The sequence below is a fragment of the Lentzea sp. NPDC004789 genome (assembly GCF_053601075.1).
Window position 1 is genome coordinate 114,549 of sequence record NZ_JBSGBE010000006.1, and the last position, 57,201, is coordinate 171,749.

Sequence of the window (57,201 nt, forward strand, 5' to 3'; positions counted from 1 at the left end):
CAAACACGACTACCGTCGACCACGAAGATCGACGGAGTGCCGGAATCCCATTCGAACTGGGGGCGGCGAGGAGGACAGCAACCGTGGCAGGCAAGACGATCGACCCGGACCCCGCTCTCGTGGAGACAGAGGTAAGCGAGATCGCGGGAAACGCCGGCCTGACTTTGCGGCAGCGCAAGGTGCTCGACGTGATCCGCGACTGGGTCGACCGTTTCGGCTACCCGCCGAGCGTGCGGGAGATCGGCGAGGCCGTCGGCCTCACGTCGACCTCCTCGGTCGCGTACCAGCTGCGCGCGCTGGAGCGGAAGGGCTTCCTGCGCCGCGACCCGAACCGCCCGCGCGCGGTCGGCATGCTGCCGGCCGAGATCGACCCCGGTCTCGACCCGATGTCCAAGCCGACCCCCGCGTACGTGCCGATGGTCGGCCGGATCGCGGCCGGTGGCCCGATCCTGGCGGAGGAGTCGATCGAGGACGTGTTCCCGCTGCCACGCGAGATCGTCGGCGAGGGCGAGCTGTTCCTGCTGCGCGTCGTCGGTGACTCGATGATCGACGCCGCCATCACCGACGGCGACTGGGTCGTCATCCGCAAGCAGCCGACCGCCGACCAGGGCGAGATCGTCGCCGCCATGATCGACGGCGAGGCGACGGTCAAGACGTTCAAGCGCAAGGACGGCCACGTGTGGCTGATGCCGCACAACCCGGCCTACCAGCCGATCAACGGCGACGAGGCCACCATCCTCGGCAAGGTCGTCACCGTGCTCAGGCGTCTCCCCTAGCTCTTTTCTTCTTCTCGAAGAAGTCGAGCCACTTCTTCCTCGTGGCTTCCATGTCCACGACGACGAAGCTGAAGAACTGCCCCATGTCCTTGAGGCGCGCACCCACTGGCGTGTCGAGACCGAAGATCTCGGCACCGTCCAGTGCGGTGTGCGCCCAGACGGAGTTGCGCTGGGCAGTGGTCAGCCACGCCCGGTACCAGATCTCGTCGCCCAGGAAGTAGCGGATCCGCTTGCCGTCACGCTCGCTGCGCAACAGGTCCAGCTCCTGCAGGTGAGCCGTCGACCGCGAGATCGTGCCGGGACTGACCGACAACCGCAGCACCAGTTCGGTCGCCGACAGGCTGCCCTTGTCGGTCATGAAGATCTCGGCGAGGATCCGCGCCGCCGTGAGCGTCAGGCCGGCCTGCCGGAACACCCCGACCAGCCTCAGGTGGAACTCCTGCACCTCACCGGGGCTGCGATCGAACGAGTAGGCCTCCTCGTCCACGTCCAGGTCGTCCACCGCGGGCATCCGGCGCATCGCCCGCCGGCTCGCCGCCCGGTGCGCGACCCCCGGCCGGTAGCCGTTGTGGCCACCGTTGCGGAGCACCTCCCGCTGGATCGTCGAGGCGGGCCTTTGCAACCGCCTCCCGATTTCGGAGTACCCCAGCCCGTCCCAGAGGAACTGGGCGATGAGCTGCCGCTCTTCTTCATCCAGCCGCTTACCAGGCATGACGTCATCGTGCCGTGCCTTCCAGGCCCTTGCAATGAGTCTTTTGACTTCGTCCGCAAACGTCTTTTGCTTGCACCGAGTCGAAAGACCTCGTTGCAAAGGAAGACATCGTCACTCCGCCGCACGAGCCGTGCTCGCAGACCGCCGCTTCACGTGGGACCAGAACCACCGTCGCGATCGGAGCCGGCAAGGCCTACCTGTTCCTCCATCGAGATCCTCCACGGCCTCTACCGGCTCGGGCTGGAGAAGGAGATCGCGCGACGCACCGGCAGGCGAAAGTCCTGCTGCTCATGGCCGTCGCGGTGTACGTCGTGAGCGCGACCATCGACTGGCACAAGCGCTCCGCACGACAGCACCAGGAGCGTGGGGATCAGGCTCGGCGGCGCAGGCGGAGGCCGACGAACAGGGCGACGACGAGGGCGATGCCGCCGAGGGTCAGGGCCAGCGGCCAGTTCTGCCAGGAGCCCGACGAGCTCGACGGTGGTGCGGCCTGCGGTTGGCCGGCCACTGGCGGCGGCGGGGTCGTGGTCGTCGGTGCCGGCGGCTGGGCCAGGGCGGCGGCACCCGCCACGGCGCGGATCGGGGTGCCGACGCCTTCCGAGCCGGAGAGCAGGGTGCCGTCCGGGTCGAACGCGATGGCCTCGCCCTGGGGTTCGTTCGGCAAGGGGACTCGGACCGGGTCGCCGGCGAGGGCCTTGACGATGTCGCCGCCCGGGACCGGGTAGAGGTAGGCGTCGGTGTAGGTGCGCAGGGCGATCACCGAGCCGTCGGCGGTGGCGGCGGCGCCGGTCACCAGACGCGAGTCGAGGTTGCCCTCCAGTGGGCCGCCCGGGGTGTCGGTCGCCGCCAGCGACACGCGCGCCACCTGCTCCAACGGGACTGATATATCGGTTCGGAGCGGAGCTGTGGGGCGATACACCAGTGCGGAGCCGAGCGGTTCCTTGGTGATGATGTACGGGACACCGGACTTGTCGATGAGCAGCGCTTCGGCGTCGTGCTTGCCGTCCGGGTAGGTGAGGCGGAACCGCTCCACGGCGCCCGAAGGCGAGACCTCGTGCAGGGCGACCGTGGAGCGGGACCGGTTGTTGTCGCCGGTGTCGGACGCCCAGAGGGTGCCGTCCGGGGTCATCGCCAGGTCCTCGACGTCAAAGGGGTCGATGGGCGCGGTGATCGTGCGCTGCACGACGCAGTCGCGGCCCATGACCTGGATGCGCAGCGAGCCGTTGTCGCTGTCGTTGACGGCGTAGAACCGCTTGCCGTCGGACGTGAGCCCGGAGAGCTCCTGCATGGCTACCGGGCACACGTCCACCGGCGGAGGCGGGATCAAGCAGGCGTTCCGTTCGTCGCGAACTCCTCGAGCAGGCCCGCGAGGTCGGGGCGCACGCGGGCGCTGAGCAGCGTGCCCACTTCCGTGTGCTTCTCGGACAGCACCTCGCCGTCTCGGTGCACGCGGGCGACGACCTCGCCGCGCGCGTACGGGACGAGAGCCTCGACCACGACCTCCGGGCGGGGCATCAGCTCGGCGATGCGGACCTTCAGCTCCTCGATGCCGAGGCCCGAGTGCGCCGACACGAACGACGCGTCCGGGAACAGGTGCCGCAGCCGGGCCAGGCCCAGGTCGCCCACCGCGTCGATCTTGTTCACGACGAGCAGCTCGCGCGGCATCGGCGTGCCGGTCTCCTCGTTGATCTCGGCGAGGACCTCGCGCACCGCCTTGACCTGCGACTCCGGCATGCCGTCGGAGCCGTCGACCACGTGCACGAGCAGGTCGGCCTGACCGACCTCCTCCAACGTCGAGCGGAACGCCTCGACCAGCTGGTGCGGCAGGTGCCGGACGAAGCCGACGGTGTCGGTCAGCGTGTACGGCAGGCCTTCCGGCGTCAGCGCGCGGCGGGTCGTCGGGTCGAGGGTGGCGAACAGCGCGTCCTCCACCAGGACGCCGGCGTCGGTCAGCGCGTTGAGCAGCGATGACTTGCCCGCGTTCGTGTAGCCCGCGATGGCCACGCTCGGGATCTCGTTCGCGACGCGGCGGCTGCGCTTGGTCTCGCGGATCACCTTGATCGCGGCGAGCTCGCGGCGCAGCTTGGCGATGCGGTCGCGGATGCGCCGGCGGTCGGTCTCGATCTTGGTCTCACCGGGACCGCGCAGACCCACGCCGCCGTTGCCGCCGCCGGCACGACCACCGGCCTGCCGCGACAACGTCTCACCCCAGCCGCGCAGGCGCGGCATCAGGTACTGCAGCTGGGCCAGCTCGACCTGGGCCTTGCCCTCCTTGGACCGCGCGTGCTGCGCGAAGATGTCCAGGATGAGCGCGGTCCGGTCGATGACCTTGACCTTCAGCCGCTCCTCCAGCTGACGCAGCTGGCCCGGCGAGAGCTCGCCGTCGCAGATCACCGTGTCGGCGCCGGTCGCCTGCACCACGTCGCGCAGCTCGGCCACCTTGCCGGAGCCGATGTACGTCGCGGGGTCCGGCTTGTCGCGCCGCTGCACCACGCCTTCGAGCACCTCGGAACCAGCGGTTTCGGCGAGGCGGGCCAGTTCGGCGAGGGAGGCGTCGGAGTCCGCGGCCGTGCCCTCGGTCCACACCCCGACGAGCACGACCCGCTCCAGGCGAAGCTGCCGGTACTCGACCTCGGTGATGTCCTCGAGCTCGGTGGACAGCCCCGCGACACGGCGCAGTGCGGCGCGTTCGGCGAGTTCGTAGTCACCCGTCGAGAAGTCTTCCTCTTCCCACGCGGCGTCGAACTCTGTGCTCTGGATGTTTTCCGTCATTTGCCCTTCATCGTCCCATGGACCGTCAGTCCCCCGGATACACCGCGAGGTAGATCGCCACACGGGGAACTTCCGGCCTGACCGGTTGCGCGGCCAGCTCATCCATCAACGACGCGAGCCGCTGTTTTAGTTCCTCCGGGTCGACGGTGACGACCAGGCGGCTCTGATCCACTTCACTGAGCCCGATGTCGGCAACCTCGCCGAGGAAAGCGTGCAGCATCGCCTCGCCGACGGCGACCGCATTTTCGCTGTTGTCGAGCCGCCAGGAAAGCCCTGTCGACCGATAGGGGATTTCTTTGGCTCCCCGGTTGCCGGCGCGCGGCGGCATCGCTTCGAGGAATCCTGCGGCCACGAGCTTGCGGACGTGGTGCAGCGTCGTGGCCGGGTCCTTGCCGAGCCGCTGCGCCAGCTCCTTGTTGGTGAGCGGCCGGTCGAACGTCAGGCGGATGATCCGAAGCCGCAGGTCAGAGCTGAGGGCCGCGGCTTCTTCCGTGGTCGCCGGCCGTCGTTCGCTGGAGAGTGCCACCCTCGCAGTCTAAGTGATTGACAGTTTCCAATCACTCGGCGCAGACTCCTCGGCATGGCGCTTTGGGGGCACCCCGACTTCCGCAGGCTCTGGACGGGCGACACGATCAGCCAGTTCGGCGCGAACGTCGGTATGACGGTGGTGCCGCTGCTCGCGGCGGGTGTGCTGAACGCGACACCGTTCGAGATGGGGCTGCTGGCCGCGGCGAGCACGATGGCGTTCCTGGTGATCGGCCTGCCCGCGGGCGTCTGGGTGGACCGGATGCGCCGCAAGCCGTTGATGATCGCGATGGACCTCATCCGCGCCGCGCTCATGCTGAGCGTGCCCGTCGCGTGGTGGCTGGGACTGCTCGGCCTGCCGCAGCTGATCGCGGTGACCCTCGCGGCGGGCGTGTGCACGGTGTTCTTCGACGTCGCCTACCAGTCGTACCTCCCGTCGCTCGTCGGACGCGGCCAGCTCGTCGAGGGCAACTCGAAGCTGCAGGCCAGCCTGTCGGTGGCGGAGGTGTCGGGACCGGCGATCGGCGGCTACGCGGCGCAGTTCCTCGGCGCGGCCAACGGTGTTCTCGCGACCGGGCTGGGCTACCTGAGCTCGGCGTTCTTCCTGGTGCGGATCAGGACCGCCGAACCGGCGCCGGAACGTCACCCCGACCCGCACCTGCGGCGCGAGATCGCGGAGGGTCTGCGGTTCGTCTTCGGCAACGTCACCCTGCGCATGATCGTGGCCTGCACCGGAACGTCGAACTTCTTCCACGGCATCCAGAACGCCGTGATGATCCTCTTCCTGCTGAACGTCGCGGGGCTGAGCGAGGGCACGGCGGGCCTGGTCCTCAGCGCGGGCGGCGTCGGCGGCGTGCTGGGCGCGGCCTTCGCGTACCGGATCGGGCAGCTGGTCGGGCAGGCCAGGATGATCTGGCTCATCCCCGTGGTGACCTGGCCGTTCATCCTGACGCTGCCGTTCGTCTCGAACGGCTGGGGCCTGGTGCTGCCGATGGCCGGCTCCGCGGTGAGCGTGTTCGGGGTCGTCGTCTACAACGTCGGGCAGGTGAGCTACCGGCAGGCGATCTGCCCCGACCACCTGCTCGGCCGGATGAACGCCTCGATCCGCTGGGTGGTGTGGGGCTCGACGCCGCTGGGCGCGCTGCTGGGCGGCGTACTGGGCTCGTGGATCGGGATCGTGCCGACGCTGTGGGTCTCGCTCGTCGGCTCGGTGGGCGGCATGGTGTGGGTGCTGCTCTCACCGTTGCGGACGATGCGTGATCTTCCGGCCGTGTCTAGCGTCGAGGCCCATGGCTGATACACGCGTTGTGCGGGACGGTCTTCACTTCGGCGAGGGACCGCGACGCGGCCCCGACGGTCGCCTCTACTACTCCGACTTCTACGCGGGCGAAGTGCACGCCCTCGACCTCACGACGGGTGCCGACGAGGTCGTCGTCGCCTTCGACGGCCAGCCCTCGGGGCTCGGGTGGCTGCCCGACGGACGCCTGCTCGTCGTGTCGATGCTCGACCGCACCGTGCGCCGCTTCGAAGGTGATGACCTCGTCCTGCACGCTGATATATCGGATATCGCGACGTTCCACGCCAACGACATGCTCGTCGACGGCGAGGGTCGCGCGTACGTCGGCAACTTCGGCTTCGACCTGCACGGCCTGGTCGACGAGGTCGGCATCCCGCGGCTGCTGGAGCCGGACTTCGACCCGCAGGGCGCCGCGCTCGCTCTGGTCCAGCCCGACGGGTCCGTCAGCGTCGCGGCCGAGAACCTCAAGTTCCCGAACGGCATGGCCCTGCTGCCCGACCCGACGGGCGAGTCCGAGAGCGGCAACGTGTTGGTCGTCGCCGAGACCCTTGCATTCCAGCTCACTTCGTTTTCGGTCGACCGCAACGGATCGTTGCAAAACCGCAGGTTGTGGGCAGATGTGAAGGAGTTCGGCATCGCACCGGACGGGATCGCCGGGGACGGCGACGGGGTGTGGGTGGCGCCGGCGTTGCAGCCGGCGGTGTTCCGGGTGACCGAGGGCGGCAAGATCACGCATCGGGTCGAGACGACGCAGACGTGCTTCGCCGTCGCGGTAGTCGACGACCACTTGGTGTGCCTGACCGCGCCCGACTCGAACCCGAGCGTGGTCAAGCCGGAGAAGCTCGGGAAGGTCGAGGTCTACGACCTCAGCTGATATGCGATGTATCAGTTACGCGAGGGCGTCCCACCAGGACTTGTCGAGCTCGCCGCGCGCGACGAGCACGGCAGGTCCGGTGAGGGTCGACGTCGTCGGCTCGATCGTGACGAAGACCTGACCGCCGAGGACGTCGACCGTCGCGGAACCCGTCGTCTTGCCCTGGCCCGCGAGCCACGAGGCGACGGACGCGACGGTGCCGGTGCCGCACGAGCGGGTCTCGCCGACGCCGCGCTCGTAGACGCGCATGCGCAGCGCGTTGTCGCCGATGGTGTTGATCAGCTCGACGTTGACGCCGTGCGGGAACATCACCGGGTCGAAGCCGGGCGGCACGGTGAGGTCGAAGCTGCCTACGGGCGTGTCGGTGACGCACGCGAGGTGCGGGTTGCCGACGTCGACCGCGAAGCCGCCGATGCCCTCGCCGTCGACCGCGGCGATGGACGTGCCGGTGATCCGCGCGGGGCCCATGTCGTTCGTGACGGAGCCGTCCGGGTGCGTGACGACCGTCCGGTCCCCCGCCCGCGTGCCGACCACGAACTCGCCCTGCGGCTGGTGGCCCGCGTCGACGAGGTAGCGGGCGAACACGCGCAGGCCGTTGCCGCACATCTCGGCGATGGAGCCGTCGGCGTTGCGGTAGTCCATGAACCACTTGCCTTCGGAGCGCACGACGCGCAGCACGCCGTCCGCGCCCAGGCCGCGTTGCCGGTCGCACAGCGCCTGCACGCGCGCCGGGGTCAGGTCCAGCTGGTCATCGAGGTCGGGCAGGATGACGAAGTCGTTCTCCGTGCCGTGCCCCTTCACGAACTCCACGGGACCAGGTTACCGGCGGCCTGCGCCAGATCCGGCCTGGCGCCGTCCAACCAGGTGATGCGCTGGTCACGCCGGAACCACGACCGCTGCCTGCGCACGAACCGGCGAGTGGCGCGCTTGGTCTCCTCCGCGGCGAAGTCGATCGTGCACGCTCCGTCCATTGCGGACAGCACCTGCTGGTACCCCAGCGCCCGCGAGGCGGTCTTGCCGTCGCGCAGGCCGAGCTTCACGAGAGCACGCACCTCGTCCTCCAGCCCCGCGGCGAACATCAGGTCCACCCGCCGGTCGACGCGCGCGTCCAGTTCGGACACCTCGCGGTCGACGCCGATCTGGACGGTGCCGTAGCGGGCCGGACCGGGTTTGGGGAGGTTCGCGGAGAACGGTTGCCCGGTCAGCTCGATGACCTCCAGCGCGCGCACGATGCGGCGCCCGTTGGACGGCAGGATCGCGATCGCGGCGGCGGGGTCGAGCTCCTGCAGGCGCCGGTGCAACGCCTCCGGGCCGACGGCGCTGAGCTCGGCCTCGAACCGTTCCCGCACGGCGTCGTCGGTACCGGGGAACTTCAGGTCGTCGAGCACCGCCTGCACGTACAGGCCGGACCCGCCGACGAGGATCGGCGGTTTGCCGGCCGCGAGCAGGCGTTCGATCACCGCCCGCGTCTCGCGCTGGTAGGCCGCGACGGACGCGGTCTCGGTGACGTCGAGGACGTCGAGCAGGTGGTGCGGGACGCCGCGGCGTTCGGCGAGGGTCATCTTGGCGGTGCCGATGTCCATGCCGCGGTAGAGCTGCATGGCGTCGGCGTTGACGACCTCGCCTCCGAACCGCTCCGCGAGCGCGACGGCCAGGTCGGACTTTCCGGTCGCGGTCGGTCCGACCACGGCGACGGGGGTGATCACGGGCGCTCCCAGACGGCGACGTGGTAGCCCACGCCGAACGGTGCGAAGAACTCGGCGCTCGCGCAGCGCCACGGTCCGGGCACGCCGGCGAGGACCTGCCACGCCGCGCGGCCCTGCGCGCCCAGCTCACGGGCGAGTTCGGGGTCGAGGGCGAGCAGGCCGTCCACATCGGCGGCGGCCAGCAAGGCGTGCACGTGCTCGTCGAACGGCCCCGAACGCTCGTCGTTCGAGCCGGGCGAGCGCGGACCGTGCCGGGTCGAGCCGTCGCCGAGGATCAACAGCCCGGCGGACTCGCCGGCAAGTCGTTGTCCAAACGAGACACATTCCGCGGGTGAAAGATCACGCGGTACGAGTTCAACGCGTGACACCTCGACTGCGCACAGTTCCCGCAGCCAGGCGGTGATCAGCACGGGCAACGGAATCCGGGGGTCCGGAACCGAGTCACCGCCGAGTGACACCGGCAGGTCGACCCCGTATCCGAGAAAAGTTCCGGAGAGCGGCGGCACGATCTTCGCCGGACCGCTGTCGTCGACCGCCACAGCGACCCACGGACCGGGCAGTTTCCCTGCCGCGGCAACGGTTGCGGCGCGCACGGGCTCGGTTTCGGCAGCGGCTCCCGCGACCAGTTCTGGCACCAGAAGAGGCGGGTGCGGCACCACTGCGGCACGGGTGATCACGACGAATGAGGCTACCTATCGTGGACTCCCAGTACCGAGTCGAGCTCTGACCTGTTTGAATGCGCGCGGGGAACTGGGGACGGGAGACCCTCCAGCGCCCGTATTGCATCGGCCCCGCCAGTGGCGGGGCGCCCGTGGCAGGCACGGGCGTCAGATGGGAGGAACCGGCGATGTCGGAGCAGGACAGCACACCGGAGGCCGTGACCGAGACCGCCCTGGAGACGGGCGCCGTGGAGGTCGCAGCCGAGGGTGGAGTCGAGGAAACGCCGAAGGAGACCGCGCAGGCGACGCCTCCGGCCGTCCCCGTGGCGTCGGACCATCCTGACCGCTGGGGGCGCGTGGACGCCGACGGCACCGTGTACGTGAAGACCGCGGACGGCGAGCGCGCCGTCGGGTCGTGGCAGGCGGGCGAGCCGGTCGAGGGCCTCGCGCACTTCGCGCGGCGGTTCGACGACCTGCGCACCGAGGTCGAGCTGCTCGTGACGCGGCTCCAGTCGGGCGCCGGCGACCCTAAGCACGCCCTGACCAGCGCGAAGCACGTCAAGGAGCAGCTCGCGGACGCCGCCGTGGTCGGCGACCTCGCGGCGCTGGCCGCGCGCGTCGAGCACGTGCTGGAGCGGGCCGAGGCCGGCATGGAGAAGGCGAAGGAGGCCAAGGAGGCCGCCCGAGCCCAGTCCGTGGCGCGCAAGCAGGCGCTCGTCGAAGAGGCCGAGTCGATCGCGAACGAGTCGACCCAGTGGAAGGTCGCCGGCGACCGGCTGCGGGCGATCCTCGACGAGTGGAAGACCATCCGCGGCGTCGACCGCAAGACCGACGAGCAGCTGTGGCGCCGGTTCTCGAAGGCGCGCGACGCGTTCAACCGCCGTCGCGGCTCGCACTTCGCCGACCTCGACCGCCAGCGTTCGGTGGCGAAGGCCTCCAAGCAGGCGCTCGTCGAAGAGGCGGAGAAGCTCGTCGACTCCGACGACTGGGGCCCCACGGCCGGTCGCTACAAGGAGCTGATGGTCGAGTGGAAGGCCGCCGGGCGTGCGCCCAAGGAGGCCGACGACGCGCTGTGGCAGCGGTTCCGCGCCGCGCAGGACGCGTTCTTCCAGAAGCGGTCCGAGGCCTTCAGCGAGCGTGACGCCGAGTTCTCGGCGAACGCGAAGCTGAAGGAGGAGCTGCTCGCCGAGGCCGAGACGATCGACCCGTCGACCGACCTCGAGTCGGCGCGCCAGCACCTGTACAAGATCCAGGAGCGCTGGGACGCCATCGGCAAGGTGCCGCGCGAGCGCATCCGAGAGCTCGAGGGCAAGCTGCGGGCGATCGAGGAGAAGGTCCGCGGCGCGGTCGACGCGCAGTGGCGTCGTTCCGACCCCGAGGCCGAGGCCCGCGTGGCGCAGTTCCGCGAGCGCGTGGAGCAGTTCGAGGCGCAGGCCGCGAAGGCCCGTGCGGCGGGCGACAAGCGCCGCACCGAGCAGGCGGAGGCCCAGGCGGCCCAGTGGCGCGAGTGGCTCGCCGCCGCCGAGCAGGCGCTGGCGACCCGCTAGGCACGACGGACGAAGGCCCCCTTCCGAAGGGGGCCTTCTGCGTGTTCAGCAGGTCGACGCCTTGACCTCGGCGTCCCAGGTCGCTCCCCCGTTCCAGTCGACCTGACCCCAGCCGCACCGCGTGACACCGGGCGAATAGACCATGTTGCCCCAGTGCGAACCCGTTCCCGCCGACGCCCAGAAGTTGACGTAGACGTTGCGGGGGCGGTCCCAGACCCGGATCTGCAGTTTGCCGTCCGGGCGGGTGCTGCCGCCCGCATAGCTCGGAATGCGCACCCACTTCGTGCCGCACGTCGATGAATAGCGCAGCTCGATGCGCCCCTTCGACGACGTCACCGCCGCCGCCGTGACCGCTCCCGAAGCGCAGCCGGTCGCCTCCGGGTCCTTGTCGTCGCAACCGGAGCCGGAACACGTCACCGCGACCTCCACCGGCTCCGCGCTGGCGGCGGCAGGCAGCACCGTCACCATCGACGCGCACGCCGCCACCACGACCGCGACACCGCTGAGCTTTCCTCGCAACATCAGGCATTCCCCCTCAATGAGGTTTGTCGGACGGGAAAACACTGACAGTCGAGGTTTGTCGGCAAACAGCGACAATCTCGACAGACGACCCCTACAATCGAATGTGGGGGAACAACCATGGACACCTCGCTCGGAATACTTCTGCGGCGTCTGCACCTTTCCGCGGGCCTCACGCAGGAGGCACTCGCCGAACGCGCGAACCTCAGCGCTCAGGCGATCGGCGCGCTGGAACGGGGGAACCGGCGGTTCCCCCACCAGGCCACGGTGGAACGGCTCGCCACCGCCCTCGACCTCGACGATCACACCCGCGCCGCGCTGGCCGCGGCGGCCCGCAGGCGTCCGGCCGTGCCGCCGCCAGGAGACTGCCCTTCGGCATTGCCGTACGACCTCGCCGATTTCACCGGGCGGTCCGCGGAAGTCGCCCACTGCCACCGATCGGCCGCCACCGAGTCGATCATCGCGATCGACGGAATGGCGGGCAGCGGCAAATCCGCGCTGGCGGTGCGGCTCGCCCACCTTCTCTCAGATCGCTTTCCCGACGGGCAGTTCTTCGTCGATCTGCACGGCCACACGCCCGGCCACGATCCGTTGTCCGCAAAAACCGCTCTGGGTGACCTGTTGCGCTGTCACGGGTTGCCCGGGACAGAACTGCCGGAGGACGTCACCCACCGCACCGCGTTGTGGCGTTCGAGGCTCACGGGCAGACGCACGCTCATCGTGATCGACAACGCGGTGGACGCCGCCCAGGCCGCCCCGCTCGTCCCCGGCTCACCAGGACATCTCGTCATCATCACCAGCAGGCACAAGCTGACCGATCTCGACGGTGCCGCGCACCTGTCGCTCGGTTCGCTGGACCCCGACGACGCCGTGGACCTGTTCACCCGGATCACCCGGCAGGACGCGGAACGCGACGCGATCGCGGAGGTGGTCGCGCTGTGCGGTTATCTGCCGCTCGCGATCCGGCTGGCCGCCACCCGGCTGCGGAACCGCCCGTCGTGGACGGTGCGCGACCTGGGCACCCGGCTGCGCGACGAGCAGGAGAGGCTGCCCGCGCTGTCGGCGGGCAACCGCAGTGTGGCCGGCGCCTTCGAGCTGTCCTATCGCCACCTCGCCGACGCCGAACGCCGGGCCTTCCGGTTCCTCGGCCTGCTGCCGGGCAACGACATCGGCCCCGAAGCGACCGCCGCGTTGTGCGGGACGAGCGTCGCAGAGGCCCGCCGCACGCTCGAACGCCTCGCTGACGCCCACCTGCTGAGCGAGTCTGCGGTCGAGCGGTACACCTGCCACGACCTGCTGCGCCGGTATGCGGCGAAGATCGTCGCGAGCGAGCCGGAACCGGTGCGGCACGCGGCGCTCGGCCGGTTGCTCGACCTCTACCTGCGGCTCACGGCGAGTGCCGGCGCGGCGACCGACGCGTACCACTGGTTCACACCGGCCGACGTCGCCTTGGTCCCCATGAGCCAGGACGAGGCGTGGGACTGGTGGTCGCGCGAACACGCGAACCTGCTCGCCGCCGTCCCCGCCGCCGCGCAGGCGGGGCTGCACGCACACGCCTGGCAGCTCGCCCAGGCGCTCGTGCCGTGGCATTCGCGGTCCGGACAGGTCCAGGACCGGCACGACTGCCAGCGCATCGCGCTGTCGTCCGCGCGTCAGGCCGGTGACCAGGACGCGGAGGCGCACGCGCTGGTCGACCTGGCCGCCGCGTGCCACCAGCTCGGCGAGGTGGCCGAGGCACACCGCCACTACGAAGCGGCCATCGCGCTCGGCCACCCGCACGCCGGCGCCCGCGCGCTGGCCAGGCTCGGCACGCTGCACCTGTCGGTGGGCGGCTACCGGCTGGCCGAGGACCACCTGCTCAAGGCTCGCGCACTGTTCGGCTCGCTCGGTCTCGGCCGCGACGAAGGCGTGACCCTGGTAGCGCTTGCCGAACTGCACGAGCGTTCGGGCAACGACGCCGCGGCCGCGCACACGTTCGCCGAAGCTCTGAACATCCTCGACAGCACCGGCCCGCGCACGCACAAAGCCTCGGTGCACACCGGTCTCGGCAAGCTGTACGCCAAGACCGGTGAACTGGGCGAGGCGGAGCGCCAGCTCGGTCTGGCGTTGCGGCACGCCCGCGCGTGGCACGACCGTGCCGCCGAACTCCGCACGCTCACCGCAGTGGGCTCAGTGCGCGCGTACGGCGGTGACCCCGACGGCGCGGTCTCCTGCTTCCACCAGGTGCTCGACGCGGGGCTGCCGCTCGGGGCGATGCGGGCGCGGGTGCTCTCCGGCCTCGGCGTCGCGAGGGCGCGGCTCGGCGACCACACCGAGGCCATGCGGCTGCACCACCAGGCGCTGGCCATCGCCACCGCCCACGACGCACGGGATCTGCGCGCCCAGATCCTCATCGACCTCGGCGACACCTGCGCCGCGGCGGGAGACCCCTGCGCCGGCGGCCACTACCGCAGCGGGCTCGCGCTCGCGCGCGAACTCGGCAGCGCCGACCAGCAACGTCGTGCCCGCAGCGGCCTGTCAGAGCTTGGGCGGACGGGAAGCCGCGATCCTGACCCACTTCGCCAGCAGCACGATCACCGCGATCACCGCGATGATCAGGCCGACGCCGGGACCGGGTCCGATCGCCTTGTTGCTCGTGGTCGTCTGCTGCGTCCAGATCGACAGCACACCCGTCACCGACCCCGCGAACAGGCCTAGCGCGCACACCCACGCCAGACCCCAGCGGCGAACCGCCAGCGTGACGCCGGACCCCAGCACGCCGATGCCGAGCGCGAAGAACGAGAACAACCGCGGCACGAAGCTCGTCGACTCACCGAGCACGACGTTCAGGCCCGTGGTGTCGCCGACCCACGGCAGCACCAGCGACACCAGCAACGCCAGCACGGCGATCGAGATCGTCAGCGCCCCCGTACCCGGATCGATGCGCTTGGCCGCCTGCTGTTCCACCGCGTCGATCTCCTTGCGCAGGTACTCCTCCTCGCTCACTGGGCAGAGCACCCCGACACGGCGGGCAGCGGCGCGGGAGCCCCGAACGACGGCAGGCCGAGGCCCACGCCCGCGGTCTTGGGCTTGATGCCCGCCTCGGAGCGGTCACCGGCCTTGGTGCGGCGCCACGACAGCGGTTCGCCGTCCGCGACGAGGTAATGCGGGGCCGCGTAGGTCACGACGGTCTCGACGACGTCGCCCGGACGCGGGGCCGTGGCGCCGGGCGTGAAGTGCACGAGGCGTCCGTCGCGGGCGCGGCCGCTCATGCGGTGGGTCTCGGCGTCGCGCTTGCCCTCACCGGTCGCGACGAGCACCTCGACCGTGCGGCCGACCTGCTCGATGTTGAGCTGGTGGGTGATCTCGTTCTGCAGCGCGACGAGACGGTCGAAGCGTTCCTGCACAACGGCCTTCGGCAGCTGGTCGGCCAGCTCGGCGGCCGGCGTGCCGGGACGCTTGGAGTACTGGAACGTGAAGGCGGACGAGAACCTGGCCCGGCGCACCACGTCGAGCGTGCCCTGGAAGTCCTCCTCGGTCTCACCGGGGAAGCCGACGATGATGTCGGTGGTGATCGCGGCGTCCGGCATGGCCGCCCGGACCTTGTCGATGATGCCCAGGTACTTCTCGGTGCGGTACGAGCGGCGCATCGCCTTGAGCACGCGGTCCGAACCGGACTGCAGCGGCATGTGCAGCTGGTGGCACACGTTCGGCGTCTCGGCCATGGCGGCGATGACGTCGTCGGTGAAGTCCTTGGGGTGCGGCGAGGTGAACCGCACGCGCTCCAGGCCCTCGATGCCACCGCAGGCGCGCAACAGCTTGCCGAACGCGAACCGGTCGCCGAACTCGACGCCGTAGGAGTTGACGTTCTGGCCGAGCAGCGTCACCTCCAGCACACCCTCGTCCACCAGCGCCTGCACCTCGGCGAGGACGTCACCTGGGCGGCGGTCCTTCTCCTTGCCGCGCAGGGACGGGACGATGCAGAACGTGCAGGTGTTGTTGCAGCCCACCGAGATCGACACCCAGCCCGAGTAGGCGGAGTCGCGGGTGGCGGGCAGCGAGGAGGGGAACGTCTCCAGCGCCTCGAGGATCTCGACCTGCGCCTCCTCGTTGTGCCGCGCGCGTTCGAGCAGCACCGGCAGCGAGCCGATGTTGTGCGTGCCGAACACGACGTCGACCCACGGGGCGCGGCGGACGATCTCGCTGCGGTCCTTCTGCGCGAGGCAGCCGCCGACGGCGATCTGCATGCCGGGCTTCGCGGCCTTCTGCGGGGCGAGGTGGCCGAGCGTGCCGTACAGCTTGTTGTCGGCGTTCTCGCGGACCGCGCAGGTGTTGAAGACGACGACGTCGGCCTGCTCGTCCTCGGCGGCCTTCGCGTAGCCGGCGTCCTCGAGCAGACCGGCGAGCCGCTCGGAGTCGTGCACGTTCATCTGGCAGCCGAACGTTTTGATCGAGTACTTCTTCAGGCCATGCGACGCGCTCACTTGGTCACCATATCCCCTGGTTAGCAGCGGTTCGCGCCACGGTCGCCACTGCTGGACCAGCTTGATCGCCCGGTACTGCGACAATCCGGCACGCGGGCGAAGATCATTCACTGCGGCGACCCTGAGTGCACCTCAGGTGACCTGGAGTCACCGCAACCAACCTTTCGTCGGGTGCAAGCGTAGAACGCCCGCGTGGCACGATGCGCAGGTGCTGGGACGACTGCATGCCGCCGTGAGCCTGCTGACCGCCGCAACGGTCCTGACGGGGTGTGGCAGCACGCTCGAAGACGTCAAGATCACCATGGCGACGGGCCCCGAGGGGGGCGTCTACTACACCCTCGGCAAGAGCCTCGCGGACATCTGGAGCGGCCGCCTCGGCATCGTGCGCCCCCAGGTCGTCGCGACCGCCGGGTCGAAGGACAACGTCCTGCGCCTGGTGAACGGGCAGGCCCAGGTGGGCTTCTCGCAGGCCGACGCGCTCGACGGGGTGCCGGGTTCCTCCCAGCTGCGGGCGCTGGCCCGGATGCACGACGACTACCTGCAGGTGATCGTCCGCTCCGACCTGCCGGTGACGAAGCTCAGCCAGCTCTCCGGCCTGCGCGTGTCGATCGGCGGCAAGGAGTCGGGTGTCGAGATCATCGCGCGCCGGCTGCTGAAGTCCGCGAACGTCACCCCGCAGCAGCTCAACCTCGGTCTCGACGACTCGGTCCAGGCGATGAGCGAGGGCAGGCTCGACGCGTTCTTCTGGTCGGGCGGGCTGCCGACCAGGGCCATCACGCAGCTCACCAAGGAGCTCGGCGTCCGGATGCTCGACCTGAAGGACGACCTTCCGGCCTTCCGCCAGCAGTACTCGGTGTACGGGTCCGCGACGCTGCCCGCCTCCACCTACAACCTGCAGTCCGGGCCCGTCATCACGCTCGTGGTGCGCAACTTCCTGCTCGTCACCGACAAGATGCCCGACGACGTGGCCGAGGCGCTGGTGCGGCAGCTGTTCGAGGGACAGCCCGAGCTGGTGAAGGCCCACTCCGCGGCACGGACGATCGAGCAGCGGTCGGCCATCGAGACATCACCGGTGCCGCTGCACCCCGGCGCCATGCGCTACTACCGCGAAGCCAAGGTCTGAGCCGCCACTGATATATCGGATATCACATATTGGATGTTGGATATCGGATATCGGCGCAGCCCCTCACCGCGATATATCGCATTTCAGCAACCGATATCCAACAACCGATATATCGGATATTGGATACGGGATAGGGCGGCAGTATCCAATATCCGATATATCAGACGGCCGGCAGCTCGATGATGACCTTCAGGCCGCCGTCCTCGGGTGATTCGAGGCGGACGGTGCCGTCAACGCGTTCGACGACGAGGCGCACGATCGAGAGACCGAGTCCGGAGCCGGGGACGTTCTGGTGGGCCGGACTGCGCCAGAACCGGTCCGTGGCGCGTTCGAGCTCGTCGGGTTGCAGACCGGGCCCGTGGTCCGCCACGGAAAGGCGCACGACGCCGTCGGCCTTCCGCACGTCGACCACGATCAACGTGCCCTCCGGCGTGAACTTCAACGCGTTGTCGAGCAGCGCGTCGAGCACCGTCTCCACACCGCGCGGAGGCGCGAGGGCCATGCCGACGCGCTCACCGTCGAGCACGAGGTGGACCTCCTTGGCCGTCGCCGCCGCCTGCCACGCCGAAAGACGCGCCGCGACGGACTTGTCGACGTCGACCGGCACCGGGTCGACCGAACTGGACTCCGCGCGGGCCATGGCGAGCAGCTCGTCGAGGATCCGGTTCAGCCGATCGGTCTCGCTCAACGCCTCCACCTGGTGCACCTCGGCCTCGGCGTCGACGTGACCCTCCAGGTTGGACAGCCGGAGCTTCAGGGCCGTCAACGGGTTCCGCAGCTGATGCGAGGCGTCGGCGACGAAGGCACGTTGCGCGGCAAGCACATCGCTGACGTTCGCGGCCATCTGGTCGAACGACCGCGACAGCTGCCGCAGCTCCGGTGGCCCGCTCTCCGCGCCCACCGGCGGCACCGGACGTCCGGACACCACGGCGGCGAGCAACTTCCCGGTCGCGTCGTCCAGCGCCTGCACCGGCCGCAACGTCCACCGCACCACCGGCAGCGCCAGCAGCACCGCGAGCGCCAGCACCAGCAGCGACGCCGCCAGCAGCAGGCCCCACCACGCCAGCACCTCGAAGCGCGTCTTGGACGTCGGCGAGAACGTGATCACCGCGCCGCGCACCTCGCCGTCCACCAGAACGGGTTCGGCGAGCACCAATTTGGTGTCACTCCAAGGCATGAACAACGGCGGCGCCACCGGCAGCCGTCCGGCCAGCGCCTTGCTCACGAGGTCCTGCACGGCGCTGTCGCCGAGCGCCAGGTCGTTGCGGGAGGCCACCACCGCCACGGTCGGCGCGTCGCGGGTCACCACGGCCACGCCGATGTCGTAGACGTCGGTGTAGCGCTCCAGCTCGGCCCGCATCAGGTCGGGCTTGTCGTCGATCAGCGGCCGCTGGGCCAGCGACGCGAACCGGCTGGTGTCGGTGAGGCGGTCGAGGAACATCTCCTGCTGCTCCGCGGCCGCCACCCCGCGTCCCAGCGGCACGCCGAGACCGACGAGCACCAGCACGATCAGGGCGAGCACCACGCCCAGCAGCCGGGACCTCACGACCGGTCACCTCGTCCCAGACCGGTGCGCCGCCAAAAGATCCCCCGATCGGGATCACCGCGGCGAAGCCCGGTCACGACGCCTGACCCAGCCGGTAGCCGACGCCGCGCACGGTCTCCAGCAGGGCCGGGCGGCCGAGCTTCGTCCGCAACGTCGCGACGTGAACGTCCAGCGTGCGGTTGGCACCGGACCACGTGCGCCCCCACACCTCGGCGAGGATCCGCTCCCGCGTGCACACCGCGCCGCCCGCCGCCATCACCAGCGCGAGCACCTGGAACTCCTTGCGCGAAAGGGCCACGGGTTCACCCGCGACGGTGACTTCGTGGCGCCCCAGGTCGACCCGCACGTCGCCGGTCTCGAACACCTCCGTGGACACCGCCCCGACTCCCACCGGATCGGCACCGCGACGGCGCCGCACGGCGTGCACGCGAGCGACGAGCTCGCCCACGTCATAGGGCTTGACCAGGTAGTCGTCCGCCCCGGCGTGCAGGCCGAGGATCCGGTCGTCGATCTCCCCTCGCGCCGACACGACGATGATCGCGACGTCGGACGCGGCCCTGATCGCACGGCACAGCGTCACGCCGTCCATGTCGGGCAGGCCGAGGTCGAGCAGCACCACGTCGACGCCCGTCAGGCGGTCGAGCGTGCCGCGGCCCGTGGCCTGCCGATCCACGTGGAAACCCCGCCTGGTCAGCGCTGGGACCAAGGCCTCGGCGACCCTGTCGTCGTCCTCGACGAGCAGCACGCGCACTTTCGCTACCTCCCGGGCAACCGATGTCTGCCTGTGACAGAGTTGAGACCCTAAGTCTTGCTCAATGTCCTGGACTGGTGTGGTGGCGGACACCTAGGTTTCCGCCAACGCCGACGACCCCAAATGGAGGACTGGATGACTGCCGCCTCTGCCCCGCCGATGATTCGTGTGGCGGGTGTGGACAAGTTCTTCGGCCCGTTGCACGTCCTCAAGAACGTGCAGCTGGAGGTGCCGAAGGGGCAGGTCGTGGTCGTGCTGGGGCCGTCGGGTTCCGGTAAGTCGACCCTGTGCCGGACCATCAACCGCCTCGAGCCGATTGATTCCGGTGTCATCGAGGTGGACGGGCAGCCTCTTCCCGCCGAAGGAAAGGAACTGGCACGCCTGCGCGCCGATGTCGGCATGGTGTTCCAGTCGTTCAACCTTTTCGCGCACAAAACCATCGTCGAGAACGTCATGCTCGCTCCGGTGAAGGTGCGCAAGACCGCGGCGGCCGACGCCCGCAAGACCGCGATGGAACTGCTGGAGCGGGTCGGGATCGCCAACCAGGCCGACAAGTTCCCGGCTCAGCTCTCCGGTGGGCAGCAGCAGCGTGCGGCGATCGCCCGCGCGCTCGCGATGAAGCCCAAGGTCATGTTGTTCGACGAGCCCACGTCCGCGCTCGACCCGGAGATGGTCCAGGAGGTCCTGGACGTCATGACGGGCCTGGCCAAGGACGGCATGACGATGCTCGTCGTCACGCACGAGATGGGCTTCGCCCGCAAGGCCGCGGACCGGGTGATCTTCATGTCCGACGGCGAGGTCGTCGAGGACTCCACCCCGGAAGAGTTCTTCTCGGCCCCGAAGTCCAACCGCGCGAAGGACTTCCTTGGCAAGATCCTGACTCACTAGTAGTCAGCCCACTTACGGACGAATGGCAGGAGAAGGACGATGAGGGTTCGCACCCTTGCGGCGGTGCTGCTGACGGGCGCACTGGCCCTGACCGCGTGTGGCAAGGAGGGCACCCCTGGCGGCCAGGGAGCGCCCACCGGCCTGTTCGAGGTCGCCAAGGACGTCAAGGTCGACGGCTCGCCCACGTTCGAGAAGGCCAAGGCGCGCGGCAACCTCGTCGTCGGTGTCAAGGAGGACCAGCCGGGTCTGGGCTACAAGGACCCGACGACGAACAAGTACAGCGGCTTCGACATCGACATCGCGCGTCTGATCTCCGCGAAGCTGGGCTTCGACCCGGAGAAGATCCAGTTCAAGACGATCCAGTCCGCCGCGCGTGAGCAGGCGCTGATCAACGGCGACGTCGACTACTACGTCGGCACGTACACGATCAACGCGGGCCGCAAGGAGAAGGTCGGCTTCGCCGGACCGTACTTCGTCGCCGGTCAGGACCTGCTGGTGAAGAAGGACAACACCGACATCACCGGCAAGGACACGCTCAAGGGCAAGAAGGTCTGCTCCGTGACCGGCTCCACGCCGGCCAAGCGCATCAAGGACGAGAACCTGACCGAGGCCTCCAACGTCCTCGAGTTCCAGGGCTACTCGCAGTGCGTCACCAAGCTGCTCAACGGTGAGGTCGACGCGGTCACCACGGACGACGCGATCCTCAAGGGCTACGCCGCCGCCGAGGAGGGCAAGCTGAGGGTCGTCGGCAAGCCGTTCTCCAGCGAGCCGTACGGCATCGGCCTGCCCAAGGAGGACAAGGCCCTGCGCGACAAGGTGAACGACATCCTGCAGGCCTCGCTGGACGACAACACCTGGCAGAAGATCTACGACGGCACGCTGGGCAAGTCCGGTTCGTCCGCGGAGAAGCCCAAGATCGACCGGTACTGACGGTCTCTCACGTGGCCGGTGGATCCCACGTGGGTCCACCGGCCGTTCCTTTCAAGGCGGACGACGGCAAGGAAACCGATGAGCGTCCTCACCAAACACCTAGATCTGTTCCTGAGCGCGTTCGGACAGACACTCCAACTCTTCGCGATCTCCGCTGTGCTGTCGCTGGTGCTGGGCACGCTCCTCGCGGCACTGCGGGTCAGCCCGGTGCCGGTGTTCCGGGGCATCGGCACGCTGTACGTGACGGTGCTGCGCAACACGCCGTTGACGCTGGTGTTCGTGTTCTTCGTCTTCGCGTACCCGCTGCTGGAGATCGTGAAGATCGACGAGTACACCGCCGCGGTGGTGGCGCTGTCGCTCTACACGGCGGCGTTCGTCTGCGAGGTCGTGCGGTCGGGCATCAACACGGTGCCGGTCGGCCAGGCCGAGGCGTCGCGCGCGCTCGGCCTGACGTTCGTGCAGATGCTGAGCAACGTGGTGCTGCCGCAGGCGTTGCGCTCGGTGGTGCCGCCGATGACGAGCACCATGATCGCGTTGCTGAAGAACACGACCGTCGCGTCGGGTTTCGCCGTCTTCCAGGCGGGCAACATCCGCGAGTCGCTGTCGGAGCAGGGTGAGAACGTCCTGTTCGGACTCCTGTGGGTGGCGCTCGGGTTCGTCATCCTGGTCATGCCGCTGACGTACGTGCAGCAGGTCTTCGAGAAGCGGTGGAGCGTGGCCCGATGAGCATGGTGCTGTTCGACGTCCCGGGCCCGAAAGCCCGCGTGCGTCACAAGGTCATGGCCGTCGTCGGCATCGCGGTGGTGCTCGCGGCGCTGGTGTACGTGGTGATGCGCTTCGTCGCCACCGACCAGTTCTCCGCCCGCAGGCTCGACTGGATCAACTACAAGCAGATCCAGCTCTCGCTCGTCGAGGCGATCGGCAACACGCTGTCCGCCTTCGCCTTCGGTGCTGTGCTGGCGCTCGCGTTCGGCGCGGTCTTCGCGGCGGCCCGGCTCTCCGACCACGCCTGGGTGCGCACGCCGGCGGCGGTGATCGTCGAGGTCTTCCGCGCGATCCCGCTCGTGATCATGATGTTCTTCTTCTACTACGGCCTTCCGGCGACCGGCGTGAAGCTCAGCGCGTTCACGGCGGTCGTGCTGAGCCTGATGCTCTACAACGGCTCGGTGCTCGCGGAGATCTTCCGCGCGGGCATCAACTCGTTGCCGAGGGGGCAGAGCGAGGCCGCGTACGCGCTGGGCATGCGCAAGACCCAGGTGATGACGTTCGTGCTGCTGCCGCAGGCGTTGCGCGCGATGCTGCCGACCATCATCAGCCAGCTCGTGGTGCTGTTGAAGGACACCGCGCTCGGCTTCCTCATCACGTTCGAGGAGCTGCTGAGGTGGGGTACCCGCATCGGTGGCGACGCGGTGAACTTCGGCCGGCCGATGATCTCGGTGATGATCGTCGTCGCCGTGATCTACATCGGACTGTGCCTGTTGCTGACGTGGCTCGCGACCTACCTGGAGAAGCGCAACCGGCGCAACAAGAAGGTCATCCACGTGGACGCCGACGAGGTTCCCGAGATGGCAGCGGTCTGACTTCCCCGCAACTCCGAACGGGCGTGTCCACATCGGACGCGCCCGTTCGGCGTATCAGGAGTAGACGTTCCAGTCGACGACGCCGCGCCAGTCCTGCTCGCTGCCCACGACAGCGAGGTGGAACGTGGTGCCGGCGCGGAAGTTCGAGCCGATGCGCCGCCGGGCGCGATCCCCCGCGGGGAACAGGACAGGGCTGCCCGCCACCCGCTGGTCGCCGTCGCGGTACCACCGGATCTCCAGGTCGACGGGACTGGACGTGACCCGCAGGTAGACGTCCGAGCCGTCGGCGGTGATCGTGCGCGCGGCGAGCAGGTCATCCGATGCTGTTCGCATGCTGCGGAACCTAGCGACGCGAAGGGAAGCCGGTCGTCTCACGAACAGTGGATCTCTCGTCAACTTTCGCGGTACGCTTCGAGTTGGGGGGATCTACCGCGGTGACGTCACATGAGTGAGGGACATTGTGACGTGCGTGCTCGTTGTCGACGACCAGCCGTTGTTCAGAGCAGGACTGGTCGCATTGCTGAACGCCACACCGGACATGACCGTCGTCGGCGAGGCCGCCGACGGTGACACCGCCGTGCGGCTGGCCGAGTCGTCCCGACCGGACGTCATCCTGCTCGACATCCGCCTGCCGGGACTGACGGCGCTCAAACGCGTCGCGACCACGGCGCCGCTGCTCGTGCTGACGACCTTCGACCTGGACGAGTACGTCCACGAGGCACTGCGCCTGGGCGCCGCGGGGTTCGTGCTGAAGGAATCCGAGCCGGCCCGCCTGCTGGCCGCGATCAACGCGGTGGCGTCCGGCGAGATGCAGTTCAGCCCCACGGTGATGCGCCGGCTCGTCGAGGCGTACCTCAGGGGTGAGACCACCGCGTCGCCGTGGGGTTCGGTCGGCCTGGACGAGCTGACGGAACGCGAACGCGAGGTGCTGCGGCTCGTCGGCACCGGGCTGACGAACACCGCGATCGCGACGAGGCTGAGCGTCACCGAGGGAACGGTGAAGACGCATCTCAACCGCGTGATGACGAAACTGCGGCTGACCAGCCGGGCGCAGGCCGTGGTGATGGCCTACGAGTCCCGGCTGGTCGTGCCGCAGCCGGTCGCTAGGACCGCTTGAACAGCTTGTTGCCGAGCCACACGATCGGGTCGTACTTGCGGTCGGCAACGCGTTCCTTCATCGGGATGAGCGCGTTGTCGGTGATGTGGATGTGCTCGGGGCACACCTCGCTGCAGCACTTGGTGATGTTGCAGTACCCGAGGCCGTGCTCGTCCTGTGCCTGGTCGACGCGGTCGGCCGTGTCGAGCGGGTGCATCTCCAGCTCCGCCACCCGCATCAGGAACCGCGGCCCGGAGAACGCCTCCTTGTTCTCCTCGTGGTCACGCACCACGTGGCAGGTGTTCTGGCACAGGAAGCACTCGATGCACTTGCGGAACTCCTGCGAGCGTTCCACGTCGACCTGCTGCATCCGGTACTCGCCCGGCGCCAGGTCCTTCGGCGGCGCGAACGACGGGACCTCGCGCGCCTTGGTGTAGTTGAAGGACACGTCGGTGACGAGGTCGCGGATGATCGGGAACGTCCGCATCGGCGTGACCGTGATCGTCTCCGACTCCTCGAAGACCGACATCCGGGTCATGCACATCAGCCGCGGCCGGCCGTTGATCTCCGCCGAGCACGACCCGCACTTGCCGGCCTTGCAGTTCCACCGCACCGCGAGGTCCGGCGCCTGCGTGGCCTGCAGCCGGTGGATGATGTCGAGCACGACCTCACCCTCGTTGACCTCGACGGTGAAGTCCTCCAGCCCGCCACCGGAGTCGTCACCGCGCCACACCCGGAACTTCCCCTGGTAGCTCATGACAACTCCTCGACGGTGAGGTACTTCTCCAGCTCGGCGCGGTCGAACAGGTCCAGCAGGTCGTGGCGGATCGGGATCTGCGGTTTCTCCTCGACGGTGACGCCGTCGCCGGAGACGTTGCACACCAACAGCTTCCGTCGCCACTCGGCGTCCATCGCCGGATGGTCGTCGCGGGTGTGCCCGCCGCGGGACTCGGTGCGCAGCAGTGCCGCCTTCGCCACGCACTCCGACACCAGCAGCATGTTGCGCAGGTCCAGCGCGAGGTGCCAGCCGGGGTTGAACTGCTGGTGCCCCTCGACCGTCAGCGACCGGGCCCGCTCCTTGAGCTTCTCCAGCCGCTGCAGCGCTTCCTCCATCTCGCCGGCGCGGCGGATGATGCCGACGAGGTCGTTCATCGACTGCTGCAGCTCCATGTGCAGCGTGTACGGGTTCTCGCCGCCTTCGTGCTGGAACGGCTTGAGCGCCGTCGCGCGGGCCTCGGTGACGGAGTCCTCCGCGACCACCGGACGGGCTTCCAGCGCCCGCACGTACTCCGCGGCACCCGCGCCGGCCCGCCGGCCGAACACGAGCAGGTCCGACAACGAGTTCCCGCCCAGCCGGTTCGAGCCGTGCATGCCGCCGGACACCTCACCGGCGGCGTAGAGCCCTGCCACCGACGAGGATCCGGTGTCCGGGTCGACCTCGACGCCGCCCATGACGTAGTGGCAGGTCGGGCCGACCTCCATCGGCTGCGCGGTGATGTCGACGTCCGCCAGCTCCTTGAACTGGTGGTGCATCGACGGCAGCCTGCGGCGGATCTCCTCCGCGGGCAGACGCGTTGACACGTCGAGGAAAACGCCGCCGTGGGGTGAGCCGCGCCCGGCCTTGACCTCGGAGTTGATCGCGCGCGCCACCTCGTCGCGCGGCAGCAGCTCCGGTGGGCGCCGGTTGTTGGCCTGGTCGGTGTACCAGCGGTCGGCTTCTTCTTCGTTGTCGGCGTACTTGTCCTTGAACACCTCGGGGATGTAGTCGAACATGAACCGCTTGCCGTCGGAGTTGCGCAGCACGCCGCCGTCACCGCGCACCGACTCGGTGACGAGGATGCCCTTGACCGACGGCGGCCAGACCATCCCGGTGGGGTGGAACTGGATGAACTCCATGTTGATCAGCGAGGCGCCCGCGCGCAGTGCGAGCGCGTGGCCGTCGCCGGTGTACTCCCAGGAGTTCGAGGTGACCTTGAACGACTTGCCGATGCCGCCGGTCGCGAGGATCACCGCCGGTGCCTCGAACAGCACGAACCGGCCGGACTCACGCCAGTAGCCGAACGCGCCGGCGATCCGGTCGCCGTCCTTGACCAGGTCGGTGACGGTGAACTCCTGGAACACCCGCAGGCGTTCCTCGTAGTCGCCGAACTCCTTGAAGTCCTCCTGCTGCAAGGACACGATCTTCTGCTGCAGCGTGCGGATCAGTTCGAGGCCGGTGCGGTCACCGACGTGCGCGAGCCGCGGGTACTCGTGGCCGCCGAAGTTGCGCTGCGAGATCCGGCCGTCCTTGGTGCGGTCGAACAGCGCGCCGTAGGTCTCCAGCTCCCAGACCCGCTGCGGCGCCTCCTGCGCGTGCAGCTCGGCCATCCGCCAGTTGTTGAGGAACTTGCCGCCGCGCATGGTGTCGCGGAAGTGCACCTGCCAGTTGTCGCTCGAGTTCACGTTGCCCATGGCGGCGGCGATGCCGCCCTCGGCCATCACCGTGTGGGCCTTGCCGAACAACGACTTGCAGAGCACCGCCGTGCGCATGCCGTGCTCACGGGCCTCGATCGCGGCACGCAACCCGGCACCACCCGCGCCGATCACGAGAACGTCGAACGAATGCCTTTCCAGCTCGGGCAAAACCACTCCTTAGTTGATGAAGCGGAGGTCGGAGATCGTTCCCGAGGCGACCAGCGCGACGTAGAGGTCGGTGAGGCAGACGAAGATCAGCGAGGCCCACGCCAGCAGCATGTGGCGGTTGTTCAGCTTCGAGATCTGCGTCCACATCCAGTACCGGACCGGGTGCTTGGAGAAGTGCTTGAGCCGCCCGCCCGCGATGTGGCGGCACGAGTGGCACGACAGCGTGTACGCGCCCAGCAGGCCCACGTTGACGAGCAGGATGACGTTGCCCAGCCCGAGACCGGTGCCCAGCGCGACGATCGCGTCGTAGACGTTGATCAGCAGCAGGATCGAGGCCGCGTAGAAGAAGTAGCGGTGCAGGTTCTGCGCGATCAACGGGAACCGGGTCTCACCGGTGTACTTGCTGTGCGGCTCGGCCACGGCGCACGCGGGCGGCGACGCCCAGGCGGCCCGGTAGTAGGCCTTGCGGTAGTAGTAGCAGGTGATCCGGAACCCCAGCAGGAACGGGATGATCACCACCGGCGGCGTGAGGAACCCCGGCAGCGCGGGCAGCGGCTGGCCGAAGTGCGAGGCCGCGGGCAGACACTCCTCACTCAGACAGGGCGAGTACATCGGTGTGAGGTAGTGGTACTGGTCGACCCAGTAGTAGTCCCCCTGGAACGTGCGGAACGCCGCGTAGATCGAGATGAGCAGCAGGCCGACGAATGTCGTCAGCGGCGGCAACCACCATCGGTCCGTGCGCAGAGTCCTGGCGGCGATCTCTGCCCTCGCCATTACTCACCTTTCTGGGGGTCCACGCCGTTGTGGAAGCACGCTGTCCGAAAAAACAACAGGACGGCCCCCGCGGTCTGCGAGGGCCGTGATGTCGGATCGGGTCAGGTCCGGTGGCGGTACCCACCGAGTCCTTCGTCGTCCGCGTCCTTCCACAACGACTCGTCGTAGGGCGTGTCGGGCACGACCACGACCTCGCGTTCCACTTGAGGTGCTTCGCGCTGCCTCGGGGTGCTGAGGTCGACGAGTTCGGTGGCGTCGATGTCCATGCGTTCAACGTCGTTGGCAAGGCGTTGCACCGCTGCCACGTCGCCGTACCTGGCGCGCAGCGAGCTGACGCAGTGCCGCATCTGACCGATGACCCGGCGCAGTTCGACGATCTCCGTGGACGTCATGGGGACACCTCCGTTCCAAGGTCGTGCCCCGCACTCTGCCCAATCTCAAGCCATGTGACAAGCACCACACGCCAAGATTCAAAACTGGATCCTTCCCAGCTACTGAATCGTTTTTGTGTCGACGACCAGCCATGACTTACTGTGTGTGGCGTCACGCCCGTCTGTGGGACGCCACCGTTGTCGTCTCGTAAGGGCCCCACCACGGCCCGTGATGACCCGGAGACCCCATGAGCGACCTGCATCCCGTACTGACAGAGGTCACACGCCGAATCGCCGCCCGCAGCGCCGACTCCCGTCGTGTGTACCTCGAACGTGTGGCCGCAGCCGCGCAGGACGGCACGTCCCGGTCCGGCTTCGCGTGCAGCAACCTGGCGCACGGCTTCGCCGGGATCACCGGCGGCGACAAGGCGGCGCTGCGCGCGCTGCGCAAGTCCAACGTCGCGATCGTCTCGTCCTACAACGACATGCTGTCCGCCCACCAGCCGTTCCAGGAATACCCGGCGTGGATCAAGGACGCGGTCCGTGCGGCCGGCGGCGTGTCCCAGTTCGCGGGCGGCGTGCCCGCGATGTGCGACGGCATCACCCAGGGCCGTGACGGCATGGAGCTGTCGCTATTCAGCCGTGACGTCATCGCCATGTCCACCGGCGTGGCCCTGTCGCACGAGATGTTCGACTCCGCCGTGCTGCTCGGCGTGTGCGACAAGATCGTGCCGGGCCTGCTGATCGGCGCCCTGTCGTTCGGTCACCTGCCGTCGATCCTGGTGCCCGCGGGGCCGATGGCGTCCGGCCTGTCGAACAAGGAGAAGGCCCGCGTCCGGCAGCTCTACGCGGAGGGCAAGGCCACCCGCGAGGACCTGCTGGAGGCCGAGGCCGCCTCGTACCACTCCCCCGGCACCTGCACGTTCTACGGCACCGCGAACTCGAACCAGATGGTCGTCGAGGTGATGGGCCTGCACCTGCCGGGCGCCTCGTTCGTGCCGCCGGGCACCGGTCTGCGGCGCGCGCTGACCGAGTACGCGGGCCGTCGCGCGGTCGAGATGGCCAAGGGCGAGGGCTACACGCCGATCGCGCACATCGTCGACGAGAAGGCCGTGGTCAACGGCGTCGTGGCGCTGCTGGCGACCGGCGGTTCCACGAACCACACGATGCACCTGGTCGCCATCGCCGCCGCCGCGGGGATCGAGCTGAGCTGGGACGACCTCAACGACCTGTCCGCGGTCGTGCCGCTGCTGGCCCGCGTCTACCCGAACGGCAGCGCCGACATCAACCACTTCCAGGCCGCCGGCGGCGTCCAGTTCGTGGTCGGCACGCTGCTGGACGCCGGTCTGCTGCACAACGACGTCAACACCGTCGTCGGCCACGGCCTCGACCGCTACCGCCAGGAACCGATGCTGGCCGACGGCGAGCTGATCTGGGTCGACGGCCCGGGCCGTTCGCTGGACCTCGACGTGCTGCGCCCGGCCTCCGACCCGTTCGCCTCCGACGGCGGCCTGCGCATGCTGTCGGGCAACCTCGGCCGCTCGGTCATCAAGGTCTCCGCGGTGGCCTCGGAGAACCACGTCGTCGAGGCCCCCGCCCGCGTGTTCACCACGCAGGAGGCGTTCCAGGAGGCCTTCAAGGCCGGTGAGCTCGACCGCGACGTGGTCGTCGTCGTCCGCCAGCAGGGCCCGCAGGCCAACGGCATGCCCGAGCTGCACAAGCTGACCCCGCCGCTCGGCGTGCTGATGGACCGCGGGTACAAGGTGGCGTTGGTGACCGACGGCCGCATGTCCGGCGCCTCGGGCAAGATCCCCGCCGCCATCCAGCTGACCCCGGAGGCCGCGGTCGGCGGCCCGCTCGGCCGGGTCCGCGACGGCGACGTCATCCGGCTCGACGCCACGGCCGGCACCCTCGAGGTCCACGTCTCCGCCGAGGAGCTCGCCTCCCGCCCGCTGGTCGACTTCCCGCCGACGGGCCGCGAGTGGGTCGGCACCGGCCGCGAGCTGTTCGCCGCCCTGCGCCGTACCGTCGGACCTGCCGACCGCGGCGCGACGGTGTTCGGCCCCATCACCGCCGACCACTTCGCCCCGGTCACGCACCACTGACCGAACACCGCACCACCAATACATTGACCCCGACACCACCGCTGACCTGCCCCTTAGCAATGAGTCTTTTGACTTCGTCGGCAAACGACCCGTTGCAAAGGGGTGGCGACGCCCGACCAAGCCCGCCGCACCCACCCGGCCCGGCCACGCCGCCCCACTCACCTTTGCAACGAGTCTTTTGACTTCGTCCGCAAACGTCTTTTGCATCCGGGTGGGTGGAGCGGAGGGCGCGGCGGTATGCGATATATCGGTTTTCGATCAAGGAGAGCAGCAGTGACCAACGGTGACAATCTTCGGGTGACCACCGGCGCGGACCTCCTCACCCTGTCGCCCGTCATCCCCGTCGTCGTGGTCGACGACGCCGACCACGCGGTGCCGCTCGCCCAGGCCCTGCTGCGCGGTGGCGTCCGCGTCATCGAGCTCACGCTGCGCACCCCGGCCGCGCTCGCCGCGATCGAGAACGTCGCGCGCGAGGTGCCGGAGATCGTGATCGGCGCGGGCACCGTCACGGCGCCGGAGCACGCCGAGCAGGCCGCGAAGGCAGGGGCGGCATTCCTCGTCACGCCCGGCACGACCGACCGGGTGCTCGACGCCGCCGACGCGACCGGGCTGCCGTACCTGCCGGGCGCGGCGACGGTGTCCGAGGTGCTGCGGCTGGCCGAGCGCGGGCTGACCGCGCTGAAGTTCTTCCCGGCCGAGGCCGCCGGTGGCGTCGACTACCTGAAGTCGATCGGCGGGCCGGTTCCGCACGTGCGGTTCTGCCCGACCGGCGGCATCACGCCGCAGACCGCGCCGAACTACCTCGCGCTGGCGAACGTCGGCTGCGTCGGCGGCTCGTGGCTGGCCCCCAAGGACGCGCTCGCCCAGGGCGACTGGGAGCGCATCGAGACCCTCGCCCGCGAGGCGTCGCAGCTCGGGTAACCGGGGTCACGAACCGAAAATTCGCTTCACACTGCGAGACCGGCGTCCCGTCAGGTTGGACTCTTCACCCAACCGGCGGTGACGCCGGTCTCGAATTGACAGAGGTTTGAGAAGAAGTGAACTCCGGCGTCGCCAACTGAGATTTCTCCTGGAATAACCCCGAACTCCCGAGTGTCACACTTGCTCGTTGCAATGGCGCGCGAGAGGAGTGGGTGTGGCTGTCCAGGAAGCCGACGTGGCGGGGTTGGTCGGAGAGCAGCTGACCATGTCGGCCTTCAACCAGCTTTCCGGCAGTCTGGGTGGTTATTCGTTCGTCAAGGTGGTCGTCGACCGGCACAACGGGACGATCCACTTCCTGAACAACGCGCGTCACGAGTTCCACGCGATCTACATCGGCCAGGAGATCCTGGGCATCGCCGAGGAGGAGATGCGCGCGCGGATCGACGAGTTCAACCACAGCTTCTACCACGCCGCTGACCGGCGGTTCCTCCTCGGCATCCTGTCGCTGCACGAGCGCGAGGACAGGCGCATGTTCTCGCTGGAGACGGTCGAGGTCGACACCATGCCGGCCGACATGATCGAGTTCTTCTACGCCGAGGTGCGCGGGAGCGTCGACGCCGCCGTTCCGTTGTTCTTCAAGCCCGCCAACCACCTCCAGGAACAGGAGGTGGCCGAGCTCGCGGTGGAAAGGCTTCCACGGATCCTGGCGCACGAATTGTTCTCCACCGCGGAGTTCGTGGCGTTGAATCCGGGTACGGCGAAGGGCCGTCTCCGCGCATTCCGCACCGAGCAGGAGTATCGGGAGAACTCGCTGGAGTGGTTCGACATCGTGGTGATGCACCGCGTTCCGGACGACATTCCCAGGCTGGCCGGCATCATCAACGCGAGCCACACCACTCCGCTGTCGCACACGAACGTGCTGGCGACCGGGTGGTCCATTCCGAACGCCATCCAGCTCGGCGCGTTCGACCTGATCGACCGCGAGAACCTCGACGGCCGGTGGGTCGAGTACGAGGTGTCGCCGAAGAGCGCGGCGGTCGGTCTGCGGCTCGTCGACGAGCCGCAGGACCTCGGCCAGCGGCCGGCCTGGTACGCGCAGCGCATCACGCTGGAGGAGCCCGAGGACACCTACAACCCGATCCTCGCCCTCGGCAGGATCCGCCACACCGACAGCCACCGCTACGGCACCAAGGCCGCGAACCTCGGCGAGCTGCACCACGTGCTCGCGGAGGGGTCGCGCCGCATGCTCGGCTTCTTCTCGGTGCCGCGCCCGCCGCGCGACAACCTCATGCCGTACCTGGCGAAGCTCCTCGACCGCGACGAGGACGACGACCTGCTCGCCGCCGCGGGGCAGCTGCTCGCGGAACGGGTGCGGGTGCCGCGCGGGGTGGCCCTGCCGTTCTCGATGCACCAGGGCTTCCTGGAGTCGTCGCCGAAGATCCAGCAGGCCATCGGCAAGCTGAAGATGGCGCTGGAGCTCAACGCCCGCGAGATCGAACCGCTGTGCGTCGAGCTGCAGCGGCTGATCCGCAAGACCCGCGTGCCGGACTACCTGCTGTCCGAACTGGACAGCGCGATCGTCGAGAACCTGGCGGGCGTCCGGACGTTCGTGGTGCGCAGCTCGTCGAACGCCGAGGACCTGGCCGGGTTCTCCGCCGCGGGCATCTACGAGTCGTACAACCACGTCACGACCGCGGAGAAGATCGTGGAGTCGGTCAAGGAGGTGTGGGCCTCGCTCGTCTCCGCGCGCAGCGTGCGCCTCAGGCAACAGGCCGGCATCTCGCTCGACGACTGCTTCATGGGCGTCGTCGTCCAGGAGCAGGTCGAGGCGGACTTCGGCGGTGTCATGGTCACCACGAACCCCATGAACCGCAACGACTTCCGCAACGTCTACATCAACGTCTCACCGAACGTCACGGACGTCGTCGAAGGCTCGAAGCAGCCGATGCAGTACCTATACTCCACTGTGGAGGGTGGCGGCCGCACGGTGTCGCTCGGTGACGCGAAGGAAGATCTCGGCACCAAGGCCCACGCACAGCTGCAACGGCTCGCGATCGTAGGACGGTTGTTGCAGGCGCACTTCTCGCCGGACTACACGTTCGACTCGCCCGTCGACATCGAGTGGCTCGCCACCGACGAAGTCCTGCACGTCCTGCAGCTGCGGCCGTACTCGATCTGATGCTGGGTCTTCGCGTACCGGCGACTCCGGATGTGGCGCGTGCCGTCCGCCTGACGTACGGCTTCCAGTTCTTCTTCGGGCTGCTGCTGTGGATCCCGATCTTCTACGAGTACCAGAAGCAGCTCGGGCTGAGCGACGCCGAGATCTTCGGCATCCAGTCGATCTACTACATCGCTTTCTGCCTCATGGAGATCCCGACCGGCATGGTCGCGGACCGCTTCGACTACCGCACGTCGTTGTGGCTCGGCGCGAGCGTGCTCGTCGTGGCGAACCTGGTGCCGGTGCTCGCCGGCGACTACACCGGGTTCCTCGTCCACTTCCTGCTGATCGCGCTCGCCAGGTCGTTGATCTCGGGCGCGCAGAGCGCGTACCTGTACGAGTACCTCAACGCCCACGACGCCGGGCACCTCTACCTCAAGGTCGAGGGCGTCGGACGGTCGTACAGCCTGGTCGGCAAGATCGTCTACTGGCCGGTGATCGGTCTGCTGATGCAGTGGAACATGCCGTCGCCGTACTGGCTCACCGCGATCAACGCCGCGATCGCCGTGGTGCTCGCCCTGAAGCTGCCGCCGATTCCCGGCTGGCAGCGGCCGGAGGGCAAGACGTCGAAGCTGCTCGCGGGTGTCGGCGGCGCGTTCGAAGCCCTGAAGAGGTCGCGATGGCTGCTCCTGCTCATGGTGCAGGGCATCGCGATGTTCACCCTGGTGCGGATCCTGCAGGTGAACCTGTTCCAGCCGGTGCTGGAGTCGAAGCACGTCTCGGTCACCTGGTACGGCTCAGTGCTCGCCGCGATGACGATCTTCGAGGCCGTCGCGGCCGCGCGTCCGCACTGGCTGTCGAAGAAGATCGGGCCCGCGAAGTCGGTGTTCCTGCTGACCGTCGTGATGGCGCTGTCGATCGGTTTCATCGTGCCGTCCGGAGGCATCGTGACGATCGTGTTGCTGTGCCTGTTCTCCGTCACGGCGGGCATGAGCTTCCCCATCCAGAAGAAGCTGCTCAACGACGCCATCCCGGATTCCCGTTACCGCGCAACGCTGCTGTCGATGGAGTCCATCATGGACCGTGCGGTGTGCGCGGTCGTCGCGGTCGCGCTCGGCGCCTACCTCGCCGGTGGCCGGCTCAACGAGTTCCTGGTGCTGTCGTCGGTCGTCACGGTGATCCTGATGGCGTTGCTCGCGGGTCTGCTGGTCGCCGTCAGGACCACAAGGCGGCGACGAGCTCAGCTCGTCCGTTGATGCCGAGCTTGCGGTAGGCGCTCGACAGGTGCAGCTCCACCGTGCGGCGGGTCAGGTGCAGGGTCTCGGCGATCTGCCGGTTCGTCAGGCCCTGTGCCGCCATCCGCGCGACGCGGTTCTCCTGCTTGGTCAGGCCCTGCACCTGGTCGCCCTCTTCGCGGACCTCGTCGCCCGCGAGCTTGGCCAACGGGTGCGCGCTGAGCTGACGGGCGAGCTCGAACGCGCGGCGCAGGTGCGGGGCGGCGGCCTCGGTGCGGCCCTTGCGGCGCAGGTGGTGCCCGAGCCAGTACAACGACTGGGCGTGCAGCAGCCGGTGCGGTGACGAGGCGAGGAGCTGTTCCGCCTCGGCGAGGACGTCCACGTCGTCGGTGCTGATGCCGACGCTCATCAACGCGGTCCCGATCACCCTCGTGGAACCCCACCGCTTGGCGAGGTCCAGTTCCTCGTGCGCGAGCCTGGCGGCGTCGTCGCGGTTTCCCATCGCCAGGTATGCGCGCACGGCGTGGTGCCGCCACGGCATCAGCGCGGGGTTCGGCATCTCGCGCGCGGCGAGCCGCCGACCGGCTTCCAGGAGGTCCTCCAGCGCTCCCTCCGCGTGGCACGACGCGAGCTTCAACCGGCCTCGGGTGTAGACGATGTTGATGTGCTGCAGCAGGTCGCCGTCCTCGGTGACGAGCGGCGCCGCCTCGTCGAACTGCCCCATCTCGATGCACACCTCGGCGAGCTTCGCCGTCGCCAGCAGGACCGCCGGGCAGTCCGTGTTGCCCGTCAGGACCGGTGGCGTCAGGAACGTGTAGGCGCGCGCGAGATCACCGCTGTTGTGGAAGGCCGCGGCACGAGCGATCATGCTCAGCATTCCGCGGCGCAGGTGCGGGTCGTGCGAGACCGGTGCGGTGCTGTGGGAGAGCCAGAACTTGTTGATGTGCTCAGGACGGTCGGCGAGCACCGGCACGAGGAACGTGAAGAGGTACGGCTCGCCGAAGACGTCGACCCACTCGCCGTCGAGCGCCTCCAGCGCGTGCTCGACGGCTTCGGCGGACGAGTCACCGCTGCGGGCGTTGCCGACCGCGAGCAACGCCGACCGTGCGCGCCGCAGGTTCGGGTCCTGCGGGATGTCGCCGACGAGGTCGTCGTAGTACTTGCCCGCGCAGTTGGCCATCCGCGCGTCGCGGTTCGCGGCCAGGAGGTACGTGGTGCAGACGATGTTCCAGACCGTGTCGCGGTCCTCCGGGAGCAGGCGGGCGACCATCATGATCGCCAGCGAGACCGCGAAGTGCGCGTCCGAGCCGGTGCACATGTTCTGGATCAACGACAGCGCGACGTTCGCGGCGAGATGCGGGTCCTCGCAGGCGGTCAGCGCGTCGCGGACGCGATCGCGGCCGTTCCTGTTGTCCTTGAGGTGTTCGGCGTGGCCGAGCTCGACCTCGATCGCCAGGCGGTCCTCTTCGGACAGGTGTTCCTCGAGGGCCCGTTCCAGGTGCTCGACGCCGCCGACCTCGCGCAGCAGGTCGACCGACCACGGCAGGCGGACGGATCTGGCCTTCAGCACGTGCTCGGCGACGCGTTCGTCGGGGGCGTCGGACTCGAACAGCAGCCAGGCGGCGCGGGCGTGCGCGGCGGACCGGACCGCGACCGGCATGTCGGCGAGAATGCTGTTGCGCACGAACGGATACCGGAACGTCAGCGGGTCGGTATCGGCGAGCACGCCGAGGCGGACGAGCGTGTCGACGGCGGGCAGCGCGTCGAACCCGGTGAGCGCGGACAGCAGTTCCAGGCCGGCGTCACCGTCCAGCACCGCGGCGGACCTCGCGACCTCGGCGGCACCGGTGTACTCGCGCAGCCGCATGCCGATCATCTCGCCGACCGCGGCAGAACCCTCGCCTTCCTCGCGCAGCAACGCCTGCAGCAGGTACGGGTTGCCGCCGGTGAGCTCGTGGCAGCGCCGCGGGTCCCGGTCCGGGTAGTTCGCGGTGAGCTGCGCGATGGCCGCGACGTCGAGGCCCTCGAGATCGATGCGGTGCGGGTGGGCGCCGGCGATCTCGGGCAGCGTCACCTCGTCCGTGGACAGGTAGCCCTGCGAGGCACCGAGAGCGATGACGACCGGCAGGTCCTGCAGCCGGGGCCGCAGGTAGGCGATCGCACGCTTGGAGAAGGTGTCGGCGACGTGCACGTCGTCGACGACCATCAGGATCGGCGCCTTGCGGGCGGAGCCGGCGGCGCGCGCGTACAGCTCCTCCAGGTCGCGTTCGTTCGCGAGGCACGGTGCGAGCTGACGGACCACAGCACCCGGCAGGTGACTTTCCAGACGCGCGCTCTTGGCCAGGCGCACCGTGAAGCCGCGCGTCCTCGCCTCGGCCGTGAACGCGTCGAGCAGCGCGGACTTGCCGATGCCGAAGCCGCCGGTGACGACCACGCACGAGGCCGTTCCCTGCAACGCGTCGTCCAGCAAACGTCCGAGAGCTGCGAGTTCCGCATCCCGGCCGAGTAGTGGAGATGTCACCTCTGCCTACCCCTGCCTTCGGTACCGAGAGGACCGCAGGCCGAACGTTTCGGTGTTCCTTCGGTGAGGACCGTAAAGACCTGCGCTTCGCCGTCGGGCAAACTTACCCACAGGTAACGGTCAATGAAACTGTGACGTGTGCGGGAGACGGCGATGATCTGGGCCAGGCTGATGCGCGGATGGCTCCGCCTCGCCTGCGCGCTCATCGGTTTCCGCCTCCTCTCACACGGTCCAGAACAGCGGAAACAGCTCGCCGTGAGCAGACTCCGCACGGCTCAGGGTGCCGACCTCGGCCGGACTGACGGTGTGCGTGGACAACGACTCCACGACCGACAGCACCGCGGCGACGGCCACGACGACGCCCGCCGTCACGAGCAGGATGCTGCGCGTGATGCGGCACGGTCTGCGGCCCGCGGGCTGGCTGACGGCCTCACGCAGCACCGGCGCGAACACGCCGAAGTCCGCCGCGTCACGGCGGCAGCCCTCGCACCCGGCTAGGTGCCGGGAGAAGATCACGTGCTGCGCGGGTTCGAGGACTCCGAGCACATACGCCGCAACATCACCGCACGGCCCGTCTGGGCTCGTGCGGTTTTCGGCGTCTTCGAGACCTACTACGTGCACGTGTTCGTGATGTGGTTGACGGGTCACCATCACGCTAGCTCCTGTCCTGCAGCGCCCGGCGGATCGTGTGCATCGCCTTGTACAGCCGGGACTTGACGGTTCCTTCCGGGACTCCCAGAACGATCGCGGCCTCCTTCACCGTTCGCCCCATGACATACGTTTCGTATATGGCCGAGCGGTGTTCATCACTCAATTGGCGTACCACCTCGGTAATGACCATCACCGAAAGTGTTTGTTCCGTGTCATCCGGAGATTCGGCGATGTCCGGGCGAAGCAATTCCACTTCCTGCGGGCGCGCCTGCCGGCTGCGCCATCCGTCGATCACAATGCGACGAGCAACGGTGGTGAGCCAGCCGCGCAACATCCCCGGTTCACGAACGAGGTGGGCCGAGTTCTGCCAAGCCCTGATCAACGTCTCCTGGACGACATCTTCCGTCCATTGGCGGTCGTAGTTGGTCAGGCACAGAACTTGCGAGAACAACATCCGCTGGAACTGCCCGTAGAGCAGCGTGAGCAATTCCTCGTCCTGATGGACTTGCGCGACCTTGCCCTGATCACCCATGAAGCTTGCGACCTCCCCAGATATCGGCGACGCGTTCGCTTCGGGCGGCAGACCTAGCGACTCGATGGCCGAGCGTGGAATCCAGCCGATCCTACATCGTGAACACGAAATCCTCTCGGGTACGTAAATCACGCTCGAATGGTTCGCAAGTTCTTGTGTGATCCACGTCACATCACCATCTTCGCATGCATGGTGAACTACAGCCCCACCTGCACGTATCACCTTTGAAGGCAGCTCGATCGCGGGGAGGAACGGGCACTATGCGTCACCGGTTGGGCACGCTGGGGCAGCAGGCAGCACTGTTTGCCGTCTCATCTGCCGTATTTATCGGGGCTTTGATCGGGGCAGTCCCGGCGAATGCGCAGTCGACCGACGTGCAACCGTCAGAACGTTCTTTCATGGTCTCTCTCCGACAAGCGAACTCATGGATCGTACCCGTCAGCAAAGAAGCTCCGGCGCGCACCACGAATGCCGCCATCAGCAATGCCGGAAGGGACATCTTCGAAGGGCACTCACGGCTCGACGTCGATCTCCTCAAAGCCGCCACCGAACTGGGCGTGGTACTGCCGAACGATGTGAGCAGCGAGAACCAGGCGCTCATCAACGAGATGGCGGAACGCACTGGCGACAACCACGACCGCGCCTACGCGACGATCGTGCGGCAGGCCCAGGGCAGTCTTCTCGTAATGGCCACACAAACGCGGGCCACCACGCAGAACACCACTATTCGCACGCTTGCCCACCAAGCCGTGCAAATGCTGATCCGGACGATGGCACCGCTTGAGAACACCGGTCTGGTCGATCCGTCCGCCCTTGAACTCGTGGCGGCCAAAGCGCAGGTGAACGCGGTTCACATCCTCGGTCAGAAAATCGAGCCGGCGGACCGGGAATTGCTCGTGCTGCTCACTCAGCACTCGCTCTGGCAGAAGCCGGCGAGCCGCGAGAGCTCCGACCGGGCCCGGGACGCGAAGGTGCGCAAGGTCGCGAGCCAGCTCGCCGCCGAACACGCCCAGCTCGCCACGGCGGTCACCGAGGCCGCGAGCCAGATCGGCGTGAACCTTCCCAGCGAACCGACGACGGAGCAGAAGTCGTGGGCGAACGCCATCTCGTCCAGCTCCGGCGACGAGCTCGACCGCATGTTCGCGAACCTGTCGCGGGCCGCCGACGGCTCGCTCATCATCCAGGTCGCGCAGGCACGGGCGACGACCAAGAGCGCCCCGGTGCGCAACGCCGCACAAACCGGTCTGACGCTCCTCCTCAAGCACATGCTCCTGCTGGAGGGCACGGGCCTGGTGAAGTCCAATTCGCTGCTGATGACCGACGCGCCGGCCATCGTCGGGCCCAAGCCCAACGCCACTCCGGCTCCGCAGCCGGACGACTCCCCCACGAGCATCGGTTTCCTGACCGGCATCGCCGTCCTCGTGGTCGCCGGCGCGGGCACGCTCTGGCTCGTCCGGGCCGTCGGCCACCACGGCGAACACCGCCGCTGACGACCCACTGATATATCGGCTGCAAGCCCTCGCCAACCGGTATGTCACCCGCCTTGGCAATGAGTCGTTTGACGACGCCATCAAACGACTCATTGCTAAGGCGCAGGTCAGCGCGATGCGGAGTTGACGTGGTCAGCGGGAAAGGCGGAAAGTGCCGAGAACCTCGACGCCAGTGCGCCCACTCGCACGACTGTCGCGGACGATGGCGACGTGGTCGGCGTCGGGTGGAGCGGGCACCACGACGGTCAGGACCCGCGGGCTCTCCGAACCGATATGTGGATCTTCGGGGAACGTTTCGACGTTGCTGCCGAGACCAGCCCACACCGGGACGCGGCTGACGGCGCGGCCGTCGCGGTCGCGGACCTCGACGTAGTCACCGGCCTCGTGGTCGCGGAACAGCCCGACGGTCACGTTGACCGGGTGCTGTTCCAGGAGCCGGACACCGTCCGCGGCGAACTCGAAGATCAGGCGGACGGATCTGGTCAGCCGAGCGTCGGTCATGGCGAACGCCTCCCGAGGGATCGGGCACAGGTGAGCAGGGCCTCTTGTAGGAGGCATCGGCCGGCGCGCTAAGTACGTGTCGGCGTCTGTGCCGTGTCCACCCGTTCGACGGCATGCGCCTCGGTGAGGTCGACCGCTTCCCACTTGTCGACCAGCCGGTCGATGACCACAGCCGGCACCGGTTCCCGGCGGGCGCGGTTGCGGGCGTGGATCACCGCCTTCGGGGCTTCGAGGCCGATCAACGTGATCCGGGCGCGGTAGTCCGCGGCGAGCCCGATGCAGCGCTCGCGCAGCTGGCGGGAGATGTTGGTCGCGTTCCACACGAACCGCTCCCCCGCCCTCAACAACACACGCGCTTCATCGAACGCTGCCGCCGCCACCGCTCGTTGGTCACCGTCAGGGGCAATGCCGAGACGTTCGCGCACGGAGTCGAGGCTGACGACGGGCCAGCCCGGCCGGTTCGCGGCGATCCAGTGGTCCTTGCCGACGCCCGGCAAGCCGGACAGCACGGTCACCTCGACGCGAGTGTCGTCGTAAGCGGCGTAGTTCGGATCGCGGCCGGGTGTGCGGAAGTACTGGAACCGGGCGTGGTCGGACGGGAAGAGCCGCGGGCGGTCGAGGCAGTCGCGTTCGCGGCAGTACTCCTCGAACAAGGCGATGTTCTCGAGCACGGACTCGGTGTCGCCGCAGATCCGGCCGAGGATGTCGGCGCGCGCGAGTGTCGCCAGGTCGTCGTTGCGGGCGAGCAGGCTGACGCGGAACGCGATCTGGTCGAGGTCGGGTCGTTCCAGCGCCCAGAACGGCACCTGGTGGTGCCGCACCAGGGCGGCGACGTGCTCGCGCCAGGCGATCGGACGTCCCATCTCCCACAACAGCCGTCGCGCCAGGAGGTCGCCCGCGCGGGAGTGACCGTGCGCGGTGACGCGGCCGTTCTCGATCTGGGTGCGGAACGGCTTCGCCACGTCGTGCAGCAGCACGGTCGCGAACAGCCGCACGCGATCGGGTTCCGGACGGGCACGCCACTCCGGCAGTGAGACGAGCGCCTCGCACGCCATCCTGGTGTGCGTGGCGACGTCGCCTTCCGCGTGGTGGACCGGGTCCTGAGGCACGCCTTCCAGAGCGCGCACCCAGGCGAACGCCGAACGGACGGCACCCCAGTCCAGAGTCCACAGTGGACCTGTTGGACAGAGTTCCTCAAACACGCGGCACCACCCGGTTCGGCAGGATCGCGCGGTCCTGCCAGTGGCTGCCCGAGTCCAGCACGGCCGTGAGGAACGTCGGACGCACCCACTTGTAGCGCTCGACCGTGCGGCCGCCCTCCTCGACCTTGATGTAGAGGCCCTCCATGTGGTCGTCGGAATCCGTTTCCGCGACAACGACTTCCGGGTCCTGACCCGCCGTGCGTGCCGCCGCTGCCAGCACGTCACGCCACGCCGGCGTACGGCAGGTCGACGGGCCGATCAACGCGGTCAGCTCCTTCAACGTCCGCAGCGGGCCCTCGTGCAGCACCGGCACCGAGACCACCGGCGTGCCTTCGAGCACCCGCCGGCGTTCCGGTGTCGACAGGAACTCCCCGGTCTCGCGGTCGAGCAGGTCGAACTCGCAGAAGTGGTGCGGCAGCGCGTCGTAGAACACGGTGTGCTTGGCGTACAACCATTCCCCGTAGAGCACGTACCGCGTGCCGAGCCGCTCCCAGAGCACGCTCCGATGCGTCGCGGCCCACGCCTTCAGCGGCGCGAACTGCCGCTCACGCGGGCCGCCGGTCAGAAAATGACCGCGTGACTGCAACTTCAGCGTGCCGGTGGAGTCGAAGCTGATGCCCGCGTTGGCACCGTCGAGCTTCTCCTCGACGACGAGGTGCCGTCCCGCGATCGCGCGGAACGGCACCTGGTCGAGGTCCTCGTCGCCCGGTTGCAGGCGCGAGCCCTCGAGGTGGGGCGTTCGCGGGTACTTGCGCAACATGCCCCGATTTGTAACCCGTCCGAGCGCCCGCTCGCGAACGGTTTACGCCTGACCGACGAACGCGGCCTTGTCGGCGTTGAAGCTCGGCTCGAACACGAGCTGCATCTCACCGGGCTGCGCGCCGACGGAGTACGCCGCTTCGTAGGTGTAGGTCTTGCCGGGCAACACGGTCACCGCCACGACCTCTCCACCGCAGCCGCCGCCGGAGTCGAACACCCGCTCGGCCTTCTGCCCGTTGAACTGCGCGTTGTCGCCCATCGACATCAGCGCGGTCTCGAACGCGGCGCCCGTGCCGTTGGTGACGGTGACCTTGAACTTCACCGCGCGGGCGATGTGCTGCGGCGACGCGTACTGGCCTGGCGTGCACGGGACGGGCGCCTCGACGTCGACCGCGAGGCCGTTCGCCCACGTGTAGCGCTTGCCCCAGGTCGAAAGTGCGGCCGGCGGCTCCTGCCGGGAAACATCGCCGACACCGTCGAGAGCCTTGTCGAGCTCCTTCACCGCGGACTGTTGCGCCACAACGGTGAACGCGATCGCCGCGACGCACAGCACGACACCGACGATCGCGAGAACCTTGCGCGTGCCGAACAACGCGATGATGCCGAGCACGAGCCCAACGACCGCCGCGATCGCGGTGAGGTTGTTGAGGATGATGATCGGCGAACCGACGACACCGACGATCCCGAGGATCAACGCGGTCCAGGCGAGCGCACCGAACCGCGTCGGCTTCGGCGGTGCGACCGCAGGAGTGGCGTAGGCGGACGGCGTCGGAAAGGTCATCACGGCTCCTGGCGGTTGCGGGTGTGACCACCACGTCGACAGGTCCGCTTCGCCTGTTAGCGCACCACCACATCGTCACTCGATCGAGTTACGACCGGCTCGTCAGCAGACTTCCGAAGGTAGCGAGACGACTACGATCCGTACAGGCTTGGCCCTGGATGCCATCCCTGAAAGGAACCCTGCACATGGCACGACGACTCGTCGGATCCCTGCTCGCGGCGATCGCCGCACTCGGTGTGACGACGGCACCCGCACAGGCCGCCGTCGACTTCACCGGCACCGTGGGACTCAGCAACTGCTCCGGCTCACTGGTCCGCCTGCCGAGCTCGACGGACGCGGACAAGGCGCTCGTCCTCACCAACGGACACTGCTTCGAGCTCATGAAGGCCGGCCAGACGGTGGTCAACCGGCCCGAGAGGCGCTGGGTGCAGCTGCTCACCGGTTCCGGCTCGAACCTCGTGAGGCTCAACACGACCAAGCTCGTCTACGCGACGATGACCGGCACCGACGCCGCGTTCTACCAGCTCGACCAGACGTACGGGCAGATCCAGCAGCAGTACGGCACCCGTGCGCTGGAACTGTCGGCCACGCACCCCGTGGCCAAGACGGAGATCCGCGTCATCTCCGGCTACTGGAAGAAGATCTACTCCTGCCAGGTCGACGGTTTCGTGTACCAGCTCAAGGAAGCCGACTGGACCTGGCGCGACTCGCTGCGCTACACGTCGTCGTGCAACACCATCGGCGGCACGTCGGGTTCGCCGATCGTCGACAACTCCAGCGGCAAGGTCGTGGGCATCAACAACACCGGCAACGAGAGCGGCGGCCGCTGCACGATGAACAACCCGTGCGAGGTCGACGCGGCCGGCAAGGTCACCGTCCGCAAGGGCATCAACTACGGCCAGCAGACGTTCGACTTCGTCTCCTGCTTCGGTCCCGGCACGACGCTGAACCTGTCGCTGCCCGGCTGCAAGGTCTCGAAGCCCTGAGAGCACGGCGAAAGCCGGGGCGCCCCTGCCGCGCCCCGGCTTCCTGCTTCCGCTAACGCGCCGCACGCACGATCAGGTCGGCCACGACGTCCGGCTGAGACACGGCCACCGAGTGCGAGGCGGTGGCGGCCTCGACGACGGCGCGGGCCTGAGCGCGCTCGGCCATCCACTTCTGGGCCGCGACCGGGATGTTCTTGTCCTTGCCCGCCACCACGAAGTACGACGGGATCTGACGCCACGCGGGCTCGCCGGCCTTCTCGGTCAGCGCGGTGTCGTTGACGGGCCGCTGGGTCGCCGCCGCGAGTGTCGCGTCCTTGCGGGACACGTCGGCCGCGAACTGCTGCCAGTACTTGTCCTGCTGAATCACCAAGTCCTGGGTGCCGTCACCGAGGTCGATGGTCTGCAGCGTGTCGCCGAGCGTGCTGCCGGGGAACTTGTTCGACAGCTCCAGCGCGCTCTCGCCCTTCTCCGGCGCGAACGCCGCGACGTACACGAGCGCCTTCACGTTCGGGTTGCCCAGCGCGGCCGCGGACTCGACCATGCCGCCGTACGAGTGCCCGGCGAGCACGATCGGCCCGTCGATCGAGGCCAGCACCTTGCGCAGGTAGTTCGCGTCGTAGGTGAGCCCGCGCAACGGGTTCGCGACTGCGACGACCGGGAAACCCTTGCGCTGCAGTCGTTCCACGACACCGTTCCAACTGGACGCGTCGGCGAAGGCGCCGTGCACCAGCACGATGGTCGGCTTCTTGGCACCGGACTTGTCGGTGCCGTCCGCGGCGCCGGCACCCGACGGAACAGCAGCAGCCAGCGCCAGCAGGGCCCCAAGAACGACGAACACCTTACGAACTCGCATTGCTCTCTCACTCTCGTCAGGCACCGCGGCGGCAGTGCGTCGTGCTCGATTAGGTCGTGCACGATGTAAGTTACCCGACGAGATACCTCGCGCGCGATGTAATTCAGCTCACTAGCGCTCGGCGCCGTGCTTCACCCGGTGCAACGCCCTGCGGAGAACGGCGATCTCGGCTTCGGTCATGCCCAGCGCCTCACTGAGCTTGCTGGTCATCTCGCTGCCGATCCACTGCAGGTCACGGCCCTTGTCGGTGAGCTGGACGAGCACGGACCGCTCGTCGTCGGGATGCGTGACGCGCACCAGCAGACCGCTCTTCTCCAGGCGCTTGATCAACGGCGAGAGGGTGCTGTACTCGAGGTCGAGCTCCTGTACGAGCTCCCGGATCGGCCGCGAGTCGCGCTCCCACAGCAGCAGCATCACCAGGAACTGCGGGTAGGTGATGCCGGCCTTGTCCAGGATCGGGCGGTAGAAGCCCGTGACCGCCCGCGACGTCGTGTACAGGTCGAAGCAGAGCAGGTCGGAGACCGTGGGGGTGACGTCGGACGGCGCGTCGGGAGTGGTGCTCACGCGGTTCAGGCTACTCGGGACGAACCGGCCAAGCCGCGAGATCGGTTACGTTGCGCTGACGGGCGGTTCGGGCCAGGGCAGCACGGTGAGCTCTGGCCAGTGTTCGCGCCAGCGTTGAGCTTTGGTCTCGTAGACGCTGCGGGGAGCCAACACCGGGTTGGGGCGGACGACGAGGTCGAACACGTCGGCAAGGCCGTGCGGCGCGTAGACGTGCCACCGGTCGTCACCGTCGAGGCGGATGCCAACACAGCAGGTCGTGGCCGCGAACGAGTCGATGGCCGCGCACGCGTGCCTCGTTGCGGATCTCGACGTCCACCGGCAAGGTCGCCGAAAACCTGTTCACCGGCCTGGATGACCTCGTTCTCGGCATCCCACCCGAGATCGGAGTCGTCGAAGTAGAAGAGGTCGTAGTCCCTGATGCCGACGGTCGGCGGCCGACCGGTGACCACGTTCCACACGGTCTGGAACACGCACCCGGCGGTCAGGTACCACCCGGGAGGTCCAGCTTCGCGGCGCGAGCCGGCACTTCCACGAGCAGCTCGTTGTGGGAGAGGGCCGCGCGCAACGCGTCGACCTGGCCGCCCACCGGAAGCCGCCGCCCCTTGCCGAGCAGCACGCCGCCGCCTCACGACCAGGATCCACCCAACGTCACAACGCGAACCAGCCCAACGACACGGTCACCCACCACGAGCCGACCGCACAGCACGCCGTCTCACGACCAGGTTTCGTCCAGCGCCGTCGCCTCGTCGCCGGCCGCGCGGAGCTCGTCGCGGACCACGCGGTAGGCGAGGCCTTCCGCATAGCCCTTGCGTGCCAAGGCACCCACGAGACGGCGGATCTTGGTCGTCTCGTCCACGCCGGACAGGGTGCGGAGGCGTTTGCGGACCAGTTCGCGGGCCCGTTCCTCCTCCGCCTCGCCGTCCACCGCGGCCACGGCCTCGGCGACCACCTCGTCGGCCACGCCCTTGCGGCGCAGCTCCATGGCCAGGGCTCGGCGGCCCAGGCCGTTGTAGGTGTGCCGCGAGCGGACCCACATCTCGGCGAACTGGGCGTCGTCGATCAGGCCCGCGCGGTCGAACTTGCCCAGCACGACCTCGGCCGTGGCGGCGCTGATTCCCTTGCGCAGCAACGCGTCGTGGAGCTCCTGCCGGGATCGGGCGCGAGCGGTGAGCAGCGCGTAGCAGATGTCGCGCGCTTTGCGCTGCTCCTCAGCCTCGTCCAATCTCGCTTACCTCTTAGAACTCGACCGGCGCGGCGGGAGCCGACTCCTCGGCGTCGAGGGTGGCGCCGATGCCGAGCTTGTCCTTGATGCGCTTCTCGATCTCGTTGGCGATGTCCGGGTTGTCGCGCAGGAACTTCCGCGCGTTCTCCTTGCCCTGGCCCAGCTGGTCGCCCTCGTAGGTGTACCAGGCACCGGACTTGCGCAGGATGCCCTGGTCGACGCCCATGTCGATGAGCGAGCCCTCACGCGAGACGCCCTGGCCGTAGAGGATGTCGAACTCGGCCTGCTTGAACGGCGGCGCGACCTTGTTCTTCACGACCTTGACCCTGGTGCGGTTGCCGACGGGCTCGCCGCCGTCCTTCAGGGTCTCGATGCGGCGGACGTCGAGGCGCACGGAGGCGTAGAACTTCAGCGCCTTACCACCGGTCGTGGTCTCCGGGGAGCCGAACATCACGCCGATCTTCTCGCGCAGCTGGTTGATGAAGATCGCGGTGGTGCCGGACGCGTTGAGCGCACCGGTGATCTTGCGCAGCGCCTGGCTCATCAGGCGGGCCTGCAGACCGACGTGGTTGTCGCCCATCTCGCCCTCGATCTCGGCGCGCGGCACGAGCGCGGCGACCGAGTCGATGACCAGGATGTCGAGCGCGCCGGAACGGACCAGCATGTCCGCGATCTCGAGCGCCTGCTCACCGGTGTCGGGCTGGGACACCAGCAGCGCGTCGGTGTCGACTCCCAGCTTCTTCGCGTACTCGGGGTCGAGCGCGTGCTCCGCGTCGATGAACGCCGCGATGCCGCCCGCCTTCTGGGCGTTCGCGACGGCGTGCAACGCCACGGTCGTCTTACCGGAGGACTCCGGACCGTAGATCTCGACGACGCGGCCCTTGGGCAGACCACCGATGCCCAGCGCCACGTCCAGCGCGATCGCGCCGGTCGGGATGACCTCGATCGGAGCGCGGCCCTCCTCGCCGAGGCGCATCACGGAGCCCTTGCCGAACTGCTTGTCGATCTGCGCCAGGGCCAGCTCGAGCGCCTTGTCCCGGTCGGGTGCTGCGGGTGCCATCTTCGGTCCACCTTTTGTCGTCTGCCGTTGCTTCGTCATGTTGGACCTGACGCTACTGGCGGGGTCTGACAATTTTGCGAAGCCGGGGTCGGAGCCACTGTAGCCGAACACGTGTTCGAGCACACGCGACACTCCGAACGGCCAGCTCAGCGACGATTTTCGGGAACTTCGAACGCGTCGCAGACCGCGACCCAGACCTCCTTGGCACCGATGCCCGCCTCCAGCGCCTGGTCGGCGGTGCGGCCGCCGAGCGACGACAGCACGTGGTCACGGGCGATCATCTCGGCCCTGACCTGGCCGAACTCCCCTGCCATGAGTTTGCGGAACATGGTGATGCGCACCGGGAGACCCTAACGAACGGGCCTGCGCAGCGATGCGAAGAGGCATACGACGAGCAGCGGCAGCGCGGTGAAGCCGACGATCAGCCCGAGCGCCGCGTAGGACCACGCCGTCACGACGATGCCGGACACAGCGCCACCAACGGCCCCGCCGACGTTCATCATCAGATCGGACAGTCCCTGCGCCGCCGGCCGGTCCTCGACGCGCACGGACTCGGTGAGCAGCGCGGACCCGGACACCAGCCCCGCCGACCAGCCGAACCCGAGCAGCGCCAGTCCCGCGGCGAGCTGCGGAGCGTCGTGCGACGGCGCCATCCCCGCGATCCCGGACGCCGCCACGACCAGCGACGCGCCGATCGCGAGCACCGGCACCCGCCCCAGCCGGTCCGCCATCCACCCGAACAGCGGGCTCGCGGCGTACATCGCGGCCACGTGCACGCTGATCACCACGCCGACCACGCGCAACGACGACCCGGCGTGGTTCATGTGCACGGGCGTCATCGACATCAGCCCGACCATCGCGGTGTGGCACAACATCACTCCAACGAGTGCAAGTCGTGCCATCGGCCCGAGCGATCCCCAGATCTTCAGGCCGCCTGGTGTGCCACCGCCACCGGCGCAGTGCGGAGATTCAACCGGTCGAGTGCTTCTCACGACGACCAGCGGGTCCGGCCGCAGCCCGAACTGGATCACCAGCACCGCCACGCCGAGCACCGCGGCCGCCAGCAGGAACGGCCCCGCTCCCACCGGCAGGCCGAGGCCGGCCGCGAGCCGTCCGGCGGGATCGGCGAGGTTGGGGCCGATGATCGCGCCGATCATCGCCGCCCACACCACGCGGGAAAGCTCGCGTGCACGACGTTGCGGATCCGCCAGATCCGTTGCGGCGTAACGAGCCGCATAGTTCGCGCTGGACGCTCCTCCGAACAGCAGGAGCCCTACCAACAACAACTGCCACAACCCGGCGCTCACGGCGACGGCGGCGATCACGGCACCCAGCGCGCCCATGCCGTAGCCGAGGATCAACGCGGGCCGGCGCCCGCGCCGTTGCGCCAGCCGGGCACCGGGCAGGGCGAGCAACCCGGCACCGGCGACGGCCGCGGTCTGGGCGAGCCCGCCCACGGCGTCGGACCCGGACAGCGACGCGGCGATCAACGTGCTGATCGCGAGGCCGATCGTCACCGCGGCCGCCCCCAGGACCTGGGTGCCGGTCAGCACGCGGACGACCTTGCGCTGCACACGTTCGACCTGCGGCGCGACGGTCACCATGATCGCGATCGTGGCACGCTCGGCCGCGCGCCGACAGGGCCATCAGGGGGCGCTTATTCCCCCGGTTGCACGGACTTCTCGAAGAAGTCGGCGATTTCGTCCGGCTTGAGCTCGTCGGCGTTCTCCTCGGCGTTCTTGGTGAGGATGCCGAACATGGGCCGTCCCTTGGCCGTGAACACCAGCACGCCGGTGCCGCTCGACGTGGCCGCGCGGTAGCTGCCCTCCAGGCCGTTGCCGGTCCAGTCGGCCTCGACGCGGTCGGTCTGGAACGACTTCGCGATCGCCTCGGCGTTGTTCTCGGCGCCGGTGACGCTGTCGGTGAGGATGTACTGGACTGCGTAGCCGTCGCGGATCGTGCAGCTCACGACGGTGCCCTTGATCTCCTCCATGCCGGTGATCTGCGCGGAGTCGGCCTTCTCGCAGCCGCCGCCGTCCGGCACGTGGCCCGCGAGCTGGCGCAGGCACCTGGTGAAGCCCTGGCCGTCCCGGGCGGTGTCGTCCTTGCACTCGTCGACGCTCGGCAGGTCCGGTCCGGAGAACGCGAACACGGCGCCGATCACCACGGCCAGCGCCACCACCGCGCCGCCGATGCCGAGGAGGAGCTTCTTGTTGTCCTTCTTCGGGGGCTGCTGCGGGAAGTTCATCGGGTAGCTGCCGCTGACCGCCGGGTTCACCGGGTACGGCCCGGTCACGGGGTAGGTGCCGCTCGCCGAGTACGGCCCGCTCACGTTCGGGTTCGGGTACGGGCCGCTGATCACCGGGTTCGGGCCGCTGACGTTCGGGTTGACCGGGTGCGGGCCGCTCACGGCGGGGCTGACCGGCGCCGTCACGACCGTGGGCGGTTCGACGTACTTGGGCTTGTCGTCGTCGGGCTTCAGCGTGATCGTCGCCCGGTCCACGACCTGGGCGCCGGACGCGACGATCGTCTCCGGGTGGTCGGGGTTGGTCGGCACGATGCCGACCTTCTCCGCGATGACCTGCGCGACCAGCGGCATCCGGCAGGAGCCGCCGACGAGGTAGACGTGCTCGGGCGTGACGCCCGCCTTGTGCACGGTGCTGACCAGGAGCTCGGCGCTGCGGATCAGGCTCGGCCGGACCAGCGCCTCCAGCTCGGCGCGCGTGACGACGACCTTCTCGAACGGCTCCGGCATCAGCACCTCGACCTGAGGCAGCTCGGAGAGGTCCTCCTTGGCCAGGCGCAGCTCCTCGCGCAGGCCGAGGCGGGCGCGGTGGTCGTCCACGGTGACCGGGCGCAGCAACCGCTGCCAGCCGGCCGGGTCCTTGTGGGAGACGGTGCGGCCGATGTGCTCCAGCAGCGCCTGGTCCACGTCGAGACCGCCGACGTCGCTGAGGCTGCCGTCGGCGAGGATGCGGTGCCCGGCGTCGAGCACGGAGACGTCGAACGTGTCGGCGCCGAAGTCGTAGACGGCGAGCGGGCGGCCACCGCCGAGCGAGGCCACCGCGATGGCCTCCGGCACCGGGACCAGCTCGCCGGTCATGCCCGCGAGCCTGGCCGAGGACAGCAGCTTGTTGCGCCTGGTCGGGCCCCATTCGGCGGGGTGTGTCAGGCGGATCTCGTCGAGCTGCCCGCCGTCGAGCAACGGCGTCACGGCCTCCATCACGCGCGCGTAGATGGCCGCGAGCGCGTCGTTGACCGGCAGGTTCGTCTCGCCGAGCTTGATCGTCACCTCGTCGATGTGGCGCTTCGGGTTGGGCTCGTAGCGCGACGGGTCCTGACGCGAGCGCCGCTCCGCTTCCCGGCCGACGTGCAAGGTGCCGTCCTCGTCGAGGTAGACGGACGAGGGCATGGTGGACCCCCCGTCCAGATCCACCACACCGTGGTCGGACAGCACCGCAACCGTGTTGGCGGTGCCCAGGTCGACGGACAGGACGCGCACCGTGCTCCCCTCGCAGGACGTACTGCGGTGATCGTGCCACAGCGGGCTTCACCAGGTGCTCGGACCTGCGCAATCAGAAATTGTCGGACCCGGTTGTCATGATGGTCGGCATGGACGTGACAAAGGCTTTCTCACCGGCGACCAGGCAGTGGTTCGCCGGGGCCTTCGCCGCGCCCACCCAGGCGCAGACGGGGGCGTGGGCGGCCGCGGCGGCGGGCGAGCACGCGCTGGTCATCGCCCCGACAGGCTCGGGCAAGACGCTGGCCGCGTTCCTGTGGGCGCTCGACCGGCTGGCTTCCTCCCCTGCTCCGGCGGAACCGAAACGACGCTGCCGGGTTCTTTACGTCTCGCCGTTGAAAGCGCTCGCGGTGGACGTCGAACGAAATCTGCGCGCGCCTTTGGCCGGTATTCGGCAGGCGGCGCACCGGCTGGGTCTCGCCGAGCCGTCGATCACCGTGGGCATGCGGACCGGCGACACGTCACCGGAGGAGCGGCGGGCGTTCGGACGTACTCCCCCGGACGTGCTGGTGACGACGCCGGAGTCGTTGTTCCTGCTGCTGACCTCGTCGGCGCGGGAGTCGTTGCGCGGCGTCGAGACGGTGATCGTCGACGAGGTGCACGCGGTGGCGGGCACCAAACGGGGCGCGCACCTGGCGTTGTCACTCGAAAGGCTGGACGCGCTGCTCGACCGGCCGGCGCAGCGGATCGGGCTGTCGGCGACGGTGCGGCCGGTCGAGGAGATCAGCACGTTCCTGGCCGGTGGGCGGCCGGTGTCGGTGGTGCAGCCGAAGACCCCCAAGACCATCCAGGTCGAGGTGGAGGTGCCGGTCGAGGACATGGCGCTGCTCGGCCAGCCGACGGGTGAGGTGTCGGGCTCGGCCGCGGGAGCCGAGCAGCGCACCTCGATCTGGCCGTCGGTCGAGGCTCGGGTGCTCGAACTCGTGCGGGCACACCGGTCGACGATCGTGTTCGCGAACTCGCGACGGCTCGCGGAACGGCTGACCGCGCGCCTGAACGAGCTCGCGGAGGAAGCTGCCGAGCTGGAGTCGTTCCCGGCCGAGGCGATCGGCCAGTCGGGGCTGACGGTCCAGAAGACCGCTTCCGTGGCCCGTGCGCACCACGGGTCGATGTCGCGCGAGCAACGCACGGCCGTGGAAGAGGACCTGAAGTCCGGACGGCTGCCGTGCGTGGTGGCGACGTCGTCGTTGGAGCTCGGCATCGACATGGGCTCGGTCGACCTGGTCGTGCAGGTCGAGGCGCCGCCGTCGGTGGCTTCCGGTCTGCAGCGCGTCGGCCGCGCCGGGCACCAGGTGGGAGCGGTGTCGCGAGGCGTGATGTTCCCGAAGTTCCGCGGCGACCTGGTGTCGTGCGCTGTGGTGGCGGAACGGATGCAGAACGGCGCGATCGAGGCCGTGAAGTTCCCGCGCAACCCGTTGGACGTGCTGGCTCAGCACGTCGTCGCGATGGTGGCGATGGAGACGTGGCCGGTCGAGGACCTGACGGCGCTGGTGCGGCGGGCGGCGCCGTTCGCGGGGCTGCCGGACTCGGCGCTGCACGCGGTGCTGGACATGCTGTCGGGCCGGTACCCGTCCGAGGAGTTCGGTGAGCTGCGACCGCGGATCACCTGGGACCGGGTGAACTCCGAGCTGCGCGGGCGGCCCGGCTCGCAACGGCTCGCGGTCACGTCCGGCGGCACGATCCCCGACCGCGGGCTCTTCGCGGTCATGACGCCGCCGTCGGAGAACGGTCCTGGCTCGCGCGTCGGCGAGCTGGACGAGGAGATGGTCTACGAGTCACGGGTCGGCGACACGTTCCTGCTCGGGACGTCGTCGTGGCGGGTCGAGGACATCACCCACGATCGAGTGATCGTGGTGCCCGCTCCCGGTCAGCCCGCGCGGATGCCGTTCTGGAAGGGCGACGCGCCGGGCCGTCCGCTGGAACTCGGCCGGGCGATGGGCAAGTTCCTCCGCGAAGTGTCCACGATGGAGGATTCGGCGGCCCGGGACCGGGCGGCCTCGGCAGGCCTGGACGCGTGGGCAACGGACAACCTGCTGGCGTACCTGGGCGAGCAGCGGGAGGCGACGCGGCACGTCCCGAACGACAGAACCGTGCTGGTGGAACGGTTCCGCGACGAGCTGGGCGACTGGCGGCTCGTCGTGCACTCGCCGTTCGGCGCCCAGGTCAACGCGCCGTGGGCGTTGGCGATCGCGGCCCGGCTGCGCGAACGCCGTGGCGTCGAGGTGCAGGCGGCGCACTCCGACGACGGCATCGTGCTGCGGTTGCCCGACGCCCTGGACCACGAGGGCGTGGAGGTGACGGCGGGCGCCGAGGACGTGCTGCTCGACCCGGACGAGGTCGAGCAGATCGTGGTGGCCGAGGTGGGCGGTTCGGCGTTGTTCGCGGCCCGGTTCCGCGAGTGCGCGGCCCGGTCGCTGCTGCTCCCCCGCCGTGACCCGAAACGCCGCACGCCGTTGTGGCAGCAGCGGCAGCGCTCGGCCCAGCTGCTGTCCGTGGCGGCGAAGTACGAGCGGTTCCCGGTGGTGCTGGAGGCGATGCGCGAGTGCCTGCAGGACGTCTACGACGTGCCGGGCCTGCGCGAGCTGATGGCGGACGTCCGCGCGCGCCGGGTGCGCGTGGTCGAGGTGGAGACGCCGTCGCCGTCGCCGTTCGCGCGCAGCCTGCTCTTCGGTTACGTGGGCATGTTCCTCTACGAGCTGGACGCTCCCCTGGCGGAACGCCGCGCGGCGGCGTTGTCGCTCGACTCGACGCTGCTCGCGGAACTGCTCGGCTCCGAGGCGATCCGGGAACTGCTCGACCCGGAGGTCGTGGCCGAGGTCGAACGCAGTCTGCAACGGCTGAGCGACGACCGTCGCCCGCGGCACGCCGAGGACACCGCGGACCTGTTGCGGTTCCTGGGAGATCTCTCCGACGCGGAGGCTCTCGAACGCGGTGTGCCCCGCGAGTGGCTGGACGAGCTGGTGGCCCAGCGCCGCGCGATCCGCGTCCGGATCGCCGGTGAGGAGCGCACGATCGCGATCGAGGACGCGGGCCGGGTCCGGGACGCACTGGGTGTCGCGCTCCCGGTCGGTGTCCCGGAGGCGTTCACCGAACCGGTGGCGGATCCGCTGGGCGATCTGCTGAGCCGCTACGCCCGCACCCACGGGCCGTTCGCCGCCGCGGAGCCCGCCACGCGGTTCGGTCTGGGCGTGGCCGTGGTGACGGGTGTCCTGGAACGGATGGCCGGCACGGGCCGGCTGGTCCGCGGTGAGCTGCGGCCCGGCGGCACCCACACCGAGTACTGCGACGCGGACGTGCTGCGCCGCCTGCGTCGCGCCTCGCTGGCACGGCTGCGGTCCGAGGTGGAGCCGGTCGAGCCCGCGGCGCTGGGCCGGTTCCTGCCGTCGTGGCACGGGCTGGGCCGCCGGCTGCGCTCGGCGCCGACGGTCGACGACGTGTTCTCGGTGGTGGAACAGCTCGCCGGAGCACCACTTCCAGCGAGCGCGCTGGAGTCCCTGCTGCTGCCGTCCCGGCTGCCGGGCTACTACCCGGCGTTGCTGGACGAGCTGACCGCGTCCGGCGAGGTGACGTGGACGGGGTGCGGCGCACTGGCCGGTGGCGACGGCTGGATCGCCGTGGCGCCAACGGATGTGGCGGATCTGCTGCTGCCCGACCTGGTGCCGGAGTCCATCCCGGAGTCGCCGCTGCACACGGCGGTCCTGGAGGCCTTGTCCGGTGGAGCGCTGTTCTTCCGCCAGGTGGTCGACCGGGTCTCGCTGTCCGTTCAGTGCACGGATGCGGAAGTCGTCGGCGCGCTGTGGGATCTGGTCTGGGCAGGCCTGATCACCAACGACACCTTGTCGCCGTTGCGCGCGTTGGTGTCCGGCGGCGGCGCGGCCCACAAGCCTCGCCGCAGCGCTCCTCGCGGACGCTACGCCCGGCTGCGCGCAGCTCGTCCGGACCTGCCGTCGCGCACAGGCCCGCCGACCGCCGCCGGACGCTGGTCGCTGGCCGTGCGCCCGGCGGAGGACCCGACGCGCCGGGCGCACGCCAGAGCCGAGGCCTTCCTGGAACGCCACGGCGTGCTGACCCGCGGCGCCCTCGACACCGAACGCGTCACCGGCGGGTTCAGCGGTGTCTACAAAGTGCTGCGGGCGATGGAGGAATCCGGTCAGGTGATCCGCGGCTACGTCGTCGAGGGGCTGGGTGCCGCCCAGTTCGCGGCGCGGGGCGCGGTGGACCGGCTGCGGGCGTTGTCGCGCCCGCCCGGCCAACCGGCGCAGGACGACCAGTCGGCGGTCGTTCTCGCCGCAGCCGACCCGGCCCAGCCCTACGGCGCCGCCCTGCCGTGGCCGGACCCGTTGGGAGAGGGCAAGCATCGCCCCGCGCGCAAGGCCGGGGCGCTGGCGGTGCTGGTCGACGGCAGCCCAGCGCTGTACGTCGAGCGAGGCGGCAAGTCGCTGCTGTCGTTCACCGACGACGACCCGACGTTGCGCGTAGCCGCGAACGCGCTGAGCCGGGCGGTCCGCGACGGCTGGCTGGGGCAGCTGGCCGTCCAGCGAGCCGACGGCGAGGTCGCGCTGACCTCGCACCTCGCTTCCGTCCTGCAGGAGGCGGGCTTCCGCGCCACCCCGAAGGGCCTTCGACTACGAGCCTGACCGAGCACCTCACTCGTCTCTCCACTGCGCACCGACGCGCTCTGCGTCGCCGGTGCGCACTCGCCGGGTTCCTCGACCGCGTTCCGGTCCGCACGCCCGCGCTCCGCATATATGCGGGAGGAGCGAACCCCGCGAATCAGGACAAGAGTCACCCGATCAGGTGATGCTCGGCGGGACGAGGGCCAAGTGATCAGTTCAGAATGAGCTGGAGTGTCAGCTTTGCTTGCGGCACAGGACACTCCAAGATCATGGCGTGCGCGAGGAGGTCTTGACCGCGAGCTGTGGGCTCGGCTGGAACCGTTGACCCCGTTGTGCCCGAGGCGTTTCCGCGCTATCCAGGTCGCAGGCGTGCAGACGACCGGGCCGCGTTGGAAGGCATCCTCCACGCGGTGCGTACCGGGATCGACCGGAACCGGTACGCACCGCTCTGTCCGGTGCCTCGGGCTCGACCTGCTGGCGGCGGTCGACCGAGTGGCACGGGCCGGTGTCTGGCAGCAACTGCACGAGCGGCTGCTCGCCGAGCTGCGCGCCGCAGGGCTGATCGACTCCACCCATCTGCGCGCTCAAAGAGGGACCACACCGGGCCGAGCCCGGTCGATCGGCGCAAGCCCGGTTCCAAGCATCACCTGATCACCGACGTGGACGAGGTCCCGCTGGTCGTCACGCTCACCGGCGGGCATCGCAACGACGTCACCCAGCTGATCCCGCTCGTCGATGCCGTCCCATCGATCCGTGGCGTGGTCGGCAAGCCGCGTCGCCGGCCACGGCGGATCCACGCCGAACGCGGCGTCGAACACGGCTCCGGTCTCGGCACAGTCCGCTGGCCAGTCGAACGCATCTTCACCTGGCTCAAAGGCTTCCGGTGACTCCGCATCCGCACCGAACGGCGAGCCGACGTCCATCAGGCCATCCTGAGTCCGGCTTGCTCGATCATCTGCCTGCGCAAGCTCATTCTGAACTGATCACCAAGCCCCGAAGAGCGAGCTGTAGGCGTTCAGCGCGGGCTGCCCGCCGAGGTGAGCGTAGAGCACCGTCGAGTCGCGGTCGATCTCACCTGAGGACACCAGGTGGATGAGGCCCGCCAGCGACTTCCCCTCGTAGACGGGGTCGGTGATCATGCCTTCGAGGCCGGCGCCGAGCCGCATGGCCTCCACAGTGGACTCGTCGGCAATGCCGTAGGTGCCGGCGTGGAAGCGGTCGTCGAGGAGGACGTCCTCGTCGGAGATCGTGACCTCGCGGAGCTTGGCGGTGTTGTGCGCGATGCGGGTGATCTGGTCGAGCGTCTCGGCGGGTTTGGCGGAGGCGTCGATGCCGAGCACGCGGCGGTTGGTCTCACCGGCGAAACCGGCGACCATGCCCGCCTGGGTGCTGCCGGTGACCGAGCAGACGATGACGGTGTCGAAGAAGACGCCCAGCTGGGCTTCCTGCTGGCGGACTTCGTCCGCCCAGTTCGCGAAGCCCAGGCCGCCCAGCGGGTGGTCGGAGGCCCCGGCCGGGATCGGGTAGGGCTTGCCGCCGGACGCGCGGACCTCCTCGATCGCCTGTTCCCAGGCGGGTTTGACGCCGATGCCGAACTCGGCGTCCACCAGGCGGATGTCGGCTCCCATCATGCGGCTGAGCAGGATGTTGCCCACCCGGTCACTGCCGACGTCGGTCCAGTCGACCCAGCTTTCCTGCACCAGCACGGCTTTCAGGCCCGCACGTGCCGCGGCCGCCGCCACCTGACGCGTGTGGTTGGACTGGATGCCGCCGATCGACACCAGCGTGTCGCAGCCGGTGGCGAGTGCGTCGGCGACGAGGTACTCGAGCTTGCGCGTCTTGTTGCCACCGTAGGCGAGGCCGGAGTTGCAGTCCTCGCGCTTCGCCCACACCGCGGCGCCGCCGAGGTGCGCGGTCAGGCGGTCCAGGCGGTGGACCGGGGACGGGCCGAAGAGGAGCGGGAATCTGTTCACAGTTCCTCCTTGAGGGTGCC

At 69.0% G+C, this 57,201-nt stretch carries 52 protein-coding genes and 3 pseudogenes (1 of these 55 cut by a window edge); 19 read left to right on the top strand and 36 right to left on the bottom strand.

Annotated elements, in window-relative coordinates:
• Positions 1–98: 98 nt before the first annotated feature.
• Positions 99–776 carry a transcriptional repressor LexA gene (gene lexA / locus ACWEIJ_RS15710; RefSeq protein ID WP_030464922.1) on the top strand — a complete coding sequence of 226 codons (678 nt, stop codon included), beginning with the start codon at positions 99–101 and terminating at the stop codon, positions 774–776.
• Here the strand turns inward: lexA and ACWEIJ_RS15715 are convergent.
• From ACWEIJ_RS15715 to ACWEIJ_RS15730, 4 genes are all read right to left on the bottom strand, one after another.
• The gene (locus tag ACWEIJ_RS15715) at positions 760–1,488 is read right to left on the bottom strand and encodes a helix-turn-helix domain-containing protein (protein ID WP_449837875.1); all 729 of its coding nucleotides are present in this window, start codon (positions 1,486–1,488) and stop codon (positions 760–762) included. The genes lexA and ACWEIJ_RS15715 overlap by 17 nt on opposite strands.
• Positions 1,489–1,858: 370 nt before the next feature.
• A complete protein-coding gene (locus ACWEIJ_RS15720; RefSeq protein WP_449837876.1) occupies positions 1,859–2,815 on the bottom strand; it encodes a hypothetical protein in 957 nt (318 codons plus the stop codon).
• The gene (hflX, locus tag ACWEIJ_RS15725) at positions 2,812–4,260 is read right to left on the bottom strand and encodes a GTPase HflX (protein ID WP_449837877.1); all 1,449 of its coding nucleotides are present in this window, start codon (positions 4,258–4,260) and stop codon (positions 2,812–2,814) included. Before hflX ends, ACWEIJ_RS15720 begins: the two co-directional genes overlap by 4 nt.
• Before the next feature lie 25 nt (positions 4,261–4,285).
• Positions 4,286–4,786 carry an ArsR/SmtB family transcription factor gene (locus ACWEIJ_RS15730; protein WP_449837878.1) on the bottom strand — a complete coding sequence of 167 codons (501 nt, stop codon included), beginning with the start codon at positions 4,784–4,786 and terminating at the stop codon, positions 4,286–4,288.
• A gap of 54 nt (positions 4,787–4,840) precedes the next feature.
• Between ACWEIJ_RS15730 and ACWEIJ_RS15735 the strand changes: the two genes are divergently transcribed.
• Positions 4,841–6,082, top strand: coding sequence for an MFS transporter (locus ACWEIJ_RS15735; RefSeq protein ID WP_449837879.1), 1,242 nt, complete (start codon positions 4,841–4,843; stop codon positions 6,080–6,082).
• Complete coding sequence (locus tag ACWEIJ_RS15740) at positions 6,075–6,956, top strand: SMP-30/gluconolactonase/LRE family protein (RefSeq protein ID WP_449837880.1); 882 nt, start codon at positions 6,075–6,077, stop codon at positions 6,954–6,956. Before ACWEIJ_RS15735 ends, ACWEIJ_RS15740 begins: the two co-directional genes overlap by 8 nt.
• Positions 6,957–6,971: 15 nt before the next feature.
• Here the strand turns inward: ACWEIJ_RS15740 and dapF are convergent, their stop codons facing one another.
• Genes dapF through ACWEIJ_RS15755 form a run of 3 tightly spaced genes read right to left on the bottom strand, consistent with a single transcriptional unit; the run spans position 6,972 to position 9,339 of the window.
• Positions 6,972–7,766 carry a diaminopimelate epimerase gene (gene dapF / locus ACWEIJ_RS15745; protein ID WP_449837881.1) on the bottom strand — a complete coding sequence of 265 codons (795 nt, stop codon included), beginning with the start codon at positions 7,764–7,766 and terminating at the stop codon, positions 6,972–6,974.
• Entirely contained in the window at positions 7,754–8,662 is a 909-nt protein-coding gene (gene miaA / locus ACWEIJ_RS15750; protein ID WP_449837882.1) for a tRNA (adenosine(37)-N6)-dimethylallyltransferase MiaA, read from the bottom strand. Before miaA ends, dapF begins: the two co-directional genes overlap by 13 nt.
• Positions 8,659–9,339 carry a class III extradiol dioxygenase subunit B-like domain-containing protein gene (locus ACWEIJ_RS15755; RefSeq protein ID WP_449837883.1) on the bottom strand — a complete coding sequence of 227 codons (681 nt, stop codon included), beginning with the start codon at positions 9,337–9,339 and terminating at the stop codon, positions 8,659–8,661. The genes miaA and ACWEIJ_RS15755 overlap by 4 nt, the downstream gene beginning before the upstream one ends.
• Positions 9,340–9,509: 170 nt before the next feature.
• Here ACWEIJ_RS15755 and ACWEIJ_RS15760 point away from each other — a divergent pair, with 170 nt between their 5' ends.
• Positions 9,510–10,868 carry a DUF349 domain-containing protein gene (locus ACWEIJ_RS15760; RefSeq protein WP_449837884.1) on the top strand — a complete coding sequence of 453 codons (1,359 nt, stop codon included), beginning with the start codon at positions 9,510–9,512 and terminating at the stop codon, positions 10,866–10,868.
• Positions 10,869–10,913: 45 nt separating this feature from the next.
• On the opposite strand, the gene ACWEIJ_RS15765 is transcribed toward ACWEIJ_RS15760, so the two are convergent.
• Positions 10,914–11,390, bottom strand: a complete 477-nt coding sequence (locus ACWEIJ_RS15765) for a DUF2690 domain-containing protein (RefSeq protein WP_449837885.1) — start codon at positions 11,388–11,390, stop codon at positions 10,914–10,916.
• 117 nt (positions 11,391–11,507) lie between these two features.
• Between ACWEIJ_RS15765 and ACWEIJ_RS15770 the strand changes: the two are divergent.
• Positions 11,508–13,730: pseudogene (locus tag ACWEIJ_RS15770) on the top strand (ATP-binding protein); the annotation flags it as partial.
• Between the two features lie 174 nt (positions 13,731–13,904).
• On the opposite strand, the gene ACWEIJ_RS15775 reads toward ACWEIJ_RS15770, so the two are convergent.
• The gene (locus ACWEIJ_RS15775) at positions 13,905–14,372 is read right to left on the bottom strand and encodes an Rv2732c family membrane protein (RefSeq protein WP_449837886.1); all 468 of its coding nucleotides are present in this window, start codon (positions 14,370–14,372) and stop codon (positions 13,905–13,907) included.
• A complete protein-coding gene (gene miaB, locus ACWEIJ_RS15780) occupies positions 14,369–15,850 on the bottom strand; it encodes a tRNA (N6-isopentenyl adenosine(37)-C2)-methylthiotransferase MiaB (RefSeq protein ID WP_449837887.1) in 1,482 nt (493 codons plus the stop codon). Before miaB ends, ACWEIJ_RS15775 begins: the two co-directional genes overlap by 4 nt.
• 208 nt (positions 15,851–16,058) lie before the next feature.
• On the opposite strand from miaB, the gene ACWEIJ_RS15785 reads away from it, so the two are divergent.
• Positions 16,059–16,973: a TAXI family TRAP transporter solute-binding subunit gene (locus tag ACWEIJ_RS15785; RefSeq protein WP_449837888.1), complete on the top strand. Its 915-nt coding sequence runs from the start codon at positions 16,059–16,061 to the stop codon at positions 16,971–16,973.
• Between the two features lie 160 nt (positions 16,974–17,133).
• Here the strand turns inward: ACWEIJ_RS15785 and ACWEIJ_RS15790 are convergent, their stop codons facing one another.
• Both ACWEIJ_RS15790 and ACWEIJ_RS15795 read right to left on the bottom strand, forming a co-directional pair.
• Positions 17,134–18,519: a sensor histidine kinase gene (locus ACWEIJ_RS15790; RefSeq protein WP_449837889.1), complete on the bottom strand. Its 1,386-nt coding sequence runs from the start codon at positions 18,517–18,519 to the stop codon at positions 17,134–17,136.
• 73 nt (positions 18,520–18,592) lie between these two features.
• Positions 18,593–19,270, bottom strand: coding sequence for a response regulator transcription factor (locus ACWEIJ_RS15795; RefSeq protein ID WP_355444146.1), 678 nt, complete (start codon positions 19,268–19,270; stop codon positions 18,593–18,595).
• A gap of 159 nt (positions 19,271–19,429) precedes the next feature.
• On the opposite strand from ACWEIJ_RS15795, the gene ACWEIJ_RS15800 reads away from it, so the two are divergent.
• The 4 genes from ACWEIJ_RS15800 (at position 19,430) to ACWEIJ_RS15815 (ending at position 22,668) form a co-directional block, all read left to right on the top strand.
• Positions 19,430–20,158, top strand: coding sequence for an amino acid ABC transporter ATP-binding protein (locus tag ACWEIJ_RS15800; protein WP_449838193.1), 729 nt, complete (start codon positions 19,430–19,432; stop codon positions 20,156–20,158).
• A gap of 39 nt (positions 20,159–20,197) precedes the next feature.
• Positions 20,198–21,088, top strand: coding sequence for a glutamate ABC transporter substrate-binding protein (locus tag ACWEIJ_RS15805; RefSeq protein ID WP_449837890.1), 891 nt, complete (start codon positions 20,198–20,200; stop codon positions 21,086–21,088).
• Positions 21,089–21,166: 78 nt separating this feature from the next.
• Entirely contained in the window at positions 21,167–21,814 is a 648-nt protein-coding gene (locus ACWEIJ_RS15810; protein WP_449837891.1) for an amino acid ABC transporter permease, read from the top strand.
• Positions 21,811–22,668, top strand: coding sequence for an amino acid ABC transporter permease (locus ACWEIJ_RS15815; protein WP_449837892.1), 858 nt, complete (start codon positions 21,811–21,813; stop codon positions 22,666–22,668). Before ACWEIJ_RS15810 ends, ACWEIJ_RS15815 begins: the two co-directional genes overlap by 4 nt.
• A 54-nt stretch (positions 22,669–22,722) precedes the next feature.
• On the opposite strand, the gene ACWEIJ_RS15820 is transcribed toward ACWEIJ_RS15815, so the two are convergent.
• Positions 22,723–23,001, bottom strand: a complete 279-nt coding sequence (locus ACWEIJ_RS15820; RefSeq protein WP_355444134.1) for a hypothetical protein — start codon at positions 22,999–23,001, stop codon at positions 22,723–22,725.
• Positions 23,002–23,137: 136 nt separating this feature from the next.
• Here ACWEIJ_RS15820 and ACWEIJ_RS15825 point away from each other — a divergent pair, with 136 nt between their 5' ends.
• Positions 23,138–23,785 carry a response regulator gene (locus ACWEIJ_RS15825; RefSeq protein ID WP_449837893.1) on the top strand — a complete coding sequence of 216 codons (648 nt, stop codon included), beginning with the start codon at positions 23,138–23,140 and terminating at the stop codon, positions 23,783–23,785.
• Here ACWEIJ_RS15825 and ACWEIJ_RS15830 read toward each other — a convergent pair.
• The 4 genes from ACWEIJ_RS15830 to ACWEIJ_RS15845 form a co-directional block, all read right to left on the bottom strand.
• Positions 23,772–24,521, bottom strand: coding sequence for a succinate dehydrogenase/fumarate reductase iron-sulfur subunit (locus tag ACWEIJ_RS15830; protein ID WP_355444129.1), 750 nt, complete (start codon positions 24,519–24,521; stop codon positions 23,772–23,774). The genes ACWEIJ_RS15825 and ACWEIJ_RS15830 overlap by 14 nt on opposite strands.
• Positions 24,518–26,386, bottom strand: coding sequence for a fumarate reductase/succinate dehydrogenase flavoprotein subunit (locus tag ACWEIJ_RS15835; protein ID WP_449837894.1), 1,869 nt, complete (start codon positions 26,384–26,386; stop codon positions 24,518–24,520). The genes ACWEIJ_RS15830 and ACWEIJ_RS15835 overlap by 4 nt, the downstream gene beginning before the upstream one ends.
• 9 nt (positions 26,387–26,395) lie before the next feature.
• Complete coding sequence (locus tag ACWEIJ_RS15840) at positions 26,396–27,160, bottom strand: hypothetical protein (RefSeq protein ID WP_449837895.1); 765 nt, start codon at positions 27,158–27,160, stop codon at positions 26,396–26,398.
• Between the two features lie 101 nt (positions 27,161–27,261).
• Entirely contained in the window at positions 27,262–27,552 is a 291-nt protein-coding gene (locus tag ACWEIJ_RS15845) for a hypothetical protein (RefSeq protein ID WP_355444120.1), read from the bottom strand.
• Positions 27,553–27,779: 227 nt separating this feature from the next.
• Here ACWEIJ_RS15845 and edd point away from each other — a divergent pair, with 227 nt between their 5' ends.
• The 4 genes from edd (at position 27,780) to ACWEIJ_RS15865 (ending at position 33,971) form a co-directional block, all read left to right on the top strand.
• A complete protein-coding gene (gene edd / locus ACWEIJ_RS15850; RefSeq protein WP_449837896.1) occupies positions 27,780–29,636 on the top strand; it encodes a phosphogluconate dehydratase in 1,857 nt (618 codons plus the stop codon).
• 297 nt (positions 29,637–29,933) lie between these two features.
• On the top strand, positions 29,934–30,557 hold the full coding sequence (gene eda / locus ACWEIJ_RS15855) for a bifunctional 4-hydroxy-2-oxoglutarate aldolase/2-dehydro-3-deoxy-phosphogluconate aldolase (protein ID WP_449838194.1): 624 nt from the start codon (positions 29,934–29,936) through the stop codon (positions 30,555–30,557).
• A gap of 214 nt (positions 30,558–30,771) precedes the next feature.
• Entirely contained in the window at positions 30,772–32,736 is a 1,965-nt protein-coding gene (locus ACWEIJ_RS15860; RefSeq protein WP_449837897.1) for a PEP/pyruvate-binding domain-containing protein, read from the top strand.
• Positions 32,736–33,971: an MFS transporter gene (locus ACWEIJ_RS15865; RefSeq protein ID WP_449837898.1), complete on the top strand. Its 1,236-nt coding sequence runs from the start codon at positions 32,736–32,738 to the stop codon at positions 33,969–33,971. The genes ACWEIJ_RS15860 and ACWEIJ_RS15865 overlap by 1 nt, the downstream gene beginning before the upstream one ends.
• Here the strand turns inward: ACWEIJ_RS15865 and ACWEIJ_RS15870 are convergent.
• From ACWEIJ_RS15870 to ACWEIJ_RS15880, 3 genes are all read right to left on the bottom strand, one after another.
• The gene (locus ACWEIJ_RS15870; RefSeq protein WP_449837899.1) at positions 33,931–36,471 is read right to left on the bottom strand and encodes a LuxR C-terminal-related transcriptional regulator; all 2,541 of its coding nucleotides are present in this window, start codon (positions 36,469–36,471) and stop codon (positions 33,931–33,933) included. The genes ACWEIJ_RS15865 and ACWEIJ_RS15870 overlap by 41 nt on opposite strands.
• 222 nt (positions 36,472–36,693) lie before the next feature.
• Complete coding sequence (locus ACWEIJ_RS15875; RefSeq protein ID WP_449837900.1) at positions 36,694–37,017, bottom strand: hypothetical protein; 324 nt, start codon at positions 37,015–37,017, stop codon at positions 36,694–36,696.
• 109 nt (positions 37,018–37,126) lie between these two features.
• Positions 37,127–37,654: a sigma-70 family RNA polymerase sigma factor gene (locus ACWEIJ_RS15880; RefSeq protein WP_449837901.1), complete on the bottom strand. Its 528-nt coding sequence runs from the start codon at positions 37,652–37,654 to the stop codon at positions 37,127–37,129.
• Positions 37,655–37,914: 260 nt separating this feature from the next.
• Here ACWEIJ_RS15880 and ACWEIJ_RS15885 point away from each other — a divergent pair, with 260 nt between their 5' ends.
• Positions 37,915–39,144 (top strand): DUF4142 domain-containing protein, encoded by a 1,230-nt coding sequence (locus ACWEIJ_RS15885; RefSeq protein WP_449837902.1) that lies wholly within the window; start codon positions 37,915–37,917, stop codon positions 39,142–39,144.
• A gap of 132 nt (positions 39,145–39,276) precedes the next feature.
• Here the strand turns inward: ACWEIJ_RS15885 and ACWEIJ_RS15890 are convergent, their stop codons facing one another.
• The 4 genes from ACWEIJ_RS15890 to ACWEIJ_RS15905 form a co-directional block, all read right to left on the bottom strand.
• Positions 39,277–39,645 (bottom strand): hypothetical protein, encoded by a 369-nt coding sequence (locus ACWEIJ_RS15890; RefSeq protein WP_449837903.1) that lies wholly within the window; start codon positions 39,643–39,645, stop codon positions 39,277–39,279.
• A 68-nt stretch (positions 39,646–39,713) separates the two neighbouring features.
• A complete protein-coding gene (locus tag ACWEIJ_RS15895) occupies positions 39,714–40,847 on the bottom strand; it encodes an AAA family ATPase (RefSeq protein ID WP_449837904.1) in 1,134 nt (377 codons plus the stop codon).
• Entirely contained in the window at positions 40,840–41,607 is a 768-nt protein-coding gene (locus ACWEIJ_RS15900; protein WP_449837905.1) for an RNA ligase family protein, read from the bottom strand. Before ACWEIJ_RS15900 ends, ACWEIJ_RS15895 begins: the two co-directional genes overlap by 8 nt.
• A gap of 42 nt (positions 41,608–41,649) precedes the next feature.
• Positions 41,650–42,387 (bottom strand): hypothetical protein, encoded by a 738-nt coding sequence (locus ACWEIJ_RS15905; protein ID WP_449837906.1) that lies wholly within the window; start codon positions 42,385–42,387, stop codon positions 41,650–41,652.
• A gap of 185 nt (positions 42,388–42,572) precedes the next feature.
• On the opposite strand from ACWEIJ_RS15905, the gene ACWEIJ_RS15910 reads away from it, so the two are divergent.
• Positions 42,573–43,373: a S1 family peptidase gene (locus tag ACWEIJ_RS15910; RefSeq protein WP_449837907.1), complete on the top strand. Its 801-nt coding sequence runs from the start codon at positions 42,573–42,575 to the stop codon at positions 43,371–43,373.
• Positions 43,374–43,425: 52 nt separating this feature from the next.
• Here the strand turns inward: ACWEIJ_RS15910 and ACWEIJ_RS15915 are convergent, their stop codons facing one another.
• From ACWEIJ_RS15915 to ACWEIJ_RS15960, 10 genes and pseudogenes are all read right to left on the bottom strand, one after another.
• Complete coding sequence (locus ACWEIJ_RS15915; RefSeq protein ID WP_449837908.1) at positions 43,426–44,226, bottom strand: alpha/beta fold hydrolase; 801 nt, start codon at positions 44,224–44,226, stop codon at positions 43,426–43,428.
• A gap of 111 nt (positions 44,227–44,337) precedes the next feature.
• A complete protein-coding gene (locus ACWEIJ_RS15920; protein WP_449837909.1) occupies positions 44,338–44,790 on the bottom strand; it encodes a MarR family winged helix-turn-helix transcriptional regulator in 453 nt (150 codons plus the stop codon).
• A gap of 45 nt (positions 44,791–44,835) precedes the next feature.
• Positions 44,836–45,066: a nucleotidyltransferase family protein gene (locus tag ACWEIJ_RS15925; RefSeq protein ID WP_449838195.1), complete on the bottom strand. Its 231-nt coding sequence runs from the start codon at positions 45,064–45,066 to the stop codon at positions 44,836–44,838.
• A 113-nt stretch (positions 45,067–45,179) separates the two neighbouring features.
• Positions 45,180–45,260 (bottom strand): annotated as a pseudogene (locus ACWEIJ_RS15930) (nucleotidyltransferase family protein); the annotation flags it as partial.
• A gap of 11 nt (positions 45,261–45,271) precedes the next feature.
• Complete coding sequence (locus tag ACWEIJ_RS15935) at positions 45,272–45,406, bottom strand: hypothetical protein (RefSeq protein WP_449837910.1); 135 nt, start codon at positions 45,404–45,406, stop codon at positions 45,272–45,274.
• A gap of 96 nt (positions 45,407–45,502) precedes the next feature.
• Positions 45,503–46,012 (bottom strand): regulatory protein RecX, encoded by a 510-nt coding sequence (locus ACWEIJ_RS15940; protein WP_449837911.1) that lies wholly within the window; start codon positions 46,010–46,012, stop codon positions 45,503–45,505.
• Between the two features lie 13 nt (positions 46,013–46,025).
• Positions 46,026–47,072 carry a recombinase RecA gene (recA, locus tag ACWEIJ_RS15945; RefSeq protein WP_355444073.1) on the bottom strand — a complete coding sequence of 349 codons (1,047 nt, stop codon included), beginning with the start codon at positions 47,070–47,072 and terminating at the stop codon, positions 46,026–46,028.
• A 146-nt stretch (positions 47,073–47,218) separates the two neighbouring features.
• Positions 47,219–47,413: a DUF3046 domain-containing protein gene (locus ACWEIJ_RS15950; RefSeq protein ID WP_449837912.1), complete on the bottom strand. Its 195-nt coding sequence runs from the start codon at positions 47,411–47,413 to the stop codon at positions 47,219–47,221.
• A 9-nt stretch (positions 47,414–47,422) separates the two neighbouring features.
• Positions 47,423–48,676, bottom strand: coding sequence for an MFS transporter (locus tag ACWEIJ_RS15955; RefSeq protein WP_449837913.1), 1,254 nt, complete (start codon positions 48,674–48,676; stop codon positions 47,423–47,425).
• 53 nt (positions 48,677–48,729) lie between these two features.
• Complete coding sequence (locus ACWEIJ_RS15960; RefSeq protein WP_449837914.1) at positions 48,730–50,574, bottom strand: Hsp70 family protein; 1,845 nt, start codon at positions 50,572–50,574, stop codon at positions 48,730–48,732.
• 110 nt (positions 50,575–50,684) lie between these two features.
• Between ACWEIJ_RS15960 and ACWEIJ_RS15965 the strand changes: the two genes are divergently transcribed.
• Positions 50,685–55,229 carry an ATP-dependent helicase gene (locus ACWEIJ_RS15965; protein ID WP_449837915.1) on the top strand — a complete coding sequence of 1,515 codons (4,545 nt, stop codon included), beginning with the start codon at positions 50,685–50,687 and terminating at the stop codon, positions 55,227–55,229.
• 219 nt (positions 55,230–55,448) lie between these two features.
• Positions 55,449–56,191, top strand: a pseudogene (locus ACWEIJ_RS15970) (transposase).
• On the opposite strand, the gene ACWEIJ_RS15975 reads toward ACWEIJ_RS15970, so the two are convergent.
• Both ACWEIJ_RS15975 and ACWEIJ_RS15980 read right to left on the bottom strand, forming a co-directional pair.
• A complete protein-coding gene (locus ACWEIJ_RS15975; RefSeq protein WP_449837916.1) occupies positions 56,192–57,181 on the bottom strand; it encodes a 1-aminocyclopropane-1-carboxylate deaminase in 990 nt (329 codons plus the stop codon). It lies immediately after the preceding pseudogene.
• On the bottom strand, positions 57,178–57,201 hold the 3' portion of the coding sequence (locus ACWEIJ_RS15980) for a GntR family transcriptional regulator (RefSeq protein WP_449837917.1). 609 nt of this gene lie beyond the right edge of the window; the window shows 24 of its 633 coding nt (coding positions 610–633); its start codon lies off the right edge, out of view — the gene reads right to left on this strand; the stop codon is at positions 57,178–57,180. Before ACWEIJ_RS15980 ends, ACWEIJ_RS15975 begins: the two co-directional genes overlap by 4 nt.

Bases quoted from the DNA above. Each gene is read 5' to 3' on its own strand.
- ACWEIJ_RS15715 (WP_449837875.1), bottom strand. From the start codon at position 1,488: ATGCCTGGTAAGCGGCTGGATGAAGAAGAGCGGCAGCTCATCGCCCAG.
- hflX (WP_449837877.1), bottom strand. From the start codon at position 4,260: ATGACGGAAAACATCCAGAGCACAGAGTTCGACGCCGCGTGGGAAGAG.
- ACWEIJ_RS15735 (WP_449837879.1), top strand. From the start codon at position 4,841: ATGGCGCTTTGGGGGCACCCCGACTTCCGCAGGCTCTGGACGGGCGAC.
- ACWEIJ_RS15740 (WP_449837880.1), top strand. From the start codon at position 6,075: ATGGCTGATACACGCGTTGTGCGGGACGGTCTTCACTTCGGCGAGGGA.
- ACWEIJ_RS15760 (WP_449837884.1), top strand. From the start codon at position 9,510: ATGTCGGAGCAGGACAGCACACCGGAGGCCGTGACCGAGACCGCCCTG.
- ACWEIJ_RS15765 (WP_449837885.1), bottom strand. From the start codon at position 11,390: ATGTTGCGAGGAAAGCTCAGCGGTGTCGCGGTCGTGGTGGCGGCGTGC.
- ACWEIJ_RS15800 (WP_449838193.1), top strand. From the start codon at position 19,430: ATGATTCGTGTGGCGGGTGTGGACAAGTTCTTCGGCCCGTTGCACGTC.
- ACWEIJ_RS15805 (WP_449837890.1), top strand. From the start codon at position 20,198: ATGAGGGTTCGCACCCTTGCGGCGGTGCTGCTGACGGGCGCACTGGCC.
- ACWEIJ_RS15810 (WP_449837891.1), top strand. From the start codon at position 21,167: ATGAGCGTCCTCACCAAACACCTAGATCTGTTCCTGAGCGCGTTCGGA.
- ACWEIJ_RS15815 (WP_449837892.1), top strand. From the start codon at position 21,811: ATGAGCATGGTGCTGTTCGACGTCCCGGGCCCGAAAGCCCGCGTGCGT.
- ACWEIJ_RS15820 (WP_355444134.1), bottom strand. From the start codon at position 23,001: ATGCGAACAGCATCGGATGACCTGCTCGCCGCGCGCACGATCACCGCC.
- ACWEIJ_RS15830 (WP_355444129.1), bottom strand. From the start codon at position 24,521: ATGAGCTACCAGGGGAAGTTCCGGGTGTGGCGCGGTGACGACTCCGGT.
- ACWEIJ_RS15840 (WP_449837895.1), bottom strand. From the start codon at position 27,160: ATGGCGAGGGCAGAGATCGCCGCCAGGACTCTGCGCACGGACCGATGG.
- ACWEIJ_RS15845 (WP_355444120.1), bottom strand. From the start codon at position 27,552: ATGACGTCCACGGAGATCGTCGAACTGCGCCGGGTCATCGGTCAGATG.
- edd (WP_449837896.1), top strand. From the start codon at position 27,780: ATGAGCGACCTGCATCCCGTACTGACAGAGGTCACACGCCGAATCGCC.
- ACWEIJ_RS15865 (WP_449837898.1), top strand. From the start codon at position 32,736: ATGCTGGGTCTTCGCGTACCGGCGACTCCGGATGTGGCGCGTGCCGTC.
- ACWEIJ_RS15880 (WP_449837901.1), bottom strand. From the start codon at position 37,654: ATGGGTGATCAGGGCAAGGTCGCGCAAGTCCATCAGGACGAGGAATTG.
- ACWEIJ_RS15885 (WP_449837902.1), top strand. From the start codon at position 37,915: ATGCGTCACCGGTTGGGCACGCTGGGGCAGCAGGCAGCACTGTTTGCC.
- ACWEIJ_RS15890 (WP_449837903.1), bottom strand. From the start codon at position 39,645: ATGACCGACGCTCGGCTGACCAGATCCGTCCGCCTGATCTTCGAGTTC.
- ACWEIJ_RS15900 (WP_449837905.1), bottom strand. From the start codon at position 41,607: ATGTTGCGCAAGTACCCGCGAACGCCCCACCTCGAGGGCTCGCGCCTG.
- ACWEIJ_RS15905 (WP_449837906.1), bottom strand. From the start codon at position 42,387: ATGACCTTTCCGACGCCGTCCGCCTACGCCACTCCTGCGGTCGCACCG.
- ACWEIJ_RS15910 (WP_449837907.1), top strand. From the start codon at position 42,573: ATGGCACGACGACTCGTCGGATCCCTGCTCGCGGCGATCGCCGCACTC.
- ACWEIJ_RS15915 (WP_449837908.1), bottom strand. From the start codon at position 44,226: ATGCGAGTTCGTAAGGTGTTCGTCGTTCTTGGGGCCCTGCTGGCGCTG.
- recA (WP_355444073.1), bottom strand. From the start codon at position 47,072: ATGGCACCCGCAGCACCCGACCGGGACAAGGCGCTCGAGCTGGCCCTG.
- ACWEIJ_RS15955 (WP_449837913.1), bottom strand. From the start codon at position 48,676: ATGGTGACCGTCGCGCCGCAGGTCGAACGTGTGCAGCGCAAGGTCGTC.
- ACWEIJ_RS15965 (WP_449837915.1), top strand. From the start codon at position 50,685: ATGGACGTGACAAAGGCTTTCTCACCGGCGACCAGGCAGTGGTTCGCC.